The sequence below is a fragment of the Pseudomonas sp. Irchel s3h14 genome (assembly GCF_900187425.1).
Lineage (GTDB): Bacteria > Pseudomonadota > Gammaproteobacteria > Pseudomonadales > Pseudomonadaceae > Aquipseudomonas.
In genome coordinates this window covers 1-55,496 of record NZ_FYDJ01000022.1, presented here as the reverse complement: position 1 = coordinate 55,496, position 55,496 = coordinate 1, and the positions used below count along the sequence as shown (strand labels likewise).

At 59.0% G+C, this 55,496-nt stretch carries 53 protein-coding genes and 1 pseudogene (1 of these 54 running past the window's edge); 28 read left to right on the top strand and 26 right to left on the bottom strand.

Annotated features, from left to right (window positions below; translation table 11 throughout):
• On the bottom strand, positions 1-428 hold the 5' end (the start) of the coding sequence (locus tag CKW16_RS27150; protein ID WP_095132207.1) for a flavohemoglobin expression-modulating QEGLA motif protein. The gene continues 847 nt to the left of window position 1, outside the view; only the first 428 of its 1,275 coding nucleotides appear in the window; it begins with the start codon at positions 426-428; its stop codon lies beyond the left edge, outside the window.
• Between the two features lie 180 nt (positions 429-608).
• Here CKW16_RS27150 and CKW16_RS27145 point away from each other — a divergent pair, with 180 nt between their 5' ends.
• From CKW16_RS27145 to CKW16_RS27135, 3 genes are read left to right on the top strand one after another with little or no spacing between them, the layout of a single operon-like run.
• A complete protein-coding gene (locus CKW16_RS27145; protein ID WP_095132205.1) occupies positions 609-1,271 on the top strand; it encodes a hypothetical protein in 663 nt (220 codons plus the stop codon).
• A 58-nt stretch (positions 1,272-1,329) separates the two neighbouring features.
• Positions 1,330-2,151: a polyphosphate kinase 2 gene (ppk2, locus tag CKW16_RS27140; RefSeq protein ID WP_095132265.1), complete on the top strand. Its 822-nt coding sequence runs from the start codon at positions 1,330-1,332 to the stop codon at positions 2,149-2,151.
• A 49-nt stretch (positions 2,152-2,200) separates the two neighbouring features.
• Positions 2,201-3,970, top strand: coding sequence for a SulP family inorganic anion transporter (locus CKW16_RS27135; RefSeq protein WP_095132203.1), 1,770 nt, complete (start codon positions 2,201-2,203; stop codon positions 3,968-3,970).
• 16 nt (positions 3,971-3,986) lie between these two features.
• Here the strand turns inward: CKW16_RS27135 and CKW16_RS27130 are convergent, their stop codons facing one another.
• Both CKW16_RS27130 and CKW16_RS27125 read right to left on the bottom strand, forming a co-directional pair.
• Positions 3,987-4,355 carry a DUF5064 family protein gene (locus tag CKW16_RS27130; protein ID WP_095132201.1) on the bottom strand — a complete coding sequence of 123 codons (369 nt, stop codon included), beginning with the start codon at positions 4,353-4,355 and terminating at the stop codon, positions 3,987-3,989.
• A 263-nt stretch (positions 4,356-4,618) separates the two neighbouring features.
• Complete coding sequence (locus CKW16_RS27125) at positions 4,619-5,161, bottom strand: DinB family protein (protein WP_095132199.1); 543 nt, start codon at positions 5,159-5,161, stop codon at positions 4,619-4,621.
• A gap of 173 nt (positions 5,162-5,334) precedes the next feature.
• Between CKW16_RS27125 and CKW16_RS27120 the strand changes: the two genes are divergently transcribed.
• Entirely contained in the window at positions 5,335-5,814 is a 480-nt protein-coding gene (locus CKW16_RS27120) for a VOC family protein (protein WP_095132198.1), read from the top strand.
• 219 nt (positions 5,815-6,033) lie between these two features.
• Positions 6,034-6,507: a GNAT family N-acetyltransferase gene (locus CKW16_RS27115; RefSeq protein ID WP_095132196.1), complete on the top strand. Its 474-nt coding sequence runs from the start codon at positions 6,034-6,036 to the stop codon at positions 6,505-6,507.
• 4 nt (positions 6,508-6,511) lie between these two features.
• Here the strand turns inward: CKW16_RS27115 and CKW16_RS27110 are convergent, their stop codons facing one another.
• A complete protein-coding gene (locus CKW16_RS27110; protein WP_095132195.1) occupies positions 6,512-6,937 on the bottom strand; it encodes a hypothetical protein in 426 nt (141 codons plus the stop codon).
• Positions 6,938-7,136: 199 nt separating this feature from the next.
• Here CKW16_RS27110 and CKW16_RS27105 point away from each other — a divergent pair, with 199 nt between their 5' ends.
• From CKW16_RS27105 to CKW16_RS27095, 3 genes are read left to right on the top strand one after another with little or no spacing between them, the layout of a single operon-like run.
• Positions 7,137-7,508 carry a PH domain-containing protein gene (locus CKW16_RS27105; RefSeq protein ID WP_046049313.1) on the top strand — a complete coding sequence of 124 codons (372 nt, stop codon included), beginning with the start codon at positions 7,137-7,139 and terminating at the stop codon, positions 7,506-7,508.
• Between the two features lie 36 nt (positions 7,509-7,544).
• Positions 7,545-8,210 (top strand): DUF2268 domain-containing putative Zn-dependent protease, encoded by a 666-nt coding sequence (locus tag CKW16_RS27100; protein WP_095132193.1) that lies wholly within the window; start codon positions 7,545-7,547, stop codon positions 8,208-8,210.
• Positions 8,211-8,250: 40 nt separating this feature from the next.
• Positions 8,251-8,673: an HD domain-containing protein gene (locus CKW16_RS27095; RefSeq protein ID WP_095132192.1), complete on the top strand. Its 423-nt coding sequence runs from the start codon at positions 8,251-8,253 to the stop codon at positions 8,671-8,673.
• A gap of 183 nt (positions 8,674-8,856) precedes the next feature.
• Here the strand turns inward: CKW16_RS27095 and CKW16_RS27090 are convergent, their stop codons facing one another.
• From CKW16_RS27090 to speF, 3 genes are all read right to left on the bottom strand, one after another.
• Positions 8,857-9,762, bottom strand: coding sequence for an alpha/beta fold hydrolase (locus CKW16_RS27090; protein WP_095132190.1), 906 nt, complete (start codon positions 9,760-9,762; stop codon positions 8,857-8,859).
• A gap of 116 nt (positions 9,763-9,878) precedes the next feature.
• A complete protein-coding gene (locus CKW16_RS27085; protein ID WP_095132189.1) occupies positions 9,879-11,555 on the bottom strand; it encodes an MFS transporter in 1,677 nt (558 codons plus the stop codon).
• Positions 11,556-11,782: 227 nt separating this feature from the next.
• A complete protein-coding gene (gene speF, locus CKW16_RS27080; protein ID WP_095132187.1) occupies positions 11,783-13,966 on the bottom strand; it encodes an ornithine decarboxylase SpeF in 2,184 nt (727 codons plus the stop codon).
• Positions 13,967-14,542: 576 nt separating this feature from the next.
• Here speF and CKW16_RS27070 point away from each other — a divergent pair.
• Positions 14,543-15,331, top strand: coding sequence for a DeoR/GlpR family DNA-binding transcription regulator (locus CKW16_RS27070; protein ID WP_095132185.1), 789 nt, complete (start codon positions 14,543-14,545; stop codon positions 15,329-15,331).
• Between the two features lie 10 nt (positions 15,332-15,341).
• Here CKW16_RS27070 and CKW16_RS27065 read toward each other — a convergent pair whose 3' ends face one another.
• Positions 15,342-15,593, bottom strand: coding sequence for a MoaD/ThiS family protein (locus CKW16_RS27065; protein WP_095132183.1), 252 nt, complete (start codon positions 15,591-15,593; stop codon positions 15,342-15,344).
• An 8-nt stretch (positions 15,594-15,601) separates the two neighbouring features.
• On the opposite strand from CKW16_RS27065, the pseudogene CKW16_RS32355 reads away from it, so the two are divergent.
• Both CKW16_RS32355 and CKW16_RS27060 read left to right on the top strand, forming a co-directional pair.
• Positions 15,602-15,706: pseudogene (locus tag CKW16_RS32355) on the top strand (ubiquinol oxidase subunit II); the annotation flags it as partial.
• Positions 15,693-15,848, top strand: a complete 156-nt coding sequence (locus CKW16_RS27060) for a DUF2474 domain-containing protein (protein ID WP_095132182.1) — start codon at positions 15,693-15,695, stop codon at positions 15,846-15,848. The pseudogene CKW16_RS32355 and the gene CKW16_RS27060, both read left to right, overlap by 14 nt.
• A 70-nt stretch (positions 15,849-15,918) precedes the next feature.
• Here CKW16_RS27060 and CKW16_RS27055 read toward each other — a convergent pair whose 3' ends face one another.
• Complete coding sequence (locus CKW16_RS27055; protein WP_095132180.1) at positions 15,919-16,770, bottom strand: CAP domain-containing protein; 852 nt, start codon at positions 16,768-16,770, stop codon at positions 15,919-15,921.
• Between the two features lie 175 nt (positions 16,771-16,945).
• Between CKW16_RS27055 and CKW16_RS27050 the strand changes: the two genes are divergently transcribed.
• Positions 16,946-17,566, top strand: a complete 621-nt coding sequence (locus CKW16_RS27050; protein ID WP_095132178.1) for a cell wall hydrolase — start codon at positions 16,946-16,948, stop codon at positions 17,564-17,566.
• Positions 17,567-17,743: 177 nt separating this feature from the next.
• Entirely contained in the window at positions 17,744-18,646 is a 903-nt protein-coding gene (locus tag CKW16_RS27045) for a universal stress protein (protein ID WP_095132176.1), read from the top strand.
• Between the two features lie 203 nt (positions 18,647-18,849).
• Here the strand turns inward: CKW16_RS27045 and CKW16_RS27040 are convergent, their stop codons facing one another.
• On the bottom strand, positions 18,850-20,268 hold the full coding sequence (locus CKW16_RS27040; RefSeq protein ID WP_095132174.1) for a DUF1254 domain-containing protein: 1,419 nt from the start codon (positions 20,266-20,268) through the stop codon (positions 18,850-18,852).
• 127 nt (positions 20,269-20,395) lie between these two features.
• Positions 20,396-21,820: a GGDEF domain-containing protein gene (locus CKW16_RS27035; protein WP_095132172.1), complete on the bottom strand. Its 1,425-nt coding sequence runs from the start codon at positions 21,818-21,820 to the stop codon at positions 20,396-20,398.
• 416 nt (positions 21,821-22,236) lie between these two features.
• Between CKW16_RS27035 and CKW16_RS27030 the strand changes: the two genes are divergently transcribed.
• Positions 22,237-24,360, top strand: coding sequence for a TonB-dependent siderophore receptor (locus CKW16_RS27030; RefSeq protein WP_095132169.1), 2,124 nt, complete (start codon positions 22,237-22,239; stop codon positions 24,358-24,360).
• A gap of 9 nt (positions 24,361-24,369) precedes the next feature.
• Here the strand turns inward: CKW16_RS27030 and CKW16_RS27025 are convergent, their stop codons facing one another.
• Positions 24,370-25,326: a LysR family transcriptional regulator gene (locus tag CKW16_RS27025; RefSeq protein WP_095132167.1), complete on the bottom strand. Its 957-nt coding sequence runs from the start codon at positions 25,324-25,326 to the stop codon at positions 24,370-24,372.
• Between the two features lie 137 nt (positions 25,327-25,463).
• Between CKW16_RS27025 and CKW16_RS27020 the strand changes: the two genes are divergently transcribed.
• Both CKW16_RS27020 and CKW16_RS27015 read left to right on the top strand, forming a co-directional pair.
• Positions 25,464-26,519: a tartrate dehydrogenase gene (locus CKW16_RS27020; RefSeq protein ID WP_095132165.1), complete on the top strand. Its 1,056-nt coding sequence runs from the start codon at positions 25,464-25,466 to the stop codon at positions 26,517-26,519.
• 87 nt (positions 26,520-26,606) lie between these two features.
• The gene (locus CKW16_RS27015) at positions 26,607-27,956 is read left to right on the top strand and encodes a dicarboxylate/amino acid:cation symporter (RefSeq protein ID WP_095132163.1); all 1,350 of its coding nucleotides are present in this window, start codon (positions 26,607-26,609) and stop codon (positions 27,954-27,956) included.
• Positions 27,957-28,010: 54 nt separating this feature from the next.
• On the opposite strand, the gene CKW16_RS27010 is transcribed toward CKW16_RS27015, so the two are convergent.
• Positions 28,011-28,496 carry an adenosine-specific kinase gene (locus tag CKW16_RS27010; protein WP_095132161.1) on the bottom strand — a complete coding sequence of 162 codons (486 nt, stop codon included), beginning with the start codon at positions 28,494-28,496 and terminating at the stop codon, positions 28,011-28,013.
• Between the two features lie 211 nt (positions 28,497-28,707).
• Between CKW16_RS27010 and CKW16_RS27005 the strand changes: the two genes are divergently transcribed.
• Positions 28,708-29,103 (top strand): GFA family protein, encoded by a 396-nt coding sequence (locus CKW16_RS27005; RefSeq protein WP_095132159.1) that lies wholly within the window; start codon positions 28,708-28,710, stop codon positions 29,101-29,103.
• A gap of 155 nt (positions 29,104-29,258) precedes the next feature.
• A complete protein-coding gene (locus CKW16_RS27000) occupies positions 29,259-29,459 on the top strand; it encodes a YbdD/YjiX family protein (protein WP_095132157.1) in 201 nt (66 codons plus the stop codon).
• Here the strand turns inward: CKW16_RS27000 and CKW16_RS26995 are convergent.
• Positions 29,456-32,944, bottom strand: coding sequence for a hypothetical protein (locus tag CKW16_RS26995; RefSeq protein ID WP_095132155.1), 3,489 nt, complete (start codon positions 32,942-32,944; stop codon positions 29,456-29,458). The genes CKW16_RS27000 and CKW16_RS26995 overlap by 4 nt on opposite strands.
• Before the next feature lie 126 nt (positions 32,945-33,070).
• On the opposite strand from CKW16_RS26995, the gene CKW16_RS26990 reads away from it, so the two are divergent.
• Both CKW16_RS26990 and CKW16_RS26985 read left to right on the top strand, forming a co-directional pair.
• Positions 33,071-34,003, top strand: coding sequence for a GlxA family transcriptional regulator (locus CKW16_RS26990; RefSeq protein ID WP_095132153.1), 933 nt, complete (start codon positions 33,071-33,073; stop codon positions 34,001-34,003).
• A 104-nt stretch (positions 34,004-34,107) separates the two neighbouring features.
• On the top strand, positions 34,108-35,082 hold the full coding sequence (locus CKW16_RS26985) for a nitrilase-related carbon-nitrogen hydrolase (protein ID WP_095132151.1): 975 nt from the start codon (positions 34,108-34,110) through the stop codon (positions 35,080-35,082).
• Between the two features lie 51 nt (positions 35,083-35,133).
• Here CKW16_RS26985 and CKW16_RS26980 read toward each other — a convergent pair whose 3' ends face one another.
• From CKW16_RS26980 to CKW16_RS26970, 3 genes are all read right to left on the bottom strand, one after another.
• On the bottom strand, positions 35,134-35,832 hold the full coding sequence (locus tag CKW16_RS26980; RefSeq protein WP_095132149.1) for a dienelactone hydrolase family protein: 699 nt from the start codon (positions 35,830-35,832) through the stop codon (positions 35,134-35,136).
• A 94-nt stretch (positions 35,833-35,926) separates the two neighbouring features.
• Positions 35,927-36,442, bottom strand: coding sequence for a DoxX family protein (locus tag CKW16_RS26975; RefSeq protein ID WP_095132147.1), 516 nt, complete (start codon positions 36,440-36,442; stop codon positions 35,927-35,929).
• Positions 36,443-36,498: 56 nt separating this feature from the next.
• Complete coding sequence (locus CKW16_RS26970; RefSeq protein ID WP_095132146.1) at positions 36,499-36,702, bottom strand: hypothetical protein; 204 nt, start codon at positions 36,700-36,702, stop codon at positions 36,499-36,501.
• A 455-nt stretch (positions 36,703-37,157) separates the two neighbouring features.
• Between CKW16_RS26970 and glsB the strand changes: the two genes are divergently transcribed.
• Complete coding sequence (glsB, locus tag CKW16_RS26965) at positions 37,158-38,066, top strand: glutaminase B (protein ID WP_095132144.1); 909 nt, start codon at positions 37,158-37,160, stop codon at positions 38,064-38,066.
• Here glsB and CKW16_RS26960 read toward each other — a convergent pair whose 3' ends face one another.
• Positions 38,067-38,858: an N-acetylmuramidase domain-containing protein gene (locus CKW16_RS26960; RefSeq protein ID WP_095132142.1), complete on the bottom strand. Its 792-nt coding sequence runs from the start codon at positions 38,856-38,858 to the stop codon at positions 38,067-38,069.
• Between the two features lie 166 nt (positions 38,859-39,024).
• Here CKW16_RS26960 and CKW16_RS26955 point away from each other — a divergent pair, with 166 nt between their 5' ends.
• Together CKW16_RS26955 and CKW16_RS26950 are read left to right on the top strand one after the other, a co-directional pair.
• The gene (locus CKW16_RS26955) at positions 39,025-40,527 is read left to right on the top strand and encodes an aldehyde dehydrogenase family protein (protein ID WP_095132140.1); all 1,503 of its coding nucleotides are present in this window, start codon (positions 39,025-39,027) and stop codon (positions 40,525-40,527) included.
• Positions 40,528-40,694: 167 nt separating this feature from the next.
• Positions 40,695-41,045 carry a BON domain-containing protein gene (locus CKW16_RS26950; protein ID WP_095132138.1) on the top strand — a complete coding sequence of 117 codons (351 nt, stop codon included), beginning with the start codon at positions 40,695-40,697 and terminating at the stop codon, positions 41,043-41,045.
• An 80-nt stretch (positions 41,046-41,125) separates the two neighbouring features.
• Here the strand turns inward: CKW16_RS26950 and CKW16_RS26945 are convergent, their stop codons facing one another.
• Positions 41,126-41,788 carry a carbonic anhydrase gene (locus CKW16_RS26945; RefSeq protein ID WP_095132136.1) on the bottom strand — a complete coding sequence of 221 codons (663 nt, stop codon included), beginning with the start codon at positions 41,786-41,788 and terminating at the stop codon, positions 41,126-41,128.
• Positions 41,789-41,975: 187 nt separating this feature from the next.
• Complete coding sequence (cynS, locus tag CKW16_RS26940; RefSeq protein ID WP_008043963.1) at positions 41,976-42,443, bottom strand: cyanase; 468 nt, start codon at positions 42,441-42,443, stop codon at positions 41,976-41,978.
• A gap of 124 nt (positions 42,444-42,567) precedes the next feature.
• Here cynS and cynR point away from each other — a divergent pair, with 124 nt between their 5' ends.
• A complete protein-coding gene (cynR, locus tag CKW16_RS26935; protein WP_095132134.1) occupies positions 42,568-43,473 on the top strand; it encodes a transcriptional regulator CynR in 906 nt (301 codons plus the stop codon).
• Here cynR and CKW16_RS26930 read toward each other — a convergent pair.
• The 6 genes from CKW16_RS26930 to CKW16_RS26900 form a co-directional block, all read right to left on the bottom strand.
• Positions 43,459-43,761, bottom strand: coding sequence for a hypothetical protein (locus tag CKW16_RS26930; protein ID WP_056741688.1), 303 nt, complete (start codon positions 43,759-43,761; stop codon positions 43,459-43,461). The two genes, cynR and CKW16_RS26930, sit on opposite strands and share 15 nt — an antisense overlap.
• 124 nt (positions 43,762-43,885) lie before the next feature.
• Positions 43,886-44,215, bottom strand: a complete 330-nt coding sequence (locus CKW16_RS26925) for a hypothetical protein (RefSeq protein WP_095132131.1) — start codon at positions 44,213-44,215, stop codon at positions 43,886-43,888.
• Positions 44,216-44,734: 519 nt separating this feature from the next.
• A complete protein-coding gene (locus CKW16_RS26915) occupies positions 44,735-45,238 on the bottom strand; it encodes a GNAT family N-acetyltransferase (RefSeq protein ID WP_095132127.1) in 504 nt (167 codons plus the stop codon).
• Between the two features lie 48 nt (positions 45,239-45,286).
• Positions 45,287-45,916, bottom strand: a complete 630-nt coding sequence (locus tag CKW16_RS26910) for a glutathione S-transferase family protein (RefSeq protein ID WP_095132125.1) — start codon at positions 45,914-45,916, stop codon at positions 45,287-45,289.
• 78 nt (positions 45,917-45,994) lie between these two features.
• Positions 45,995-47,944, bottom strand: coding sequence for a DNA topoisomerase III (locus CKW16_RS26905; protein WP_095132123.1), 1,950 nt, complete (start codon positions 47,942-47,944; stop codon positions 45,995-45,997).
• Positions 47,945-48,062: 118 nt separating this feature from the next.
• A complete protein-coding gene (locus CKW16_RS26900) occupies positions 48,063-50,294 on the bottom strand; it encodes a C1 family peptidase (RefSeq protein ID WP_095132121.1) in 2,232 nt (743 codons plus the stop codon).
• A 316-nt stretch (positions 50,295-50,610) separates the two neighbouring features.
• On the opposite strand from CKW16_RS26900, the gene CKW16_RS26895 reads away from it, so the two are divergent.
• The 4 genes from CKW16_RS26895 to CKW16_RS26880 all read left to right on the top strand — a co-directional run bounded on the left by CKW16_RS26895 (position 50,611) and on the right by CKW16_RS26880 (position 55,123).
• A complete protein-coding gene (locus tag CKW16_RS26895; RefSeq protein ID WP_095132119.1) occupies positions 50,611-50,979 on the top strand; it encodes a DUF427 domain-containing protein in 369 nt (122 codons plus the stop codon).
• 91 nt (positions 50,980-51,070) lie between these two features.
• Complete coding sequence (locus CKW16_RS26890) at positions 51,071-51,592, top strand: sigma-70 family RNA polymerase sigma factor (RefSeq protein ID WP_095132118.1); 522 nt, start codon at positions 51,071-51,073, stop codon at positions 51,590-51,592.
• Positions 51,589-52,542, top strand: coding sequence for a FecR domain-containing protein (locus tag CKW16_RS26885; protein ID WP_095132117.1), 954 nt, complete (start codon positions 51,589-51,591; stop codon positions 52,540-52,542). The genes CKW16_RS26890 and CKW16_RS26885 overlap by 4 nt, the downstream gene beginning before the upstream one ends.
• 106 nt (positions 52,543-52,648) lie before the next feature.
• Positions 52,649-55,123 (top strand): TonB-dependent siderophore receptor, encoded by a 2,475-nt coding sequence (locus CKW16_RS26880; protein ID WP_095132116.1) that lies wholly within the window; start codon positions 52,649-52,651, stop codon positions 55,121-55,123.
• Positions 55,124-55,496 lie beyond the last annotated feature (373 nt).

The following is a 55,496-nucleotide window of genomic DNA, read 5'->3' as shown; positions in this document are numbered from 1 at the left end:
GCACCGCCCAGAAGGGCGTCGGTGGTCTTGAGGAAGAATTGGGCCGCGTCCAGCATGCTCAGTTTCAGGCGCGAGTAGTAGAAGTCCGGGCGTCGGTACAGCGCTGACGAATACTGCGTAAAAGCGGGCGTGCCGATGGCACCGAGCATGAGCCCGGCCGTGGCATAGCTGCGCGCCGTCATGGCGAGGTGGCGCCCGGCCGGATGACCCTCATCGCAGCGGCCGATAAAGGCTTCGAGGGCGGCGATGTCGGTGCTGTGGTCGCGCGGGCGCAGTTCAACCCTGGGCAGTTCTGCCTGCCCGGCGCGCCAACGTGTCAGGAATACTTCCTCGACCCCCTCCGGCCAGGCCAGGGCATCCAGCACGCGGATCTTGCGGGCCAGACCGGGCAGGGCGGCATCGAGTTCGGACAGGGGCGCGGTGCTCATGGAGATCTCCTTGGGAAACAAGGCTCAATCGAAAAAGCTTAGTCGTTGTCGATGCATTGCGTGGTGACAGGTCAAGTCTGAACTAAGCTGTTCGATGTGCTTGCGGATGCTGGGTCTTGGCCATCCTGGCACGGCTGAAAACCAGGACCACGCTGACGCAGCCGTGGTGAGGATGAGCGCATGCAAAGCACTGGAGAGCAAAAACGGGCCCGGGTACTTGATCCGGTCGATCGTGTCACGGAGGTCATCTTTGGCCTGCTGATGGCAATGACCTTCACCGGAACCATCAGCGTGGCCACGTCTGGCCAGGAGGCGGAACGCACGATGATGATTGCCGCGCTGGGTTGTAACCTCGCCTGGGGACTTGCGGACGCCGTGATGTATTTACTGCGAACCCTGATCGAACGGACACGCAACCGTACGCTTCGCACCAACCTGCTCGGTGCGACGGATGCAGCCGCCGGGCAAGCGCTGATTGCCGAGGCGTTGCCCCCGCGCCTCGCAGCAGCGGCGGGCCCTGAAGAGCTGGAATCGTTGCGTCGCCGCCTGGTCGAGTATTCATCCATGCCGGTACAGCCGCGCCTCGGCTGGGATGATTTCAGGGGCGCTGTCGGCGTTTTCCTGTTGGTGGTGCTATCGACATTCCCGCTTGTGGTGCCGTTTCTGTTGCTCGATCAGACAGCGCTCGCCGTGCGCATGTCTAACCTGGTCGGACTCGGGGTGCTGTTTATCGCCGGTTGGATGCTCTCGAAGTACGCCGGCGCAAAACCGTGGCAAGGCGGTCTTGTGACGGCCGTCATCGGCGCTGTACTGATCACAGCGATCATCGCGCTCGGCGGGTGAGTTGAAAGCAACCTACGCTGAATACCTATTGGCGACTGGCATCTATGAGGTCTTGGTCATGGCAAAGGACAAGAAAAAAGCCCCTAAGAGTAAATCTGCTGAAAACCCGAAGCTGAAGAGCAAGGATTACCTTGAGCAACTGCGCACCCTGCACGTCGAACTGGTCAAGTTACAGGAGTGGGTAAAAGCCAAGGGCATCAAGCTCTGCATCGTCTTCGAGGGGCGCGATGGCGCGGGCAAGGGCGGGACGATCAAGGCGATCACCGAGCGCGTCAGCCCGCGTGTCTTTCGGGTGGTGGCGCTAACGGCGCCGAGTGATCGAGAGAAAAGCCAGATGTATGTCCAGCGTTACCTGCCGTACCTGCCCGCGGCTGGCGAAGTGGTGATCTTCGATCGCAGTTGGTACAACCGGGCGGGCGTCGAGCGGGTGATGGGTTTCTGCACTAAACAGCAGGTTGCCAGTTTCCTGAAGACAACGCCTCTGGTGGAGCGTGCAATCGTCGACTCGGGCGTGATCCTGCTCAAGTATTGGCTGGAAGTCAGCGAAGACGAGCAGACCCGCCGGCTTCAGGAGCGCATCAAGGATGGACGAAAAGTCTGGAAACTGACCCCAATGGATCTCAAGTCATACAGCCGCTGGTATGACTATTCACGTGCCCGTGACGACATGTTCAAGGCGACTGACACCGATCATGCCCCATGGCTGGTGGCCAATTCCAACGACAAACGGCGGGCGCGCCTTAACATCATCTCCGATTTGCTCAGCCGCATCCCGTACAAGGATGTACCGCGCGAGGAGGTGATATTGCCCAAACGGCAGAAGCCAGGCGGCTATCGCGACCCGGATTATCCGCACCGGCGAGTGCCCGAAAAATTCTGACGGGCACGTTTAAGCGAATCTGCGCTGCACACCTATAGGCCACAGCTTTATGAGCGATTCGGATTCTTCGCCTCCCGTCCCGGAACCGGGCCGGATTGCACGCCGCGATACCGGCGACGAAACCGGCTGGAGCCGTTGGCTTCCTGGACTTCGCACGCTGCGCGGATATCAGGTTGCCTGGTTGCGTCACGACATCATGGCCGGGCTGGTACTCACCACGATGTTGGTACCCGTCGGCATCGCTTACGCCGTGGCATCGGGCGTACCCGGCATCTATGGCCTCTACGCGACCATCGTTCCGCTACTCGCTTACGCATTGTTCGGGCCTAGCCGGATTCTGGTGCTGGGCCCGGATTCCTCACTGGCCGCCGTTATCCTGGCAGTCGTCCTGCCCCTGTCGGGCGGCGACCCGCATCGCGCCATCGCCCTTGCGGGCATGATGGCGATCGTTTCAGGCACCGTGTGCATCCTGGCGGGCATCATGCGTTTGGGCTTCATTACGGAGTTGCTGTCCAAGCCGATCCGCTACGGGTACATGAACGGCATCGCGCTGACGGTTTTGATCAGCCAACTACCCAAGTTTTTCGGTTTTTCGATTGAGTCCGACGGCCCGCTGAGAAACATATGGGCTATCGCCACCGCGGTGATGGAAGGAAAGACCAACTGGACCGCGTTTATTATCGGCGCAGCCACCTTGGTCGTGATCCTGCTGCTCAAGGGCTTCAAGCGCGTGCCGGGCATCTTGATCGCCGTGGCAGGCGCGACCGTCGCCGTCGGTGTGCTGGACCTTGGCACGCGCGCGGGTGTGTCGGTCCTCGGTGCTCTTCCACAAGGTTTACCTGCGTTCGCCATCCCCTGGATCACCCAAGCCGATATTGTCCCGGTGCTCATCGGCGGTTTTGCCGTCGCCCTGGTGTCGTTCGCCGACACCAGCGTGCTCTCGCGTGTCTATGCGGCGCGAACCCGTACCTACGTGGACCCGAACCAGGAGATGGCAGGGCTCGGTTTTGCCAATCTGGCGGCTGGATTTTTCCAGGGCTTTCCAATCAGCAGCAGTTCGTCACGCACCCCCGTGGCCGAAGCCGCAGGCGCCAAAACCCAGTTGACAGGGGTCGTCGGCGCATTGGCCGTTGCCTTATTGCTGATGGTGGCGCCGAACCTGTTGCAGAGTTTGCCCAGCAGCGCACTGGCAGCGGTCGTGATCGCGTCGGCCATCGGCCTGATTGAAGTCGCCGACCTGCGACGCATTTATCGCATCCAGCGCTGGGAGTTCTGGTTGTCGATCGTCTGCACCGTCGGCGTGGCTGTGTTCGGTGCGATCGAGGGCATCGGGCTGGCCATCGTGATCGCCGTGATCGAATTTCTGTGGGATGGCTGGCGGCCGTATTCCGCGGTGCTGGGGCAAGCCAAGGGGGTCAAGGGCTACCACGACATCCAGCGCTATCCCGACGCGAGCCTTATCCCCGGCCTGGTGCTGTTTCGCTGGGATGCGCCGTTGTTTTTCGCCAACGCCGAACTGTTCAATGACCGAGTGCTTGCCGCAGTGGCGACATCGCCTACGCCCGTGCGCTGGTTGGTCGTTGCGGCCGAACCCGTCACCAGTGTGGACGTGACCTCTGCCGACGTGTTGGCTGAACTGGACGACACCTTGCACGCGGCGGGCATCAAGTTGTGCGTGGCCGAGATGAAGGACCCGGTCAAGGACAAGCTGAAGCGATTCGGGCTGTTCGCACGGCTTGGCGAATCGGCGTTCTTTCCAACCATCGACGATGCCGTCGACAGCTACCTCGTGATCCATCCGGTGGATGGGGCGCGCTGAGTGGCATTGGCGTCACTCAGCGACGGTCTTTCTCAGCGTTATCCAGATTGACTGGATCGCCCGGTTGGACGCCGAGTTTGTCGCGAATATCCTCGAACATCGCGTCGTATTCCTTGTGCCCGCGCATGATCAGACTGGCATTGGCGGGCACTCCATGCTTGGCCGCAGCCTTTGCCACGCGGCTGGCAAAGTTGAAGGCCGTGTCGCGGTGCATATCGAATTCTTCAGTGAAGCTTTTACCTGATACCGCTCCGTCCATCTTGAAGTGCATCAGCATGCCTTCCTTGGGGTCGCGGCGGACTTCATAGAAGACATCAATGTTGTATTCCGGGACTCCGGGAGTGCCAGGAGCATTAGTACGGTTCAGGTGACCGGGCTTGAACATGAGAGGCTCCTTTTGGGTGGATGGCTACCGGCTGGATTCGCGGTTCGATTGAGGCCAAATGACTTGGATTTCAGTCCATGGAAATCGCATTAATGGAGCGCGTTCCATAGTGTGGTGCTATCAATTTGTAGCAGCGCAAAATCTCCCTTTAGAGCTTAGGTGATTGCTTGGGGTTTTCTACCTTCAAGGTGCACGAAAAGAGTTCCCAGGCTGAAGGGGCAGTACCGGACAACGACTGTCAGGAGCAACCAGAGCTGTCGCTTTTATACGCAGGATTGGGATGGAATGAGAAAGACTAAATCTGTATCAACTATGTCAATACCAGCCTGTGAAAGCAGGGTAGTAACCTGGCCACGGTGATGGGTTTGATGGTTAAAAAAATGCATGACAAGGCTGTAAAAATTCTTATCGGACACTACACCGTTCATGCTGGCGTAATGGAGAGTGTGGTCTAGATCGGACTCTGTAATAGAGTGAGCCCATTCGACGATTATCTGATCGAGTCTCTCTCGATGCACTGAGAGCTCTGGCACAGTAGAGAACAACAATTGGTCGAGGCTTTCCGGATCGGAAAGTTGCCTCACCGGCTCCAGTGCCGTGTGGTCCGCTGGATGCTTGGCGAATCGCTTTAGCCACACAGTGTCTCCGATTGCCACGTGGTTTAGCGTCCCGAGAATAGACTTGAAGAACGCTTTCCTATCGGCTGAGAGCTCATCATCGGACAAGCACCTGGTTGCCCCATAGATCTTTGCGTTCATCCATTGGTTATAGGTCGCCATCAGGCAGATGTGGTCGGCGCGGCTCATGTGTTCATCCTTTGAGTATGTGTTCGCACACTCCATGCGAGGCCGGGATGTTATCGCCTCCGATGCGGAGCAGCTACTGAAGTTGGCAGACCAGGGTAACGCCAGTTGCCAAAGCCGTCCCGCTGAATGCGCTGCTAAAATGCAGGTCCCCGTTCCGATTCTGGAGAACCAAGATGATCAGCAAAAACACGATTTGTCTGTGGTACGACGGCACCGCGCTGGACGCTGCGACGTTCTACGCCGAAACGTTCCCGGACAGCGCTGTGGGAGCTGTCCTTCGCGCGCCCGGCGACTATCCGGCGGGCAAGCAGGGTGATGTCTTGACGGTCGAGTTCACGGTGATGGGCATCCCTTGCCTCGGACTGAACGGAGGCTCGGCGATCAAGCACAACGAGGCTTTTTCGTTCCAGGTGGCGACCGACGACCAAGCCGAAACGGACCGCTTGTGGAACGTGATTGTCGGAAATGGCGGCCAGGAAAACGTATGCGGGTGGTGCCAGGACAAGTGGGGATTATCATGGCAGATCACACCACGCGTTCTGACCGCCGCGATAGCCAATCCTGATCAAGCAGCGGCCAAGCGCGCGTTCGACGCCATGATGGAGATGGGAAAGATCGACATCGCTGCGATTGAAGCGGCTGTTAAGGGTTAACCAGCGCTGCTTGGGGCACAAGATTGACAACCCACTTCTCGAACAACACTATCTGCCCATGATCTACACACCTCGCACGTACATGATGTATTCCTCCATGACCGCTTCCGGCGGGCCATGAGGTCATGCGTGCTTAGAACCTGACGTATTAACCAAGGCCCCGCCAGAAATGGACGGGGCTTTTTAGTTTCCGTCCGCCGATGGCTAACGGAGTTTGAAATGTTAGAGATCAAACGAGCCCATCACGGCGATTGCCGGGCGGCATTCGACATTCGCCGTCAAGCGATACGGCATCAATGCATCGGCGCCTATACCTCGCAGCAAATGGACATCTGGACGGCAGGGGCCGCCGAGGACGGATATTGCGACCTGATGGAAAAACGCTTCTATCTGGGGTGTATTCAGGGAGAACCTGTGGCGACAGGCATGCTTGATCTGGAGAGGCGTGAAATCGGCGCGATCTTTGTCCTGCCAGGTTTTATGCAGCGGGGCATTGGCAAGCGCATTCTGGATTATCTTGAGTGCCTGGCGCGGGATCTGGGGCTGGAGGAAGTTAATCTGGATGCTACGTTGAACGCTGCTGACTTCTACCGGCGATGCGGTTTCGTCGGTGAACAGACGGCTATTTACCATTCGCCCTCGGGCCTGCAACTCGCTTGCATTCCGATGGTGAAGGCGCTTTTGCGTTCTTGAGCGGCTACTGCGCTTTCCAGTGACCACCACCCGACTCGCAATCAATTTTCGCCTGACTCAAATGCTCAGCGCCGTAGTAATACGTAGTGACCTTGGCATTGTTCGGAATATTCAGCGATGTGCTGCTCTTGTCCTTGCTGGTGGAGTGAGGATTGGCCAGCGATTCTTGCGTCAACGTGGCGATGCAAGTGGCCTGAGAATGATCGGCGCATTGTTCGACTTTTTTCTTGGTGCTGGTCAGCATGTCATTGCTCTCGTTGCTGCATGACCAATCGATGGAGCCCACTGGCATGCCTTCGTACTCATAACAGCTATGCGTTTCGACCACCGGCACGGAAGGGCTTTGAGAGCGGGTCAGCACGTCACAGCCTTCAGCCATGACCAGGGTGGGACTCAGGCTGGCAAGCAGAAACAGCAGTCTACTGTTCATCGGGATTTCCTCTCCAATGGCGCCTTGTTTGATCAAAGATCAGCGCTGATAGGGTTTCGAAAACGCGATGAGGCGCGGGGTTCCATTGGTTTTTCAGATCCGCTGTGGGAGGGGGAGCAAAAAGCGCAGGCCCGATGGTATGCTCGCCGCGCCACGCGCTGGCAATCCAGGGAACACTCGTTAAGGAAGGGGATGGCGGATGATCGATTTCAACAACAAAGGCTTTTTCAAACTCAAGCAAAACAACGAGTACGCGGAGCGAGTCACCGCGCTGCTGCTGGACGGCGAGCAGGTCATTGATGCCTATAAATCCATGCGCGACGGCGTGGTGTTTACCAACAAACGAATTATTGCGGTCAACGTGCAAGGCATCACCGGCAGCAAAAAAGACTTCACTTCATTGCCTTACAAAAACATCGTCGCTTACTCCGTGGAAACCTCGGGCACCTTCGACCTGGATTCTGAGCTGGAAATCTACTTCTCGGCGCTGGGCAGAGTGAAGTTTGAATTCACTGGGAGGACGTCGATGGTCGAGATTTCCAAACTCATCTCACAGCATCTGTTGGGCTGAGTTTTTAGGCTTCGTGACAGTTTTTCAGAGGTAAGAATGGACGCATGGACACTGCATTGGCTGGAAGCCTCGGGGAGCCTTGGCGAACTTCGCTCCGATTTGACCGGTGAATTTGACGCCGCTTACAAGACAGTCTCCCGTCTGATTACGCCTCCGCGACTTGATGTGTTGATCCAGCGGCTCCCTGGCGAGACCATTCCTGAGATGGGCCTCGTGGGGCGAGCTTATCGAAGCTCAATGTTCTCGATGACCATCGATCCAGACAACCCGAATTTGTTGCCGAGCCTGCGCACGGGCACGCTGCATCGACAAATCATCCATGAGGTTCATCATTGCTTGCGCATGGCGGGGCCTGGCTACGGTTGGACCTTAGGTGAAGCCTTGGTCAGTGAGGGACTTGCCGGACAGTTTGTCCGGCATTTGCTCGGCAGCGACCCAGAGCCTTGGGAGTGTGCCGTTACCGATGCCGATCTGCTTCGCTCCCCGGCAGACCTGAAGACCCTTGAGTCCACGCACTACAATCACAGCGAGTGGTTTTTCGGTGTTGGTGCTCACCCGAAATGGCTTGGCTATACGCTCGGTTATCAGATGGTTGGCCGCTGGCTTGCGTCAGTGGGCGAAATCGATGCTGCAACCTGGATCAACGTGCCTGCTCAAGATATTGTCGCCTCAGCGCTTGAGGAAGGCTTTGTGTTGAGCTAACCCAACGACCGCTAAGGCATTCAAGCCTGGGAGCTGCGAGATGACTCAAACACTGGAACGCGCCATTGCCATCGCCGCCGCTGCGCATGAGGGGCAGGTCGACAAGGGCGGTAGTCCTTACATCCTGCATCCGCTGAAAGTCATGTTGCGGGTCACGACGCTGGAAGAACGCATCGTCGCAGTGCTGCATGACGTGGTCGAGGACTGTGGCATCAGCCTTGATGACCTGCGCAAGGAAGGCTTCAGCGAAGCCGTTCTGACGGCCATCGAGTCGGTGACCAAAGTGGCGGGTGAGTCCTATGAAGCCTTCGTCGAACGCGCGGCGCAGAACCCGATAGGCCGGGTGGTGAAACTGGCGGACCTTGAAGAGAACAGCGATCTGTCGCGGATCGCGCAGCCGTCGTGGGAAGACCTGGAACGCATTGAAAAATATCGGCGTGCGATCGGCGTGTTGCGTTCCTGACGAGCCGAACAAATAGATCAGTTGCGCCCCGTACTGTGTAGCAGCTGGCGAAGCCTGCGTTCGGCTGCGCAGCAGTCGTAAAACCTGAACACACGGTTTTCCTGAATCACCGCGTTGCCTGACATCACGACTGCTTCGCAGCCGAACGCAGGCTTCGCCAGCTGCTACACAGTACGAGTTGCATTACTGCGCGATAAACTCGCGAATCGCTCGAATGGTCTGCGTTGGCGCTTCCTCCATCAGCCAATGTCCCGCCCCCGGAATCACCACTTGGGTCACCGTGTCCGCTGCATTGCGCATCACGATCGCTTCATTTTCCCCAAAGGATTTTTCCCCACCGACGGCCAGCACCGGCATCGTCAGCCGCGTTGCCATCGACGCTTCGTTGTCCACCGCGTCCTGACGAATGCTGCGGAACTGGGCGAAGGCTGCGTGCATGGCCCCGGGTCGGGCATAAAGTTTGGCGTAATGCTGACGGGTGGCTTCATCCACCTTGGTGGGGTCGCCCGCGAACTCGTTCCAGAACCGGTCCAGGTAGATGCGCTCCCGACCGGCGACCAGGCGTTCGGCATCCGGTCCGCCGAAGTCGAAGTGCCACAGCATTGGTGAGCGGACAATGTCGTTCCAAGGGGGAATGCCCGGCACAGGCGCATCCATCACCACCAGGCGATCGGTCAGTTGCGGATAACGCGAGGCGTAGGCGAAGGCGACCATGGTGCCGATGTCGTGGCCGATGACCACCGATTGTTCGATACCCAGCACTGCCAACAACGCACGGATGTCGCCGGCCTGGGTCTTCTTGTCGTAGCCGCTGTCCGGGATCGACGACAAGCCCATGCCGCGAAGGTCCGGCACGACGACGGTGTGATCCTTGGCCAGATCGGCGGCCAGTGGCGCCCACATGTCGCCGGTGTCGCCGAAGCCATGCAGCAGCACCACGGCGGGCCCCTTGCCGCCGACGCGCACATGCAGCGTGACGCCTTCGACCGGGATGTCCTGAGTCCGAAAGGCAGCAGGGAATGGCGTCACCCCGGCCTGCGCCGGGATGCTGAGCGCTAGCAGCATAAAAGCGGTTAACAGACGGATCATGATGGTGCCCTCCATCAGTGCGCAGGGAAGTAACCCCGACACAATGTGGATGAGCGTAGACCGTTTGATCGTTTCTGGATTGCCCTCTCCCTGGCAGGAGAGGGCAGGTACCAACCTTAGGTGTGATGAATTTCCCGATCCTTGGTTTCCGGCAGGAAGAACGTGCCAAGAATGGCCGTCATCACCGCGATGACAATCGGGTACCACAGTCCGTAGTAGATATCACCCGTGGCCGCCACCATCGCGAACGCCACCGTGGGCAGAAAGCCGCCGAACCATCCGTTGCCGATGTGGTAGGGCAGTGACATCGAGGTGTAGCGGATGCGCGCCGGGAACAGTTCCACCAGCCAGGCGGCGATCGGGCCGTAGACCATGGTCACGTAGATCACCAGGATGGTCAGGAGCAGCAGCACCATCGGGTAGTTGGTCTTGGCCGGGTCGGCCTTCTCGGGGTAGCCGGCGTCCTTGAGCGCAGTGCCGAGGGTGGCAGCGAAGGCGTCGTTTTTGACCTTGAAGTCGGCGCCCGGCATGCCGGTGCCCTCGAAGCTCTGGATCACCTTGTCGCCGATGCGGACCTGCGCGACGGTGCCCGGTTCGGCCTTCACGTTTTCATAGGGTATGGCCCGCTTTGCCAACACTGTCTTGGCCAGGTCGCAGGAGCTGGTGAATTTGGCCTTGCCCACAGGGTCGAACTGGAACGAGCACTGGTCGGGATCGGCGACCACCGTGACCGGGTTCTTCTCCTGCGCGACGAACACGTCGGGGTTACCGTATTGGGTCAACGCATTGAAGATCGGGAAGTAGGTCACTGCCGCCAGGATGCAGCCGGCCATGATGATCCCCTTGCGGCCGATGCGGTCGGACAGGCTGCCGAATATGACGAAGAACGGCGTGCCGATCAGCAGAGAGCCGGCAATCAGCAAGTTGGCGGTCTGCGCTTCGATCTTCAGCGTCTGCAGCAGGAAGAACAGCGCGTAGAACTGCCCGGTGTACCAGACGACGGCCTGGCCGGCAGTGCCGCCGAGCAGGGCCATGATCACGATTTTTAGGTTGTCCCAGCGGGCGAAGGATTCGGTCAGCGGTGCCTTGGAGGACTTGCCTTCAGCCTTCATTTTCAGGAACACCGGCGACTCGCTGAGTTGCAGGCGGATGTACACCGAGATGATCAGCAGCAGGATCGACAGCAGGAACGGAATCCGCCAGCCCCAGGCCTCGAAGGCTTCGGTGCCGAGGATCGTGCGGCAGGCGAGGATCACCAGCAGCGAGAGGAACAGCCCAAGGGTTGCAGTGGTTTGAATCCACGAAGTGAAGTAGCCGCGCTTGCCTTTCGGTGCATGCTCGGCGACGTAGGTCGCCGCGCCGCCGTACTCACCGCCCAGGGCCAGGCCTTGCAGCAGGCGCAGGCTGATCAGGATGATCGGTGCCGCCACGCCGATGGTCGCGTAGCCGGGTAAAAAGCCCACCACGGCGGTGGAGATACCCATGATCACAATGGTGATGAGAAAGGTGTGTTTGCGTCCGATCATGTCGCCCAGTCGGCCGAACACGATGGCGCCGAAGGGGCGTACCGCGAAGCCCGCGGCGAACGCGAGCAGCGCGAAGATGAAGGACGTTGTTTCATTTACGCCGGCGAAGAAGTGCTTCGCAATAATTGCGGCGAGAGAGCCGTAAAGATAGAAGTCGTACCACTCGAACACGGTGCCCAGGGACGAGGCGAAAATGACCTTGCGCTCCTCCTTGGTGAGCCCGTGGTGGGGCACGCTGCCCGCGGAAGTGTTGTCGATTGTGGCCATGAGTCTTCTCCGTCGTTCTTGTTATAGGCCGGAGTACCTCGTTACTTTTTTTGCCGTACCCAGGCCCTGGGACTGATGTCGTCGGATTACGGATTGCGCGAAGCATGCACACAGGCTGACGGCCTCGCATCGCTGCAAGGTTTCATGAAGCATAATCGGCTTCGCGCAGATATCCACTCGCCATCACGCTCGACCCCGGGCTGACACACCGCTGGAGGTGTGAAGACTCACGTCTTGATCACGTACCCATAGGCTCGAATGCGATCACCCTCCTGTTTCAAGTACACGCCCTGTAGTTCCGGCGTGAAGCCGGGCAGTGAGTTGATACCTTCCTCCAGCGCCAGGAAGTATTTAAGCACCGCACCGCCCCATATTTCCCCGGGCACCACGCAGAGCACGCCGGGTGGATAGGGAAGAGCACCTTCGGCAGCGATGCGACCTTCAGCGTCCGCCAGCGCCACCAGTTCGACGTTGCCACGGATGAATTCGAACTGTGCTGCTTGCGGGTTCATCGCCTTTTTCGGGAAGTGTTCCTTGCGGAACATTGCCTTCTGCAATTGCTGGACGTTGTGGGTGCGGTAGAGGTCGTGCATCTCCTGGCAGAGTTGGCGAATGGTGTAGTTGCGATAGCGCTCCTGATGCTTTGCATAGATGGCCGGCAACACCCGGCTCATTGGCGCGTCATCACTGATGAAGCGTTCAAAGCGCGCGATCTGCGAGGCGAGATGAGTCATCTTCGCCCAGTCTTCGGCAGGGGTGAGCAGGAACAGAATCGAGTTCAGGTCGCACTTTTCCGGAACGATGCCATTCTCGCGCAGGAAGTTGGCGAGGATGCCGGCATGGATGCCGAAGTCGGTGTAACTGCCATCGATCGGGTCGATACCGGGTGTTGTGAACAGTAACTTGCAGGGGTCGATGAAGTATTGCTTGTCGGCGTAACCACCGAAGGCATGCCAGCGATCCTTCGGATGGAATTCGAAAAACCGGATGTCGTTGGCGATGTCCTCAGTCGGATGGTCCTGCCAGGGGCGACCGTCAATGGTGTCCGGCACGAAGGGGCGAACCAGGGTGCACGCTTCCAGAATCAACTTGCGCGCGTCGATGCCGAACTTCACACAGTCTTCCCACAGGCGCAGGCCACTGCGGCCGGAATGGATGCGCGCGTTCACATCCAGTGAGGCGAACAGCGGGTAAAACGGGCTGGTAGACGCTTGGGCCATGAAGGCGTTGTTCAGCTGCGCATGGTTGCAATAACGGGCCTGGCCCTTGATATGGCGATCTTTCTTGTGGATTTGCGACGCCTGGGAAAACCCCGCCTGCTGTTTGTGCACCGATTGGGTGACAAAGATCCCGGGGTCGTTCTCGTGCAGATCCAGCAGCAGCGGCGAGCAATCCTTCATCATAGGGATGAACTGTTCGTAGCCCACCCACGCCGAGTCAAACAGGATGTAGTCGCACAGTTTGCCGATGCGATCGACGACTTGTCTGGCGTTGTAGATGGTGCCGTCATAGGTGCCCAGCTGAATGATCGCCAGGCGAAACGGCCGTGGCAGCTCGGCCTTGTCCGGCGCAACTTCACTGATGAGTGCGCGCAGGTAATCTTCTTCGAAACAATGGGCGTCAATCCCGCCGATGAAACCATAGGGGTTGCGCGCGGTTTCCAGGTAAACCGGGGTCGCCCCCGCCTGGATCAACGCACCTTGGTGATTGGATTTGTGGTTGTTGCGGTCAAACAGCACCAGGTCGCCAGGCGTGAGCAACGCGTTGGTGACCACCTTGTTGGAGGCCGATGTGCCATTGAGTACGAAGTAGGTCTTGTCGGCGTTGAACACCTGCGCCGCGTGCTTTTGCGCCAGAAGTGCCGGGCCTTCGTGGATCAGCAAATCGCCAAGTTTGACGTCGGCGTTGCACATGTCGGCGCGAAACAGGGTCTCGCCGAAGAAGTCGAAGAACTGCCGGCCAGCCGGGTGTTTGCGGAAAAACTGGCCGCCCTGGTGACCCGGGCAGGCGAACGTCGCGTTGGCTGATTCGGTGTAGTGCTTGAGCGCGTCGAAGAACGGCGGCAGGAGACTTTCTTCATAGGCTTTTGCCGCGGTCTCCAATTGGTTGCCATGGTATTCGGCGTTGTTGCGCGAGGGGTCAAAAATGCCATTCACCTGAAGCAGAACATCTTGCAGGTGCTTGTAGACGTCCCGGGCGCGGTTGCCGGAACCGGGGGAGGCGACGAGAAAAATGGGGATATCGAAACCGGTACGTTGCAGGACATCCAAAGCGCCCCCCATCACATCCTCCACAGAGAACACCGCAACCGCGACATCGGTGTAGTCGGTTTGATTGAGCGGAATCACTTCCCGGGAGGTCTGGAAACAATCGAACGCGGAATCACTGGCGGCAATTTTCAGGGTTTTCATGCGAGGAATCTCCTAGCGGACAGTCACTTGTCGGCTTTTTTCAAGAGATCAATTTAGCGAGGGAGCCTTCAAGGCTCCCTGATCCAAATCATGTCGACACTGGTTATAGACCATGTTGGGAAGGGTTACGGCTTTTCTACCGGCTTTTCCCAAGGATTACCGACAGGCGCTCGACCACCTCTGTTTCGGCAACCCCTTCGTTGGCGCCTTCATGAAAGACCGCGCAACTCGCCGCGTTTTCGCCATCAACGCAGCGATAGACCGCTCATGGCGGGCCATGAGTTGACTCTGGATGGAGAAGGGAGCGAATGGCCCTTGGTTTCTGCTGATCAGGCGTGACCCAACGCAATCGCGAACGAGACCACGATCAAGCACGCAAAGGCAAAATTTAGATTCATGAAGTTTTCATCCAAAACATGTGTGATGGCGCCATCTTGAATAGGTCACAAACAAATAAAAAATTCGACTTCATGATTTGAATCATCGAATGAATTGATGTCCGGGTGGTTTGTGTTTATCCCGCGCTTTGGCTAGTCTCGCACAAACACGCAATTACACGCAAAAGCGGGCAAAAACATGCACGATTCACACTCCGCCGCCGAACTCCCTCATCTGCGCCGGCAAAAAATCCTGTTGATTCTCGAACGTGACGGCAAGGTCATGGCCAGTGAGCTTAGCCAGCATTTCGTGGTGTCCGAAGATACTATTCGCCGTGACTTGGCGGAGCTGGCGACCGCCGGGCTGGTGCAGCGGGTGCATGGCGGGGCGCTGCCGCGGCCCAAGGACACCGGCAAGGATTATTTCACCCGCGTCAGCGAAACCGATGAGGTGAAAACACACCTGGCACAACTCGCCGCACGCCAGGTGCACAACGGCCAGATTGTGATTTTCGATTCGGGGAGCACGACGCTGCAAATCGCCCGTTCTCTACCTTTGGACATTGCCATTACGGCCGTCACCGCCTCGCCGATGATCGCGATCACCTTGGCCGAATACAAAGGCATCACGGTGATTCTGGCCGGCGGACAACTCAACCCCGCGACCATGTCAGCCAGCGGACATGAAACCTTGCGGCTGATCGAGGGCATCAAGGCTGATCTGCTGTTCACCGGCGTCTGCGCGATTCACCCGGAAGTCGGTATCAGCTCCCTGCATTTCGACGAGGTGCCGGTCAAACAGGCGATGCTCGCCAGCGCCTCCCATGTCGTTGCCGTAACCACCGCCGACAAACTGGGGGCGGTGGAGCCGTTCGTTGTTGCGCCGTGTCAGCGCATTCATACCCTGATCACCGAGCGTCATGTGGCGTCGGGCAATGTCGAGGACTATCAAAAACTGGGGATCGAGGTGGTGCAGGTGGAGGCGTGACCATCATGCTTCAGCCCCCGGTTACCGGCGGAAAAAAGGCGATCTCGTCAAAGTCCTCGATCGCCTGATCCGGGTGGCACAGCTCCTGATTCAGGGCGCACATCAGGTTGCTTTCACCCAGCACCTCTGCCCAGACACCGCCGCGCGCGATCAGCAGTTGGCGGACGTCGTCGATGCTTTTGAGGGTGGCGGTCAATGGCAGCTTTTCACCGCCAAGGTTCAGCTGCTCGCGATAGCGCGCGAAGAAACTGATCAGAATCATTGTGCGTCCTCTTGATCGGGGCCTTGTTCATTCTCCCGATCATCCTGATGTACACCTGCTGGAGCTACTACGTGTTCCGCGGCAAAGTGAGGATCGGTGATGGCTACCATTAAATCGCGTCAGCCTGAACCCGCGCGCTGGCACCGGCGCCTCGGGTGGCTTGTGTTGATCTGGCTGGGCAGTGTGCTGGCGTTGGGTGTCGTGGCGGGGGCATTGCGATTGTTGATGCATGCGGCCGGGATGAGTACCCACTGACGATCGCTGCAAAAAGAAACCCGGAGCCCCATGACAGGGCTCCGGGTTTTTTCTATCGGGCGTCCCGAACTTACTGCGCCCCGAACATCGCCGTCCAGTAAATCCCAGGATCACTTTTCGGATCAACCGCATAGGCCGCGCCCAACTCCCGGTACTGTGGGTTCATCAGGTTCGCGCAGTGACCGGCGCTGGACACCCAGCCTTCGACCACCTTGCGCACGGTGTCTTGGCCGGCAGCGATGTTCTCGCCGACCTGCCCGCCGCTGTAACCGGCCAATTCAGCCCGGTCACCCGGCATGCGGCCATCGCGGTCCTTGTGATCGAAGTAATTGTTGTTGGCCATTGACCGGGCGTGCTCTTCGGCCGCCGTCGCCAGCGGGGCGTTCCAGGCCAGTGGCGTGGTGGCGGCAAAGGATTGCGTGCCGCACTGGCGCGGCTGGCTGCGTACGATGTTGAGCTCGGCCAGCAGCTTCTGGCCTTCCGCCTGCCAGTCGCCCAGGCGACCGCTCAACAGTGGACGCGCCAGCACGATGCGCCACTCGCGGTCCTGGTGGCTGACGCCGACATCGACGAATTGCGGGTCCAGCACGATCTGGCAAAAGCTTTCCTGAATGGCTTTCATCGCCGACGGCGCATCGCGCGGCCCGGACAGGCTGATCGCCTGCACATTCTTCATCGGATAACCCGCGCTGGCCATTGCCTGCTGCAGATTGCCGACGCTGTTGGCGTTCAGCGCCAGCCGCGGGTCGCCGGCCAGCGGTGGCAGTTCCTGCGATACCTGACCCGCGCAGCGCTGCACCTGACTGCGGTAGAGGTTGATCGAATCAATCAGTTGTTTCTCGTCGGCCGCCAACGCATTCATGGCGAACAACATCCCCAGTGACACCGTGGCAAGACGCATAGCAGATGATTTGAAGCGCATGGAAATCCCCTTGAGCTGACTGCGCCCATGATGCGCGATTTCACCCCCGCGAGCGCAATGACTTTTCACGCCCCAAGACAGTTTTTTTGTCCGTCAGTTGGAATGAATTCTGGCAACTACAATCAAGCAAAGTCGCCAGTGTGGCGTGCTTGCGGTTCCGTCAGAAGGGTCGATCATGCGAGTTGTCTGGATAGCCACCTGCTTGGCAATAACCCTTCTCGCCGGCCACGCCATCGCGTCTGAGCAGGAACAAAAAAAGGAAGTAGCTGAGGACAAGGCCGAGGTCCTTGAGCATAAAGCTGCGGAGAAGGGCGCCGATGTACCGGTGCCCAAGTCCGAAGCCATCACCACCTCCGAAGTTCAGGCAGTCGATCCCGCCGGAGCGTCACCGCTGGACGATGCAATCACCTGTATGGCCCGCTCCATCTATTGGGAAGCCAAAGGCAAATCGTCCGCCGACATGGAAGCCGTCGCCAGCGTCGTTATGAACCGCCTGGGCCATGAGGGCTTTCCGGACACGGTATGCGCCGTGGTCAAGCAGGGCTCTGAAACCAAAAATTGCCAGTTTTCGTGGTGGTGTGACGGACGCTCGGATCAGGTCCAGGAAGAAACCCAATACGCGATTGCAAAGGAAATTGCGCGCAAGGCGCTCAACAAGCAACTGAACGACCGAACCCACGGCGCGATGTATTTCCACGACCGGAATGTAAAACCCGCTTGGGCCAGGAAATACATCAAGACCACCGAGACCTCGATGTTTCTTTTTTACAAGCCGCGTGGTGGGTCGGCGAAGTAGGGACGTTCGCATGAGCGAGGTCTTCGCCATCCTCAAAGCCTATGGCTTCAAACTCGGGAATCCAGGCGTATATTGATAGTGTCGATCCAGATAGTTGAGGCGATAGTAAATCGTCGGTGGTGTGACAGGCGAGAGCGCTGGGGGAGCTAGATATCCCGGAACGTTTGGAGGTGTTACATGAGCCAATATCAACGACTCTTTCTGATAGCCGGTCCAGGCATGCGTCATACCCCGGCGTTGGAGCGAGCTGTCGCCATTGCCGAAGCCACTGGCGCAGCGCTGCACATCACGGTGTTTATCGAAGACTCCAACCTCTTGGGTTTGAAGAGCGCGGGTGCACGTTTTCGTGAGGCCTGTCAGCAAGAGAACGAAAAATGGTTGAAGGATGAGACCGATCTAATACGCGCGCGCGGGGTCATGGTGAGTACCGAAGTGCTTGTTACGCGAACCGCGCTGCAAGAAATACTTCGGCATGTCGCAGAAATGCAGCCGGATCTGGTTATCAAGGACGTGCAACACGAGTCAGCGCTCAAACGCGTTTTCATTACGCCTCTGGATTGGCACCTGTTGCGCGAATGTCCGGTGGCGGTGCATCTGGTCAGCGAAGTCAGGTGTCCACTTCCGCGGGTGGTAGTGGCGGCAGTCGATCCGTCACAACCTGAGACTCAGATCACGGGCATCAACGACCGCATCATCCAGGCGGCGAACGGCTTGTCCATGCAATGCAGCGCGGAACTGCATCTGCTGCATGCCTACGATCTATCACGGACACATATATCCGACGCAGGCGCTGGTGCAGTGACGATGCCAGGTTTCAACAGCGAAGTGCGCAAGTCACTGCAAAAGACATTTATCGCATTGGCTGACCACTATGGTGTGCCCACTGAGCGACAACACTTCGTTGAAGGGCCGCCAGGCAAAGCGCTGGCCGACTTTGCAGCGCATCACCGGGCCGATGTGATCGTCATGGGAAATGCGCATCGCAAAGGACTGGGCAAATGGGTGGGCAGTACGACGGAGCATGTTCTGTATCAAGTGCCCTGCAACATTTTCGCCGTTACGGGGTCTGCGGATCAGTGAATGGATTCGCTATTAAATGACTCGCAAAGAGCACCTCAGCGGCTGGGGCGGGATTTTTTGAGGGCGCGTGTTGAGATATCCCGGCAGGTATCGCCATCGGTTGCCGCCAGAAGCTCAGCCATTCCTTGATCGGCTGTAACAATCTGATGCCCCGGCCAGCGGCGGCTCGCCAGGGCCGTCCGCTGGATACGGTAGTTAGCGGGTCATGTAACTTTGACGATCTGCGGTGGGCTCCACGTCCCTTTGCCAGGAGGCAGGATGGACGGTGTTTCCGTCCTTGGCCAATACAGGCGCATCACCATGTAGATCAGATCATTCGGTGCGGGCAGCCAGTTGCTTTCCTTGTCTGCGCCGGGTGAATCCTTCTGGATGTATAGCGTCAGCGAGCCGTCGGCGTTCTTCTTCATGTCAGGTAGCATCGGCGCGTTGATTAGGTAGCGATTGATCGGATTCTTGATCAGCAGTTGCGACTTGCCGTCGTACATCGTCACCGACCAGAAGGCATTGACTGGCGGGAGTTGTCCGGCGGGAAAGGTGATGGTGTAGGTGTGCTTGCTGCCGTCGAGTCGCTCGCCATTGGGTAAGGTACTGGTTATCGGATACGTGGCCTCATCGGCATCGTTGGCGTAGATGCCCGCTTGCGCGACGGCAGCGCGCTTCAGCCAGTCGCCGTTATAAAAGGCAGCGTTGCCACCGGCACCGGCAATATTCCAGCCGTTGATCTTCGTGCCTAGATTCTTGATCCCATCCTCGACCTTCGCATGCCCGGCCTGCATACCCTGAACGATGGCGGACTTCTGCTCGGCCGAAAGAGCCTGGAAGTTAAAGTCTTTCCCTACGCCGATTCGGGCAAGTTTCTCGCGGATCGCCACTTCATTCGGTGCGGCGGGATCGAACTGCAAGGCAAAGCCCAGGTACTTGAAGAAGTCGGTCTTCACCAGGTCCTTGTCGATCTTCGGGAAATCAATCGGCGGCGCGGCAGGTGGCGCGGGTTGCTTGAGATAGGCGGAAAGCGGTTGTGCCTTGTAGCCGGATTGGATCTTTTCGACGTTCGACATATCAGTTGGATTGAACAGCTGGGTTCGATAAATCGCGAAGGGCAGTTGCGTGCGGGAATGAAATACCTTCTTGATGCCCGGCGGAGTCGCGCCTTTCCAGTTGGGGCCGACCACCATGTAATCGCCGGCTTCATTGCCGGTGGTACGGTTGCCGATGTAACCGAAGTTGTAAGTATTGCCGTCGATGAGCTGCACCGAGTAGTAGCGCGGTTTCTCTACCGCTGGTACCGAGAGCACGACCGGCTCGTTACGCAGGTCCATGAACATCATGGAATATGGCGTGTCGCTGTTCGGCGAGATGATGGCCGTGTCCTGGTAGGTAGCGACATGATGCAGGCTATGGATCTTGTTGAACGGCGCCTTGAACTGGCTGGAGTTCTTGTCCACCGCGTAGTCGTACATGATCGCGTAGTTCATCACGATGGGCAGACCGTAAACATAGCCTTCCTCGGCGATGGCTTTCGTTTCGGCGGGAGTGATGTCCGTTGCGTGGGTGAGGGTGGATGTAAAAGAGGCGAGCAATAACATCGCACAGCCAACGGCTCGAGGGTGTGGGTTTTTCATGAATCTGCTTCTCCATTCCTTGAATTGGATAGTGAGTCGATCAACTAACCATTAATGATGGCAATCCCAGGTTGCTCGGTTAGCTGCCTGTTGCGATGGGCAAAGCTGAGTATCGGTGCCGACGCTTTCACAGCGATTGGAGGCTGGTTTTGATGGTCGTGACCACACGGTTACGGCCTTCGTGTTTAGCGTGATACAGGCGTTGATCGGCTGTACGCAGAATGGCCTCGATGGTGTCGCCGTCGCGGCCGGATTGCGATACGCCGATGCTCACTGTGACCACGGTTAACCGCTGCAGGCCATGAAAAGAATTATTTGCAACGGTGCTTCGCAGACGCTCGGCGATTACGTGCGCGCCTTCAAGTGAAGTCTGAGGTAGCAGAATCATGAATTCTTCCCCGCCCACTCGGGCTACGCCATCATACGGCCGGATCGAATCGAGGCATTTCTCCACGAAATCTTTCAGGATGTCGTCGCCAACCTGATGCCCGAAGCGATCGTTGATGGACTTGAAATTATCCAGATCGAGTGCCAACACGGAGAACGGCTCACCGCCGCGCTTGGTCCGGCCCATTTCGACTTCGAGCCGCTCCATGAACCGACGCCGATTATCAGCGCCAGTCAGTGGGTCGGTGGCCGCAAGGTGCCCGAGTTCTTGATTGGTGCGCTGGAGTTCCTGCAGGGCGCTCTCGGCATACGCCATCGCTTCGGCAAGACGCACCATCAGCTCCTCTTGGCTGTAGATCTTCGAAAACGACCGAGTGGTGAGGAACGCTTGCACGACCCCATAGCTCAACATGAAGAATCCACCGGCGAAAATCGCATGAGCGAGCCACCACATGTGGTTCCACGGACGTGCAAGGATGAAGGCAAGCGATGACAGCGCGAACGCGGTGACCGAGACGACAAAAATCATCATCAGCGGCGAACGAATACGGCGCAGCAGGAGTATTGCCACGGTCAATGTGGATAGAACGAGGGCACCACCTTCCATCGAGAGGCGCACCGCGAGATTGCCGGCGATCGGTGAATTCGCGACGTACGCCACTGCCACATCAACCAGCAGGAACAGTCCTATCCAGGTCAACCACGGGCGGGCCTTCATTCGTTGGTCCGCGGCATCAGGTGGGCGGTGGTACGACAGCATTCCGACTAACAGCAGAATCGACATGACCAGTCGAGAGGCCGGTCCATAAAGCAGGAAGAGCCAGATGTTGTGGTGTGCTTGCCCGGTGAACGCACCATGCAGCGCGTAGATCAGTACAAAACCGAGAAAACCAAGCGTCATCCATCGCAGCAGCGGATCTCCCGATGACTGATAGCAGCGCCACGTGACGTAAGTCACAAACAGGCCCGCCAAGGTGGCTGCCGTGATCGCAATGATATGGAACAGGTGGTTTTCGAAAATAAGAGTGGGGTCTTGAAAGACGTATAAGTAGCCAATCAGATAGGCCGGAACAAACGCAAACCCTGCGAGCAGCAAGTAAGCGTAAACCTTGACCATGAGGCGGACGGCTTCAGGTGGCTCGCCGCTGGCGATGAGATTGCTCATGGTTCCCTCCAAGTTGAAATCTATTTAGCCATCACCGGTCCGGTATTGGCTCCAAAGCCGCCTGCATGCCAATGATCCGTCACCTCATTACGCAGATAGGGGATGGACCGATCTATGGCAATTCAATATTAGACTCCTTCCCGATTTCTGCTGCGCAAGCGGGTAAAAATGTTCACGCGAACACAATTACCCAGATCAAGAATAGTCTGCGATGACGCCTCGAGCGCGGCTCGGGCCAGCGCACGGGCGTGTGTGCCGAATTCAGAACGCTGGCGTGTCGCGACCGGCTGAAAACGACCCGTTGCAGTCGTTCAATCCGTTCCGGGTAGTGCCAATAATGTGTATCGGAATGATTTGTATTTACTTACAAAAGATAATCGTTACCATCTGCGCGATAATTCATAAAGAAGGTGTCCATGGTGACTCGATCGCGCATTTATCCAGCCTCTCTGTCGTTGCTGGGCGTTCTGGTTGTACCTGATTTACAGGCAGAAACGGCGTCTGCTCTAACCCTGCCTGCGACCACTGTGAACAGTGAGTACAGCGAGCAGAGCTACATGCCAATCGAGAGCAGGAGCGCACTGAAAATCGATGCGCCGCTACGTGATATCCCGCAAACCGTCAACGTGATTCCCCAGAGCGTCATCAAGGATCAGGGGGCTCAGTCGATGGAAGACGTGCTGAAGAATGTCCCCGGTATCGGCCTGTCCAATGGTGACGGTCAGCGCGACCAGGTCACCATCCGTGGTTTCAGTGCCATTGGTGACATGTACATCGACGGCATTCGCGACGATGCGCTGTACTTCCGGGATCTGTCCAACGTCGAGCGGGTGGAAGTGATCAAGGGGCCGGCCGCGGTACTCTATGGCCGCGGTTCATCCGGTGGCCTGATCAATAGCATCAGTAAAAAGCCCAACTTCACCCCCAAGCAGGAAGTGGGTGTCACCGTGGACAGTGAGGGCAAAAAGCGCACCCAGTTCGATGCCGGTTGGGCCGATCAGCAGCAAAACGACAAGGCATTCCGGGTGACCGGTGCTCTGGAGAACAGCGACACCTTCCGGGATGACGGCTACATCGACCGCAAGGCCATCGCGCCTTCGGCCTACTTCAAGCTCTCGGATGATCTGGAGCTGGACCTGGGGGCTACCTATCTGTATGACAAGCGCCTGATTGACTTCGGCATCCCGGCACGAGGCGCCCGTCCGGTCGATGTGGACCGCGACAAGCGCTTCGGTGCCGCCGACCCGGATGATGACTACACCCGCAGCGAAGTGTTCTCGTTCACGGCTGGTGTCAACTACCGGATCAACGACGATTTCAGTCTGAGCAATACCAGTCGTTACTACCACTACGACCTGGATCGCAACAATACCCTCGCTGACTCCAGCCCGACACGTTTCGTCACTGCTCCCAATGGTGAACTGCTGGTAAAACTCAACCGCGGCAACGTGCAACGTAAGGAGGACGGGTGGTTCAACCAGACCGAACTCAAGCAGCGCGCCGTACTCGCCGGGATGAACCATAACCTGCTCTATGGTGTGGAACTGGGGCGCCAGGTGAAGGACCAGTCCGTATTCAGCCAATCCAATGTGGCAAGGGTGCCGGTGTACCGCGATGCCTTGGTCGACGTGCCATTCCAGGCCAACCGGCAAACCGCCAAGGGTACCAATACCCAGGACACCGCCGGCTTCTACATACAGGACCTGATCGAACTGGCGCCGCAGTGGAAGGCTTTGCTGGGTGTGCGTTATGACGTGTTCGACCAGGAATACGCCGATGACTTGACGCACAGCAATCTGTCCCGCACCGATACTACCTGGAGCCCGCGAGTCGGCCTGGTTTACCAGCCTGATCAAGTGCAGTCCTATTACGTGTCGGTGAGCCGTTCCTACCAACCCTCCGCCGAGATGTTCGCCCTGAGTACGACTAACCAGGACCTGGAGCCAGAGGAGACCACCAACTTCGAGATCGGCGGCAAGTGGGACCTGCTCGACAATCGCCTGGCGTTGACGGCGGCGCTGTTCCGCCTGGAACGCACCAATATGAAAACCAGCGATCCGGCGAATCCAACCAAACTGGTGCTTGCGGGTGAGCAGCGCACCGATGGCCTTGAGCTGACCGCCAGCGGGCGGTTGAGTGACAAATGGCAGGTCTATGCCGGTTACGCCTATCTGGATGCCGAGATCACCAAGTCCAACAGCCGTACCAACGGTGTCGCCAACGAAGGCCAGGTACCCACCTTGACGCCGCGCCACAGCGCCAACCTGTGGTTGGTGCGTTCGCTGACGCAAACCTGGCGTGTGGGCATGGGGGCCAACTATGTCGATGATCGCTATACCGCGCTGGATAACAATGTGGTCATGCCGGCTTACACAACAGTGGACGCCGCACTGCTGTACAACCAGCCGAAATGGGACATGGCCCTGCGTCTGCGCAATGTCTTCGACAAGGACTATTATGCTTCGGCGCATGGTTCGGTGGATCTGATCACGCCCGGCGCCCCTCGGACGCTGGAACTGAGCACCAACTATCGTTTCTGAGTACAGACCTTAAGAACAGGCGTCCGGCATTGTCGGGCGTTTGTTTTCCCGCGTAGATTCCGGTTCCTCCAGGTGATCGATGTGCTTGAAGCGCTCGACCAAAAAATCGATCAGGCTGCGTACCCGCGCCGACAGGTGCAACTGTTGCGGGTAAACCGCGTAGACATCAGCGCGGGTGGGAGTCTGATCCTCCAGCACCAGGCGCAGGCGGCCACTGCGCACGTAACGGGCGATGTCCCATTCAGCCCGCAGCAGAATGCCATAACCTTCCAGCGCCCAGTTCAGGGCCACTTCACCGTCGTTGCAGCCTAACGCGCCGCGCACCTTGATGTTTTGCGTGCGCCCGCCATTGGTGAAACTCCACACGCCGTAGGGCGTTTCGTTTTGCCGCAGGAAGATGCAGTTGTGTTGCTGTAAATCCGCCAGGCGTTGGGGCACGCCATGCTTTTCCAGGTACAGCGGCGAGGCGCATAACAGACGGCGATTGGAGGCGATTTTTCGGGCATGGAAGGCGGCGTCCGGCAGCGTGCCAAAACGAATACCCAGGTCAAACCCGTGAGTCGTCAGGTCGAGCGGGTGGTCGCTGATTTCCAGCTGTATTTCCACCTCTGGGTACTGCGCGAAGAACGCGCCCAGGGCCGGGCCGATATAGCGCCGACCGAATCCCAGCGAAGCGTTGACGCGAATCAGGCCTTTAGGCGTCGCCCGACTGCTGCTGATCAGCTGCTCGACCTCGTCGATCTGCGTCAGGATGCGTGCGGCGTGGGAAAAATACAGTTCACCTTCCGAGGTCAGGCTCATCGAGCGCGTGGTGCGGTTGACCAGGCGTATGCCCAGTCGTGCTTCCAGCGCGGTCAGGCGTTTGCTCACCGCCGGCGGTGTGACGCCCAGCTCGCGAGCCGTCGCCGCCAGGCTGCCTTTGTTGGCCAGCAGGTAGAAAAAAGACAAATCCAGGGTTTGGCTCATTGGTAACTCAAATTCATCTATGTAGTTATTTGGAGTAACTCACGCTCATTTGTTCACTACATATACTCCGCTCACACCCTGATTGAACACCCCCGTTCGACAGGCACAACAAGAACGTGACGAGAGTGGAGTTGATGATGAGCGCATACAAAATTGCTGCAGTTCCAGGTGATGGTATCGGTGTAGAAGTGATCGCCGCGGGCGTTGAGGTGCTGCAAGCCTTGTCGACGAAATCCGGCTTCGAACTGGATTTCAAACACTTCGACTGGAACTCGGACAACTACCTGAAAAACGGCTACTACATCCCGGAAGGTGGCCTGGAAGAGCTGAAAACCTTCGACGCCATTTTCTTCGGCGCTGTCGGTGCGCTCAACGTACCGGATCACATTTCTCTATGGGGCCTGCGTCTGCCGATCTGCCAGGGCTTCGACCAATACGCCAACGTGCGCCCGGCTCGCGTACTGCCAGGGGTGAAAAGCCCGCTGCTCAATGGCGATCAGATCGACTGGGTCGTGGTGCGTGAAAACTCCGAGGGCGAGTACTCCGGCAACGGCGGTCGTGTCCACCGGGGCCTGCCCGAAGAAGTCGCCACCGAAGTGTCGGTGTTCACCCGTGCCGGGGTCGAGCGCATTCACCGTTTCGCCTTTGAACTGGCGCAAAGCCGTCCTCGCAAGCACCTGACCATGGTCACCAAATCCAACGCCCAGCGCCATGGCATGGTGCTGTGGGACGAGATCTTCTATGAAGTCGCCAAGGACTTTCCGGACGTCAGGATCGACAAGGAACTGGTCGACGCGGTGACCACGCGCATGGTGCTCAAACCGTCGACGCTGGACGTGATCGTCGCCACCAACCTGCACGCCGACATCCTGTCCGATCTCGCCGCCGCGCTGTCCGGCAGCCTGGGCATCGCGCCGACCGCCAACCTGAACCCCTCGCGCAAATTCCCCTCGATGTTCGAACCGATCCACGGCTCGGCCTTCGACATCACCGGCAAAGGTGTCGCCAACCCGATCGCGACGTTCTGGACGGCAGCGATGATGCTGGAACACCTGGGCGAAGCGGCCGCGGCGAAGCACCTGATGTCGGCCATCGAGGCGGTGACCGAGAGCGGTCTGCATACCCCGGATCTGGGCGGCACGGCCACCACCCGTCAGATCACGGATGCGGTCATCGAGTTGATCAAACGCTGATTCAAGCTGCGGCACAACGCCAAGGGGCTGATCACCGATCAGAGCCCTTGGCATTTCCTGACAACAATAAAAAATCAGGGCCCCGTCATGAAAAGAATATTCGGCAAACTCTACGTACAAGTACTCATCGCGGTGATCCTCGGCGCTATCGTCGGGGTGTTCGTGCCCGAAACCGGAACAGCGCTCAAACCCTTGGGCGACGCGTTCATCAAACTGATCAAAATGCTCCTCGCCCCGGTGATCTTCCTGACGGTGGTCACGGGCATTGCACGCATGGAGAACATGAAAGAACTGGGTCGCGTCGGCTTTCGTGCGCTGATCTATTTCGAAGTGGTGTCCACCCTGGCGCTGGTCGTCGGCCTGGTGGTGGTCGACGTGTTCAAACCCGGCGCCGGCATGAACATCGATGTCGCCACGCTGGATACGTCCAGCCTGGCCACCTACACCAGCGCCGTGAAGCATGCGTCGTTCATGGACTTTGTGATGAACATCATCCCCGACACCATCGTGGATGCCTTCGCCAAGGGCAACGTGCTGCAAATATTGCTGTTCTCCATTCTGCTGGGCATTGCACTCGCGCATGTCGGACCTCGTGCCAAGGTCTTCGTCGACACGCTGGACAGCCTGATGCAGGGCATGTTTCGCATCGTCAACATGGTGATGCGCCTGGCACCCATCGGCGCCTTCGGGGCGATTGCCTTCACCATCGGCAAATACGGCTTTGGCTCGCTGTTCTCACTCGGCAAGCTGATGGCCTGTGTCTACCTGACCTGTGCTGTGTTCGTGATTTTTGTGCTGGGCCCGATCTGCCGCTACAGCGGATTCAGCCTGTGGAAGTTTCTGAAATTCATCAAGGAAGAACTGTTCACAGTCCTCGGCACCAGCTCTTCGGAGTCGGTGCTGCCGCAGATGATTTCCAAGATGGAAAAGGCCGGTGTTTCCAAACCTGTCGCCGGCATGATCATTCCCTCGGGCCTGACCTTCAACCCGGACGGGCAGGCGATCTACTACACCATCGCCGCGATCTTCATCGCGCAGGCCACGAACACACCGCTGACCCTGACGGATCAGTTGATCGTCCTGGCCGTGCTGATGTTTACCTCCAAGGGCTCTGCCGGTGTCACCGGTTCGGGATTCATCATTCTGGCCGCGACGTTATCGTCCCTTGGCACCATTCCGGTGGCGGGCATGGTGCTGCTGTTGGGCGTCGACCGGTTCATGTCGGAAGCGCGTGCGATCACCAACACCATCGGCAATGGCGTCGGGACAATGGCCATTGCCAAATGGGTCGGGGCGCTGGACACCGTGAAAATGCACAAGGCGTTGAATGGTGAGGTCGAAGGGGAGGCGCCCGCGACGGCTCAAGCGGAGGTTATCTCTGCTCATTCAGCGCTGGGTTCCGTGCTGCCAGCCCGCCAAAAAGCCTCTCAGGCGTAAGGTGTGAGGCGCTGAACGGTGTGATGTTCAGCGCCCGGTTATAACGGAAGGTGCTCAAAGTTTGTAGCCGATCTGCCGCAACAGGTTCTTGCGCCACAGGATGTCCTCTTCACCTTCAATGCCACGGGCACAGTAGCCATCCACGACGCCCAGAATCGCTCGCCCTTGGTCCGTCTCGGCGAGAATCACCTCAGTCGGATTGGCCGTTGCACAAAAAATGCGGCACACCTCCGGGACCATTTTGACGGCGTTCAACACGTTTACGGGATAGAAGCCATCGTCGAGGAAAATGATGAAGCTATGGCCTGCGGCGATGGCTTGCGCATTCTTCTGGGCCAGTTCGATCATGGCGGTGTCGGTGCCAGACCAACGCACCAGGCATTTACCGGAGGCTTCGCAAAAGGCCACGCCAAAGCGGATACCTGGCACGGCATTGACCAACGCTTCGTGGATGTCCTCGACGGACTTGATGAAGTGGGTCTGACCCAAAATGAAGTTCGTTGCTTCCGGCTTGTCGATTTTCAACGTGATGAGTTGCATCTCAAACGCCTCCTTTCACGATGTGGCTACCAGGGGCTGGCAACACATCAAGCATAGCTACTCATTGACGATGGCTGTGTCCCTTGATGGCTCAACATTGGCTGAAACCTACCGCTTAATGTCTCCTGAGCCCGTGCGCTTCAAACTCAAACCTTCTGCACAATTCCTCCCAGGCTGAAGCCCCCATCCGACACACCCAGGGAGAAACCCAATGACACACCACGGAAGCTGCCTCTGCGGTCAAATCACCTACCAGATCCACGGTGAACTGACTGATGTCCTCAACTGCCATTGCTCGATGTGCCGCAAACTCCACGCCTCGGCATTTCGCACGCGGGCAAAAGTCATGGCGAAGGATTGGGTCACGCTGAGCGGGGCGCAACTGATCACGTTTTATGAGTCGTCACCCGGCGAAAGAAAAGGCTTTTGCTCGGTTTGCGGATCGAGTCTCTACACCACATTCGATGCCAATCCGCAGGTGCTGGGTTTTCCATTGGGTACGCTGGACAGCGATCCCGGCGTGGCCGCAACGCGTCATGTGTTTGTGGCGAGCAAGGCGCCGTGGTTTGAGATCACCGATGGGTTGCCACAGGTCGCCGAGTATTGACCCTTGTGCTTTCAGCGCAGCGTGAGAACAAGCCTGTACTGAGCATCCCGGCGTTGGATACTTGAAGATACAAAGCGCCCCGGTGCTGACACATTGCAGATACATCGGTGCGCTTTCATGGGCCAGCCCCACACACACATAGAGAGAGAATTGCCATGTACAGCAAACTGCAGCATGTCGCGAAGTTCCTCAGTCAGAGCGCGCGTTTAATGGTCGGCGTGCCCGATTACGACAACTACGTTGCGCAAATGGCGCTCAATCATCCCGGCGAGCCGGTCATGAGCTATTCGGCGTTTTTCCGTGAGCGTCAGGAGGCCCGTTTCGGCAGTGGAAAATGCAATACCCGTTGCTGCTAGAACTTCGCATAGTTCAGCGCATCGACAATGGCCGAGCCGCCGATACCGGTCAGCGACAGCAGCAGCGCCCTGATCAGCGGGTCTTCCGCGTAGCGTGAGAACGACCCGGTATTGAACGTCGCGGCCCGCTCGCGGATCATCTTGAACTTGGTGTAGCAAGGCGTCGTTTCGGGTGTTTGCAGCAGATAGGCGTCGAGTCGTTGCAAGGCAACGGTGCGGGCCTTTTCCGCTGCGCGCCGCAGTGATAGCGCGGAAACCAGCAGTACCAACGCTGTCAGCAGGTAGGAAATGATCAGGCCGGGCGGTGTCGGCCAGTTATCGAACAGACTGCTGCGCGACGCCAACAGGATCAACAAGACCACGGTCGGCGCATAGATCAGACGGTTAACCGCCGAGGTGCGCTTGGCGATCAGCTGCAAATCCACCCACTCGTCGATGCACGGGTGCCGGAGCATGCCAAAGGTTTTCTTGTGCTCCATCTGCAAGGTGCCAGGCCAGATCGCATGATGTTCGCTGAGATGGCGGATGAATCGCGTCAGCAGCAAGTTGGCATCCACCACCCAGAACACCAGTACCTGGAACGTCAGGGAGGGGATCAGCCAACTCATCTTCCACCACATCGATGCGCCGCGAACGGGCATGCCTTCCATGGGCCAGATGACAAACAACACGCTGGTGACCACGACGTAAACCCACGTGGCGAGCATGGCCCGCAGCATTCGGGCGCCGAAGGAGCCGCAGACGCAGTGCTCACCCCAGAAGCGTGCAATGAAGATCATCTTGCGCCCATCCGTGCAAGCGGCCTGTGCCGGTGTGCAGGACTTTGACCATTCTTCGCTGGCGGTCAGTAGCGGGAAGAAAATCTTCAGCAGGCAGTGCCCCAGTTCGTTGCACCAGCGACGCAATGTCCAGCCTTTGCCCCGGCGAATCAAGCGTCGAACCTGGCCCCACAAGGTCATCTCGTATTTGCGCATGTGCAGGTGTAAATGGTACGCGGCTTCGATTTCGGTCCGGTTGATGCGCAGGTTGCGCCAGCCCCATGCCAGCGCCGAGAGGGAGATCAGCACGGCCAGCAATCGCAGTGCCACGGTGGGCCAGGCACTGATGCCTTCAAACAGAAACATCGGCTCACCCAGTCCGTTGTCCGTCAGTGTGCTGCGCATCTGGTACGCCAGCATCAGCGCGAGGATGAACATGACGAGCGGGACCACGATGTACCACGCCCGGGAGTCGTATAAACCCGTGCTCATGCTGGCTGTCGAGTCCTTGGCCATCGCCAGTTGCCTCGCGGAGCGCCGGGTCAGGTTCGACGAGATGATACCGAGCAATATCAGCACGAACGTGAACCAGAGAAACTCCGCGTGCCAGAACCGCGTGGCGATGAATGCGCAGGCCGCCGCTACCATGAACAGCGTTATTGGCACGCCGCGAACCCAGGCCAGCCGTGCGTCATGGTCATCTTTCGGGCCCTCGATGCGCCACCAGACAATGAACCCGGCGAGTATCAGCAACGTGATCGTCAGTGGCCCGGCCCAGAAGAAGGATTGAGCTTGCTTGAAGCGCTCGCGGATGGATTTTGAGGGTTCAGGGTAGGGCGGTGGTGAGGGGTCCTGGAGGCAGCGCAGCGCCATCAGGTCATGCGGACGTACGCCTCGTTCGGACTGCGATTGGGTCGGTGCTTCGCAGCTTGCCGGGCGTGACGCGGTCAGCCGGCTCGCCAGGGGAATGAAGCCGCTGATCCCCACTTCGTAGATGCCCGGCGAGAGCAGCTCCGATTTGGAGTAGTCGAACTTCGCGCGCTTGGCGTCGAAGGATTGCGGTGCCAGTGCCGCCAGCACCGAGATGAACACCGCGCTTTGCAGGCTGTCGCGAAACGGCGGCACGTCCTGTTGCAGGGCGCGGGTCAGCGTGAGCCCGTAGGGGGCGGCGAGTATCAGGTTGCGCGTGGTTTGCGCCTGACCCCGTTGCAACATGCGGGCATCGAGGTCGGTGGAAAAGTACAGTTTGTACGGCATCCGGCTCTTCAGCGCTTGCAGCACCAGGAGCTTGTCGTAGGCATCGACGCCCAGTACGCCAATCGCGCCGATGCCGCTTTCGCCGTTGCGTCGATAGGCCGCGTCCTCATTGGCGATATGGTCGGCGAGGCGCCGCAGGTAGTCGAGCTGCGAGTTGCCGTCGGATTTCTCCAGTGGACTGAGATCGAGTTGGGTGGGGTCTTTGTTTTTACCGGGATCGGTACTGGCGCTTTTGTCGTTGCTCGCGGACTCTTCCGGGAGGCGTCCGTCCAGGCCGCGTAGATAGCTGAAGCGCAGAATCCACTGATCGACCACATCCCGATGATTTTTTTCGTCGCTGCCCAGGTGGGCATCCCTGGCCACCTGTGTCTTGAAGCTTTCGATCAGCGCGCGGCTGTAGAAACTGTCCCACTCGGAAATCAAGGCGATGCGATTGCCGCTGCGGCGCAGATCGCGGGTGCACGGTGAGCCGATCCGTCGCAGTTTGCCTTCGCTGCAACGCACACCCGTGGCCGGGTCCACGCGGCGCAACTTCAGCTCCTCCAGCATCAGTTGCGTCATGGTGCCGTCGTCGCTGACGGTGCGCAGCAACTTCATGGGTTGCCTGATCGCCAGCGGCGGCGACAGCTTCTGGTACCCGCGATCCAGCGTCTCGTTATCGGCCGTGGCCAGTGGTGAGTAGATTTCGACCTTCGGTGTGGCCTGGCCGATGTCCTGGTCCTGGAACATGTCGCGCAGGACGGTTGAGGTAGAAGGGCCGATGACTTTCAGGACCGCCGTGTTGGGTGGCTCGGAACACGGTTTCGGAGCGCACGCCACAGCCATTTTATTTTTCAGGGTCTCGCGTAACGTTTCGAGCGATTGCAGCGGCGTTGAGCCGAGCGCGTCCTGTTTGAACCAGAACACGATCGTTCGGTCAGGCGGCGGTGGCGCGCCTTCAAGTGCTGTCGGTGGATCGAAGGGGTTGGAGACGAACACTTCATAGGGGGCGTCGACGAAACCGGTTTTCTGCGGGGTATCCAGCGACAGGTTGGCGGCGAGTCTCAAGCAATGGATGTACTGTTCCTGATCCGGCACCCGGTGGGAGTTCTTGAACCCGGCCAACAGCGCATAACGAATGCGACGGCGCCGTTCGACTTCGTCGGCGTAAGGGCCGCCTTCGACCAGCGCCACCATGATGTCGGGCGCCGGTTTGTCTCCGGACAGGGGAGAAAGATCCGGGCTGCAAACATGCTCGGCATCCGGGTTCTTGCTGTCCGTGAGCTTCTTGCGATAACGCTCGACCGCGTCGAAAGGGTCTTGCCATAACCGGGCTTCGATGGGCAACTGCGCCTGGAACTGTGCACCGATCGGCCGCGGCTCAAGGAACGGTTCGCGGTTGAGGGCGAACATCGATACCACCAGACTCAGGATGACCGCACTGCCTGGCAGCCAGAAGGCCAGGTTAGTGCCAGAACCCTTGTTGTCCATGGCCTGCGCCTCTTGTTCTCGGCCAACTGATTACAGTTATGTATAGACCCAATAAGTGGGTTCAGTGCAAAGTCAGTGGCGGTAAAATCCGTCATGCCACCTTTAAGGTCAAAAGAAGCCGCCGCCATGCACACAATCGGACTCATTGTTTACCCCGGGTTTCAGGTGTTGGGCCTGGCCATGTGCGCCACGTTCGAGTTGGCCAACATGGCCACTGACGAACCGGCGTACAGCATTGCCTTGCTGTCCGAGCGCGGCGGTACGGTGCAGACCTCCGCCGGGTTTGGCGTGGAAACCACGGCGTTCGACCAGCGCTCGTTCGACACGCTGCTGGTGCTGGGCGACAACCTGATCCGTCCGGTATCGCCGGGCATGGTGGCGTTCTTGCGCAACGCCAGCCGGACCACCCGGCGTCTGGGCTCGATCTGCACCGGCGCAATTGCGCTGGCCGAGGCCGGTTTGCTCGATGGCCGACGCGCGACCACTCACTGGTGCCATGCACCGGCGCTGCAGAAGGCGTACCCGAAGGTGAAAGTCGAGGAAGACCGGATCTTCATCAACGACGGCAATATCTGGACGGCCGCGGGCATGAGCGCTTGCGTCGATCTGGCGCTGGCGCTGGTGGAAAAGGATCTGGGCGCGGAAGTGGCGCGGCGGGTGGCCCGGCAATTGGTGGTGTACCACCGGCGCGCGGGAGGGCAGTCGCAGTTTTCGGTGATGCTCGAACTGGAGCCCAAGACCGATCGCATCCAGGCCGCGTTGGCCTATGCCAAGCAGAACCTGAAGTCCGCGCTGTCGGTCGAGGAACTGGCCAGCGCCGCCAACCTCAGCCCTCGGCAGTTCAGCCGCGTATTCCATGCCGAAACCGGGCAATCACCGGCCAAGGCTATCGAAAACCTGCGGGTGGAAGCGGCGCGCCTGATGATGGAGACCGGTCGGCACCCCATCGACGTGGTGGCGACCGATACCGGTTTTGGCGATCGGGAGCGGATGCGTCGAGCGTTTATCCGTGCATTTGGCCAACCACCGCAGGTCATTCAGCGAGCCAATCGTGGGTGATGCTCAGGACGTCCTAAAAGGTGGTGTATTCGACATTTCGGTCTAAATATTATTGGCGTAATTTTGATCTCGTTGAAGTCCACTCCCTCAATGAGATCACCGTCATGACCTTTGTAAAAGCCGCCGCCGTACAAATCAGCCCCGTTCTTTACAGCCGTGAAGGCACCGTCGACAAAGTGGTGCAGAAGATTCTCGAACTCGGTGAGCAGGGCGTGCAGTTCGCCGTGTTCCCGGAAACCATCGTGCCTTACTACCCGTACTTCTCGTTCGTTCAGTCGCCTTTCGAAATGGCGGCTGAACACCTCAAACTGCTGGATCAGGCCGTCACTGTCCCTTCGGCTGCCACCGAGGCCATCGGCGCCGCCGCCAGACAGGTCGGCATGGTGGTTTCCATTGGCGTCAATGAACGCGATGGCGGCACGCTGTACAACACGCAGTTGTTGTTCGATGCCGACGGCACCCTGATTCAGCATCGCCGCAAGATTTCCCCGACCTATCACGAACGCATGATCTGGGGCATGGGCGACGGCTCAGGCCTGCGCGCCACTGACAGTGCGGTTGGGCGCATCGGCCAACTGGCGTGCTGGGAACATTACAACCCGCTGGCCCGTTACGCCTTGATGGCCGACGGCGAACAGATCCATGCGGCGATGTATCCAGGATCGTTTGCGGGGCCGTTGTTTGCTTCACAAATGGAAGTCAGCATCCGCCAGCATGCATTGGAGGCGGCCTGCTTCGTGGTCAACTCCACGGCCTGGCTGAACCCTGAGCAACAGGCACAAATCATGGCCGACACGGGTTGCCCCATCGGCCCGATTTCCGGTGGTTGCTTCACCGCAATCATCAGCCCGGATGGTGTGGTGCAGGGATCGCTGACTGAAGGCGAAGGCGAGGTGATCGTCGACCTCGACATGAGTCTGATCGACAAGCGCAAACGCATGATGGATTCGCGCGGTCACTACAGCCGCCCGGAACTGCTGAGCCTGCTGATTGACCGTACACCGACGAGCCATGTGCATGAACGCAGTGCACATCCGAAATTGGCGGTGACCGATACCGTGGAAGAAATCAGTCGTTAAACGGCAGACACAAAAAGGGGACTTTGGAAGTCCCCTTTTGCTCGTCTGGCCTTACAGTTCCTGACCCAAAAAGATCAACGTATTGCCATGGGCCTCAGCCGCTGCGCGCTGGTTGTAGCTGTCGCGATGCGAGCAGTTGAAGCCGTGTTCGGCCTCCGGGTACACGACAATTTCGACGTTATCGTTGTTCTCGAAACATTCGGCGATTTTCTCCACGGCTTCCAGTGGGATGTGGCTGTCCTGTTCGCCGAAGTGCATCAGCAGCGGCACTTCGATTTCATCGGCCCGGTCCAGCTGATTCTGGATTCCGCCGCCGTAATAGGCGATGGCCACGTCCACCAGCCCATTGGCGGCGGTGTGGTACGAGAGCAAACCACCGAAGCAGTAACCAATCGAAGCGATCCCGCCGTCCAGGCCCGGCTGGGCTTTCAAGGCGTCGATGGCCAGTTCGATGTCGGTCTGTGCCTTGCCGACGTCGGTGGCGTTCATCAACTCGACGGCGCGTTTCCAGCCGGTCTCGTCGTAACCCAGTTCGATCCGCGCGCCGCTGCGCCAGAACAGGTCCGGTGCAATCACCAGGTAACCGTCGGCGGCGTATTGTTCGGCGACCGAGCGGATGTGTTCATTCACGCCAAAGATTTCCTGGATCAACACGATCCCCGGGCCTTTGCGGGTGTGCGGAATGGCCAGGTAGGCGCCGAATTTACCGTCGGCGCTGTCGATCTCGATCCATTGGGTGGTCACGCTCATGGTGGCTCCTGTCTTCGCATGTGAGTGGGGTGAAGCTTGTTGGGGCTGTAAGTCGTCGATGCTGGGTTCTTGACGTTATCGAGCCCCTGGCGCTTCAGCGGTTATCGCGACGCCAGAAGACTCGAGCCAGCAGCGCATCGAGGCTAAGCTTGCCGGCACCCGAGAGCAACAGCGGCATAAAGGCCGCGAGGTAGATCAGCGGCAGTTTGAAGTTGCCGTGACCCTTGTTGCTGATGGCGTAACCTTGGGCAAGCTCACTCAATGTAGACCAATCGGCTGGCCAGTGAACGGCGGCGGTCGCGACGACCGTGACCACGATCAAAATGATTGCCGAGATCCGCGTTCCCAGGCCGACCAGTATGGCCAGGGCGCAGATCAGTTCAGCCCACATCGACAGTTCCCAGTTCAGCGTGGCCGGCACGTGGTTGAAGGGGAGCGGGAAGCTGTCCTGAATATCGGCGAACCAGTTTTCGCCATTGAATTTTTCCAGGCCTGATTCGAAGAACTCCCAGGCGAGGAACACCCGCAGGGTCAGCGGCGCAATCCAGCTACCGGCACGGTCGAGGTTCAGGTGCAGGCCTTTCACAGCCGAAGAGAGTGAGGTGGTCATGGCTTGATCTCCGTTCAGTCAGGGAAGTGGGGCACCGCGGTGCCCCACACATTGGGTTACTCGCCAGCACCGCACTTGCCTTCGCCACATTTACCTTCCGCCGGTTTTTCTGCCGTGTCGGCCTGGACCTGGCTGTAGCCGTGGGCCAGTTGCTTCATGCTGAACGCCTCGGACTCGGAGGCTGAAGCCGCGTTGGACAGGGCCAGGCCGCCAGCGATGATCAGGCCGAGGGTCAAAGAAGAAGTCGAGAGTTTGAACATGGTGATACTCCGTAGCATTGAGTGAGTTGAGCGCTTAGATCGGCGTGGCCAATCGACAAGCACAGTTCATCAAGCAGGTGTATCTGCGATGTGTCTTTGGTATGGGGTTTTAGGGGCAGGGTGTGTCGGGAGGGGCGCTGTACACACTGTGATACGTAACCCTGATATTGCTCATCGAGAACGCAGACCTGTAGCAGCTGTCGAGCCCCAGCGAGGCTGCGTTCGGCTGCGCAGCAGTCGTGAAACCAAGCGACTCGGTAGTCCAGGTGAATCGCGTGCACAGGGTTTACGACTGCTGCGTCCGAACGCGGCCCGAGCCGAACGCAGCCTCGCTGGGGCTCGACAGCTGCTACAGAGAGCCGGTGGCACAGTACAAAACTGTGATCCGGCCCCGACCAGTGGCGTCTAGCGTCTGTGTCCCCGCAATCCCATGGGGCGTGACTTCGGAACCCGGCATGCAAGCGCTGTTGAACGAGATCCTTGACGCAGTACGTCCCCTGATCGGCCAGGGCAAGGTGGCTGACTACATTCCCGCCCTTGGTACGGTGCCGGCCGATCAGCTGGGCATTGCGGTGTATGGCAATGACGGCGAGCTGTATTGCGCCGGCGATGCCCACACGCTGTTCTCGGTGCAGAGCATTTCCAAGGTGTTCAGCCTGGTGCAGGCCATCGGACACTCCGGCGAAGACATTTGGAAGCGCCTGGGTCACGAGCCTTCCGGCCAACCGTTCAATTCGCTGGTGCAACTGGAATTCGAGCGCGGGCGCCCGCGCAATCCCTTCATCAACGCCGGTGCGCTGGTGATCTGCGACATCAACCAGTCACGCTTTGCTGCGCCGGCACTGTCGATGCGCGACTTTGTCCGTCGGCTGTCCGGCAACCCGCAAGTCATGGTGGACGGCAAGGTCGCCGAGTCCGAATACCAGCATCGCGCGCGCAACGCGGCGATGGCTTATCTGATGCAGTCTTTCGGCAATTTTCACAACGACGTCGAAGCGGTGCTGCGCAGTTACTTCAGCCATTGCGCGCTGCGCATGAGCTGCGTGGATCTGGCGCGGGCGTTCTGTTTTCTGGCCAATGACGGTTTCTGCAAACACAGCGGCGAACAGATCCTCACCGCCCGCCAGACCCAGCAAGTCAACTCGATCATGGCCACCAGCGGCCTCTACGATGAAGCCGGCAACTTTGCCTATCGCGTCGGTTTGCCCGGCAAGAGCGGTGTGGGCGGGGGGATTGTCGCGGTGGTGCCGGGGCAATTCACGGTGTGCGTCTGGTCACCGGAGTTGAACACCGCCGGCAACTCCCTCGCAGGCATGGCCGCGCTGGAGTTGCTGAGTCAGCGGATTGGCTGGTCGGTGTTCTAGTCAGCGCGGCAACGCTTCGACCCGGCTGCGCAAACACGTCAGTGTTTCATCGTCCAGCACCGTGGTGATGTCCAGGTGCTCTTTTGCTTGAAAGAGGTTCATCGCATCCCGGGTCTGTTTACCGACGATGCCGTCGACGGGGCCGGGATGCCAGCCCAGGTACGTCAAGTAGGTTTGCGCCATACGGATTCTCAGGTCCGGCGTCCCGCCATAGGAGAACTTCTGATACGCCGCGCTGAGCCGCACGTCGTAGTTGTTGATCGCGTAGTTGGGGCCGTTGTAGCGGCGTGCAAAGTTGGCCCAGTCCTTGGCCCGTAATGCCGCGACTGAGCCGCCTTCGATCAGCGTGCCAATGGTGCACAGCAGTTGTTGGTTTTCGGACTCGACCATTCGCTTGATCATCGTCTCGACATCCGCCGAGCGGGTCTGCGCGAAATTGAATCCCATGATCTGCCCCAGCCCCCACGATGTACTTTGCAAGGCTGCGTTCCTGTTCAGGCCGACGGCCAGGTTCAGACGGTCATATTGATGCGCCCCCGTTGCACCATAGTTGCCGGGGGTTTTGCTGCTGATATCCGGGTGTTGCGCGTCAAACTTCTGCTGAGTCAGCCGACTGAATACGTGGCGCTCGTAAAGGATTTTCGGACGGCGATCGGGATAGAACCCGTTGCCGGAGGTTTCTACTGCCAAAACAGCCCAGAGTTGCGCGGCACTGACTTTGGCAAGGTCCAGCGCAGCCGCCAGACCTTCATCGTCAAGGGCCGCTCCATGGCTTCTGAATTCATCGCTCATGACGGCCTCCTTGGAAAACAGGAAACGCTGATGTACCTCTTTCAGCGTAGGAGGGCCGGGGGCAGGGCCGCCGGGTTTTCGATCACCGGTCAGGCGTGCGGTTAATGACGCTCCAGGAATTTTGCTATACATTTTCCGGCCGCCCACTGCATGGTGAAACCGCTTCATGTCTCTTGCGCTCGAACGTCTAGTCGCTGGCACGCCTATCCCTTTCGCCGGGAATCGTGTCTCTGTGGTCAGCCCCGAATTGGCCGCGCGCTTTCAGCCCGGGGACCATTTGCTGGTGGAGCAGGTCAGCGGCGAATTGTTGCTGATCCCGGTGGCTGACCAGCAAGCGGCGGCCATCGCAATCGAGCGTGCCGAAGCGGCTTTCAGCGCGATGTCCGCGGTTTCCGATCAAGCCATCAGCGAGTTCTTTGATCGCTTCGCCCAACGCCTGGAAAACCCTGACTGCTGGGCCTTGATCGAAGCCGCCAACCTGGCCGACATCGAGCGGGCCAAGGCCCGTGGGCGCTCCACCACGCGGCTTCTGGCGGATGAACGCATGCGTCGCGACATGATCGCCGGGCTCAGGGCCTGGCGTGACGCGTCGGCCACGCGCGGCAAAGTGGTCAGTTGCATCGAGCATGACGGCTGGAAAGTCGAGCAAGTGGTCTCGCCGCTGGGCATCGTCGCGTTCGTCTTCGAAGGCCGGCCGAACGTCTTCGCCGACGCCGCCGGTGTGTTGCGCACGGGTAACACGGCGGTGTTGCGCATTGGCAGCGATGCGTTGGGCACGGCGCAAGCCATCGTCACCCACGCACTGAATCCGGCACTGAGCGACGCCGGGTTACCGACCGGCGCGGTGTCGCTGGTGGAAAGCGTCAATCACGCGGCCGGCTGGGCGATGTTCGCCGACCGGCGCCTGTCGCTGGCGGTGGCCCGTGGTTCGGGTCGTGCCGTCAGCCAATTGGGCAGCATCGCCCAACAGGCCGGCACCGCCGTCAGCCTGCACGGCACCGGTGGCGCCTGGCTGATCGCCGACAAGGACGCCGATGCCCAGCGCTTTGCCGCGGTAGTGCGCAACTCGCTGGATCGCAAAGTCTGCAACACGATGAACGTCTGCCTGATTCACCGTGACCGTGTCGCAGAACTGCTGCCCCTGTTCCTCGACGCGTTGCAACAGGCCGGCGCCGCACGCGGGCAGGGCTGCAAATTGCACATCGTCGAAGGTAGCGAGCCGTACTTGCCGACCGATTGGCAAACCGCAAGCGTTGAGGTGTACCGCGCCGAAGGCTATCAAACCGAAGCCATGGCCGAACCGCTGCCCGAGGATCAGTTGGGCCGCGAGTGGGAATGGGAAGAAACCCCGGAAGTCAGCCTGAAGATTGTCGATGACCTGGACAGCGCCATCGCGTTGTTCAATCGCTATAGCCCGCAGTTCACCGTGTCGTTGATCAGCGAAGATGCCGCGGCTCAGGAACGCTTCTACAACGCGGTCAACGCACCTTTTGTCGGTAACGGGATTACCCGCTGGGTCGACGGACAGTACGCGCTGAACAAGCCGGAACTGGGTCTTTCGAACTGGGAGAGCGGTCGCCTGTTTGCTCGCAGCGCGATTCTCTCGGGCGATGGGGTGTTCACGATCCGCAGTCGCATGACCCAGACGGATCTGTCGGTCAAACGCTGATCCAGCACCACGACCCCGGTCAACGGCCGCACTATACTTAATGTGCGTCTGTATGGGCGTGGCGAGCACTCCAAAACGAATCAGATGTCCATAACGCTCGCCTGAGAGTCAAGGCTGCACAGCCAATGGACGGGCAGTGCACCTGATGACGGAGAGAGGGTTACACCATGAAACTTCATTCCTTTCAGCAATACTCCCATGATCTGGAAAGGGGCGTTCACGACACGTGGATTACTGCCAGGGTGAAGTCAGCCTTGGCAATGGCTGAACCAAGCCTTGGCCTGCAAATCCATGTCAAAACCCACGGGGGCACGGTGGCATTGAGCGGCCGCGTCAACACCCATAAACAGTGTGAGCAGGCTGTTGCTCTGGCCCGTTCGGTTCAGGGGGTCGTTGAAGTCGATGCCAAAGACTTGCTGACTCACGTGTTCACCCCAGGCAGCATTCCAGAACCCCCCAACGCTGAAGAGGCCCCTGAAATTCGGCCTCAATCGTCAACAAAGATGGACGATAAATAACCCGGTCGATCGTGTCAGTGCAGCGCTCTCGTGAGCCGGGAGCGCTGCGTCGATCGTCTCGCTGCCAATGGATACACACTTCAGGCTGCTGCTTCTATGGATCGGGCTTGAAGGGCGCAGGTGTCCGGATACTCGGCGAGCGCCACAAAACGGTGGCTCTCGGCATCCAGGGCGTCGACCGAACCGGTCTCGATGTCGTAAACCCAACCATGTAGATTCAACAGGCCTTTCTCCTGAGCCAGGCGCACGCTCGGATGCGTCTGGATATTGGCCAGTTGCGCGATGACATTCTCCCGAACCATTGAACTCACCTTCGCCGCTTCATTGGCGTGAGGGCGGGATTCGTTGATGACTTTCGCTGACTCGGCGTGTTGCAACCAGCCGCTGACGGCGGGCAGGTGATCCATGCATTTGCACTTGGCGACGGCGGTCATGGCGCCGCAGTCCGAGTGCCCGCAGATCACAATATCGGTGACGCCGAGCACCGCGACCGCATATTCGACCGTGGCCGACACACCGCCGGGGTGAGGGCTGTAGGAGGGCACGATGTTGCCGGCATTGCGGATCACAAACAGTTCACCGGGTTCTTGTTGAGTCAGCAGTTCTGGCACGACGCGGCTGTCGGAACAGGTGATGAACAGCGTGCCCGGATGCTGGGTGGTGGCCAGGTGTTTGAACAGGTCGGTCCGTTGCGGAAAGGCGTCTTTCTGGAACTTCAAAAAACCTTCGATGAGCGCTTTCATAGTGACTTCCTCATGGGTGTATCGGATGTTCTGTGTAGCAGCTGCCGAGCCCGCGAGGCTGCGTTCGAGGACGTAGTCCTCGCAGATCCAGGCGACTGCTGCGCAGCCGAACGCAGCCTCGCTAGCTCGGCAGCTGCTACAGGGGATCGCGTGTCACAGGTGGAAATTCGACTCGCCTGTCATCCGCTTAGAAAGGACGCAGTGGCAGGAACTTGCCATCGAGGGTAATCACCGCGCGGGAGCCGCCTTCCGGGTCTTCGACTTTCTTCATGTCGAGCTTGAAGTTGATCGCACTGATGATGCCGTCGCCGAATTGCTCATGAACCAGGGCTTTCAGGGTGGTGCCGTATATCTGGATCATTTCGTAGAAGCGGTAGATGGTCGGGTCGGTCGGGACACCCGAGAGGCTGCCGCGCAACGGAATGATTTGCAGGCGGGCCACGGTGTCGGCGTCCAGGTCGAGTTTTTCGCCAATCACTTTGGCGGCGCTTTCCGGCAGTGGGTGCTGACCGAGCAGGGCGGCAGTGACGTAGGCCAGACCGAGGCCAGTGCCGTCGGTCAGGTCCTGCCAGGACAGGTTTTTGCGCGCTTTTGCATCGAGAATCGACGTGGTCAGGGCCAGGCTTGGGTCGTTGTAAGCGTGGGACTGTTGCATGGTGTTTCTCCTGTCGGGAGTGAGGTTGCTTGGGTGTGGAGCAATCTTCTGCCGATTGATCCATAGCGTCCAAGACCGATATACAATGCAGCGAATAAGCACAGCCTATAGATGGTGATTCCCCATGCTGCTCCGACATTTGCGCTATTTGCTGGCGGTCGCCGATCACGGCGGTTTCACCCGCGCCGCCGAGGCGCTTCACGTTTCGCAGCCGACCCTGTCCCAACAGATCCGGCAACTGGAAGAAACCCTGGGTGTCAGCCTGTTCGACCGAACCTCGCGCACGGTGAAACCCACCGATGCGGGAGAGGCCTACATCGAATGTGCTCGTCGGGTGCTGGTGGAACTGGAGGCAGGCAAACGTGCGCTGCATGACGTAAAGGATTTGTCCCGCGGCACCTTGCGGCTGGCGATGACCCCAACGTTCATGGCGTACCTGGTGGGGCCGCTGGTGCGTGATTACGTGGCGCGGTATCCGAACATCCATCTACAGATTTTCGAGCTGTCGATGGACGACATCGAGGCCGGGCTGGTGGATGACTCACTGGACATCGCCATCGCGTTTACCCAGGTCAGAAATGCCGATATCGAGTCGATCCCGGCGTTTACCGAGACGTTGGGCGTCATGGTGGGGCGCGATCACCCGTTATACGAAAGCCAGGTCGCGTTGTCCGCGCAAGAGGTCGCGCAACTGGAATTTGCGCTGCTGGCCCCGGACTTCGTTACCCGCACCCGCATTGATGAGTACTTTGCTCAGGAGCAGATCACGCCGAAGGTGGTGATCGAGGTCAACTCGGTGAGCACCTTGCTGGAAGTCATTCGGCACACGGCTATCGCCACCGTCCTTCCGGAGCCCATTGCCACCGAGGACCGCGCGTTGCGCAAAATCTCGTTATTGGGGGAGTCGCCCAGACGAGGGGCCGCGCTGCTTCGACGCAAAAACAACTATCACAGCGCAGCGTCGGTGGCTTTTATGGAGCTGGTGTTGGGTGCGGCTGCAGGTGAGTCGACTACGTCAGTCTTCTATTAATTGGCACACACCATTGGGCGCCTTGCCCGTGGAGGACACCGTGACCGAGTCGTCATCGGAGAGGAGGATCGAGATGACGACTCCCGAACCCTTGGCTTCGAAACGGCGATCGTCAATGGCTTTGGTCTCGGCTTCCTTGCTGTTGATCAACACCGGTCCGTCCTGATCCGCGTGGACGATGATTTTGCCGGGGCAGTCCGCATCGAACAACGGAACGCCGGTGATGCTGTTTGCATGGGCAGCACTGGCCATTACGAGTAACAGCAAGCCTGTCAGTTGTATGTTCATCACAAACCTCCATTGATCCAGTGCACACGGTTAACGATAGCGTTGTTTGGTGCGCACGAGACAAACAAAAAGGCCCCGCTCGATATGACGAGCGGGGCCTTTTTATGGATGGGGTGTGGGGGCATCAGTAGAACCGGTCAATCACCCGAACTTCGTTCTGGTTCTGCATCGAGGCCCACGCCTGTTTCAGCGTCTGCAGAACATTACCGATGAAGTCCTTGTCAGCCGCGGCTTTTTTGCCGACATAGCCTTGGCCGCGACGGTACATCTTCAGTCGGGCGAGCAGGTTCTGGTTGTTCTTGTCGAACTCCGCTTCATGGGCGTGAGGCGACAGGCAGTCGATATGCACCTGGCCCGACTTGCTGATCCACAGAATATGGCTGTCATGGCTGTCTTTTTGCGCAGCGAAGATACGAGCCAGTTCATCGATAGTGGGTTGATTGTTCAGATTCATAGTAAGCCCCTTGACCATTTGGTGATCTTTCAAAGTTGATTCGCTAATACAGGTAGCCCATCGGTTAGTTGATCCCTGGCACCGAAACCAGGACGTCAGCGGTCGGCCGCCAAAATGACGGGGTCCCGCGTCTGTTGCATGTAGTCGTGTTGAATAACTGCTACGCAATAGCGTCACAACGAGGAGAAGCGGCGAAAACCTTCTGGCCACTGCCGACGTTTTCAGGGTCGACCACAAGCTTCATGAGGATTGATCGCCAGCGCTTCTCGTCCTTGTACTGGACGTTCAGGCCAGGTCAGCTTCTTCAATCTGCCTTGTGGGCAGCGTGTATCCGGGAAAAACAGCTCGGCGGTCAGACGAGCTTGCTCAAACGTGTTGCCTGTTCTCCCGATCGGGGAGACGTCTGCATCATGCAAGGGCAAATCGGAGGCGTCAACGGTTTTGTAGTGATTATTTTTGGTCACTACATATTGTCGGACAAAGTCGTTTGGAATAAAAAGCGGAAGGGGAAAGCGCCAGTCAGGACGCTGGCAACGATGTCCGGAATCGGTAAACGGTGCAGGGATAACCGCCTACCGGCAGCTGATGCAGGGTGAACTCGCCATGGGTGAGATCGGCTATGACCCGGGCCCAGAACCGCCGCGCTGGCGGGTTCGCATCAAGGTGGAAAATTTGCCATTGACCGGGGAACCGGCTCAAGAGGGTGGAAACGACAAACTTCGCGACGCCTTGGCCACGAAAGCGTCGACTGACAAAGAAGTAGCCGATGTTGTACTCGGCGCCGTGAAGATGGGTTTCATCATCCACCGTCACGAAGCCGGCCAATTCTCCGTCGACCTTGATCAGAAACGGCCTGGTTGCGGGGTTGCGCCAGTAACCCGGTTTGGGCTGGGCGTTGAAGAAACCATGCTCACCGAGCTTCAGCGGCAGCCACTCGCTGAAGTCATACATGTAGAACTGCATCAGGTTTTCAATCGTTTCCAGTTCGTCGCGCTGGGCGGCGTGCAGTTCGATCAAGGGCATGTTGATAGCTCCTGAGGTGCAGGCCATCCCTGGCCCGGGCGTGATCACTCAGTGGGGGGCGAAATCGTATTTCCCGCCTTTTTTCAGTGCGGCTTGATAGGCCGGGCGAGCCTGAAAGCGTTCAATCCAGGCCGCTATATGAGGATAGTTGCCGAGCTTGCCCTGGGCTCTGGCGATCTCGCCGATAAAACTCATCTGGATGTCGGCGGCGCTGAACTCATCGCCCAACAGGAAAACGGACTGGCTCAGAGCTGTGTCGAGGTAGCCCAGGTAGTTGGCCACCTCCGAATTGATCCGCGGATGCAACGGCGCACCGGCTTCACCGAGACGCCCCACGTACAGGTTCAACATCAGCGGCAACATCGCCGAGCCTTCGGCGAAATGCAGCCACTGCACGTATTCGTCATAGGCGGGGGTGGACGGATCGGGTTGCAGGCGACCGTCGCCATGGCGGCGAATCAGGTAGTCGATGATCGCGGAGGACTCGATCAGCTTCTGCACGCCGTCTTCGATGACCGGTGATTTACCCAGGGCATTGATCGCTTTCAATTCCGGCGGTGCCAGGTTGGTCTTCGGGTCGCGCTGATAGCATTTCAGCTCGTAAGGGATGGCCAGTTCTTCCAGCAACCAGAGAATCCGCTGGGAACGGGAGTTGTTCAGGTGATGCACGATAATCATGGTCGATGCCTTATCAGAAAATGGGGCTGTCGCTGGACTTGAAGAACACTAGACCCTTTTGGCTCAATCGAAGTGCCCTCAAGCCTTGGTCGCCGGTTTTGTCGCGCGTTTGGTGCCCGTCGAGGGCTTGCGTTTGGCGGGTTTGCGTTTGTTTTTCCACGGTGTGGCACCGCGCCCGGCGGGGCTTGCCGGTCCGCTGATGGTCAGGCTCAGGCCGGCGCAACGGGTGACCTGTTTGCTCATCCACGCGGCTTGCTTGGTGACGAATTCTTCCAGGCTCATTTCACCACTCTGCACCATGTCCAGCGCCTGCTCCCAAATCGCCGTGGTCCCAGGGTCGGCGATGGCACGCGGTACGGCGTCGATCAGGCTGAACGCGGCCGGGGTGGCGGCCAGGGCCTTGCCGTTCTTGATCAGATAACCACGGTCGAGCAGGCCCTGGATGATCGAGGCGCGGGTCGCTTCAGTGCCAATGCCGGTGGTGTCCTTGAGTTTCTGCTTGAGCAGCGGATCTTCCACCAGTTTGGCGACGTTTTTCATCGCCTTGATCAGATCGCCTTCGGTGAACGGTTTGGGCGGTTGCGTCCAGAGGTCCTTGAACTTGACGTCGGCCACCGCGCAGTCACGCCCTTCGGCCAATGCCGGCAGCGTTTGCGGCGCCGGTGCTTCGCGGCCCTTGGCCGGAGCAAGGGCTTCGGGCAGCGCGCGCTTCCAGCCGGGTTCGACGATCTGCTTACCGACGGCCCGCAAGGCTTCACCGGCGCAGTCGAAGTCGGCCTGGGTCCGGTCGTATTCATGGTTGGGCAGAAACTGCGCCAGGTAGCGCGCGCGGATCAGGGTGTAGACCGCCCGCTGCTTGCCCGCCAGCCGCTCGAGGTTTTTCGCCGCAGCGGTGGGGATGATGCCGTGGTGCGCGCTGACCTTGGCATCGTTCCAGGCCCGTGAGCGGCGCTGAGGCTGCAGGAAGTCGTTCAAGGCGTTCAGCGCCGGATCAGCCTGCCTCAGCGCGGCAAGAATGCCCGGTGCTTCACTGTGCTGACTCACGGGCAGATAACCGCAGTCGCTGCGGGGATAGGTGATGACCTTGTGGGTTTCGTACAGGGCCTGGGCGATGTCGAGGGTTTCCTGGGCGCCGAGCCCGAGCTTCCTCGAGCAGACTTCCTGCAAGGTGCCCAGATCGAAGGGCAGGGGGGCGACTTCGCGCATCCGCTCGGTGCGCAGTTTGATCACCCGGGCACTCGCCGCGCTGCCAATCGCCGCCGCTGCTTGCTGCGCCAACGCTTGATTCAGACAGCGATCCTGATCGTCGCAAACCTCAGAGGCCGCACGCCACTGGGCGGTGAACGTGGTGCCGTCGTGCAGCAGTTGCACATCAATGGCCCAATAGGCGACCGGCACGAAGTCGGCGATGCTGCGGTCGCGATCCACCACCAGGCGCAGGGTCGGCGTTTGCACCCGACCAACCGGCAATACGCCCTGATAACCCGACTGACGCCCCAGCAGTGTGAACAGCCGACTCATGTTCATCCCAATCAGCCAGTCGGCCCGGGAGCGCCCGAGTGCCGAATGGTAAAGGCTAAAGGTCTCGGCCCCCGGCTTCAGGGCTGCCAGCGCCTTGCGGATCGACGCATCGTCCAGCGCCGACAGCCATAACCGCTGGATCGGCCCGCGATAACGGCAATGCTCCACCAGTTCCCGGGCGATCATCTCGCCCTCACGGTCGGCGTCGGTGGCGATCACTAATTCATCGGCCTCGCCGAGCAGCCGCTTGACCGCTTTGTACTGGCTGGCCGTGCGCGGTTTGACGGTCATCTTCCACTTCTCTGGAATGATCGGCAGATCCGCCAGCACCCAGCGCTTGTAGCGCGCGTCATAGGCGTCGGGCGGCGCGGTTTCCAGCAGATGGCCGATGCACCAGGTCACCGTGACGTCCGTTCCCAGCCAGCAGCCGTCGCCACGACGCCTGGCGCCGAGGACGGCCGCAATGTCTTTGGCCTGGGAAGGTTTTTCACAGAGGTACAGCCGCATAACCACCATCGCTCATCAACTGTCGAGAGGCGGACAGAATGGCGGCTGATGAGCGATGGGGCAATCTTTATCTGTATGGATGTACAGTCGGTGCGTTGCGATTCATTGCACAGGCTCCTCAGTAGTTCAGGTTAACCACCGGCTGATCCAGCTTCGCGCCGGGCTCTCGCCTGAGAATGGTCAGCAACGCTGCGGTAATCACGTTCACATCATTATCGAAGCCTCCGTGGGAAGTGTCTTTTTTGGTGCCCGCGCCATAGTTCATTTTCGGATCGTTGAAGATATGCAGGGTTTGCGCGAACGCTTCGGGAAGCCCGCGACCCGTTGCGGCAAACCCGGTCGGAATGGTTTTGCCAAAGTAAAACTGGTTCCACTGTTCGGTCATGTTTTTGGCGGCGATGTTCCACTCCGCCAGATCGGGATTGCTGAAGTCCTGGCACTGCTTGTCCAGGCTCTTGGCCATGCCCAGCAGCGGCATGCGTTGCAGTTCTTCATAGGCCCGGGAAACGAGGTACAGCAGGGATTTGTGGTACACACCGATGACGTTGTCATCCTGTTCGCGGCTGTCGGACAAGAGGTGAATGTGGAAGTCCTTGCGCTTGAGGCCTCCCCCTTCGATGACTTTGCGGTAGGTCTGGTTCGCGAAATCGAGGGTGCAGGCCGGGGCCATCAGCGTCGACGTTTCGGTGGGCAACCCCCTGGCCCACAACAGGTGAATCAAGTGGCCATTGATCAGGGAACCCGCGGAGTGGCCAATCAAATGCAGCTCGACATTCTTCTTGTCCATGTCGGCGACCAGGTTTTTCAACGACTCGGCCATTTCCACCAGCCCACGCGGGGTAAAGCCGACGACTGCGGCGGCTTCGGCGTTCTGTTTCATCTGGCTCCACTGATCGCCGCCGGGTTTTTTGGTCGCCAGTTCCAGCGTGCGATCAAAGCCTTCCACGGCTTTGTCCTTGATGGCCTTCAATGCATCGCTGATGCTGCCGGCTTCGGGAAATAGCCCGGGCAGGGTGTCCTGGACGATGTTCGCCAGTGTCTCGAGGGCCCCGGTGCGCCAGGTGACAAACAGCGGGTAGATGCCGTTTTCAAGGAAGTAGGGCGCCATCGCACAAATTCGATTGATCGAATCCTGCTCGGAATTGAGTCCACCGTGGGCAATGACGGCGATGCGCAGCACCGGGGGTTTGTTTGCGGCCGGCAGCTTGTCGTACCAGGCGCGAGGCGCCTCGTAGACGATGCGCTTGACGCCCGCCCGGACGTTTTCCACGTCGGTCAGGCGAGGGCCGATGCTGCCATTGTTTTCCATCACGATGGTCAGGCCGTAAGCCTGATCGTTGGTCAACAGCGGCGGCCCTTTGCGATCGGCCTCGCAGGCGCTGGCCGTGAACAGGGAAAACCCTTCGCGCTTGGCGTTGGAACTGGACAGCGCGCTACGAAACGGTGATTGAGTACCGTTGCGGGAGCCTGAAGGGCGTGCGTTTTTCGATAAGGCGCCGCGTTCGATCGGCACCCCGAGGGCCATGGTCCAGGCGTCGGTGCCATTGGCCAGCCAGTCTTCGAACGTGAGGATGGCGAAGCCGGAAAATCCCCAGTCGGTTGACCAGGAGTTCTGCACGATGAACCCCTGACTGGTGTACCCGATCAAGGCAAAGGCGTGACCGCCCTCACTGGCTGCCGGCCATTTGATGACGGGCAGCGCAGACATGCTCTTGAATTCCACCGCCGGCTGTTTTTTGCCTTTGGGTCGCATCAGTGCCCAACCCTGATGCACATTGGCAGAGACGAAAAGCGCGCCGGCCTCATACAGCGCCGCCATCATGGCGGTGACATCGTCCTTCTCGACACGGTAGTAAACCCCCAGCGGCCGCGTCATGGCATCCATCGCCCAATTCTCCGCCGGTGCTTCAAAGGCCGGAACCGATCCGTCCGGCTTGACGGTATAGGGCCACAGTTCCTGCGCGCAGACGCCGTGTTTGTGCCAGCCCTTCAGTGCGCCGCGACAACTGGAACCCACGTAATCTTCGCCTGGCCATTCGTCATAGAGTTTGGCCAGATGATAAAGCTGGCGCGGACTCGTTTTGGTGGAGGCCCTGTCTCGCCGCCACAACAGAAAATTGACCACCGCCGCCAGTCCGAACCCGGTGCATGCGCCTTCACTGCCCTGGTAGAGCACCATGTTTTTGTCCAGGTAGCCCGAGAGTTCGGAGGCAATGTCCTTGTCGGCGGGCCAGGAGGGCGGCAGCGACTGGACCCGTGGAGTAAAAATACGATCGCGCAGGTCGAGGCGATCCGGACGGGCGTCGAGGGTGATGATTTTCTGGTCGAGGGAAAACTGTGTGGCGGGCATGGTGAGACCCTCAGGTTTCTGAGACTCAAATCCCCACGCCATGCCACGACTGCCTGTCTGGGCAGCAGGGACGTCAACGATCCTATTGATCGTAGACGATGTTTCACCGGCTTTGAGCGTTTGCCCGCTTATATCGGCATTTCGTTTTTGGCCTCGTCGGAGCGCCGCATCGTCCCGTTCGGCTGCGAAGCCGTCGTGAGTGCAAAATCTGGGTTATACCTGAAAGTCGTGGTCTCAGGTTTTGGGGCTGCTGTGCCGCCCACCGCGGGCAAGCCTCGCTCTCACAGGTTCATCACCGTCATGAGGAACGTATTTCATGAAAAGCACCGGTCCTAGTCCTGTCATCACCATTGCAGAGCAGCCAGGCTGCCTGCTTGTAATGTTTCACGGTATTCAGGTGGCCGCTTCCGCACGGGCGCTGGTGTTGCTCGAGGCCAACTATCCTCCGGTGTATTACGTGCCGCGGGAGGACATCGATGAAAAATACTTTGCCCGCACCGATCACACGAGTTATTGCCCCTACAAGGGCGATGCCAGCTATTTCAGTCTGCAAGTCCCGGGACATGAGGGCGCTAACGCGGTGTGGAGCTATGAAGACCCCAAAGTGTCGGTCGATCAGATTCGCGGCTACATGGCGTTCTATCCCGATCAAGTCACGTTTGAGGTGCTCAAAGACGTCGAGTGAGGGGTGGTTTTTGGCCAAGGTGGCTATTGCCAATCACCTCCCGTACACATGACAATGCGAGTCATTATCACTCGCGAATTATTCCATTGTCATGCCCGTCAACGATTTGTCCCTGCACAGCGCCGTCAATGATCTGTATTGCGACCATCACGGTTGGCTCAAAGGCTGGCTGCGCAAACGTCTGGGCAATGCCTACGATGCGGCGGACCTGGCGCAGGACACCTTCGTACGGGTGATCAAGGCGCGCAATGCGCTGGAGATTCGCGAGCCGCGACCTTACCTGTCAATGATCGCCAAGGGCTTGCTGATCGACCTGTTCCGTCGGCGCTCGCTGGAGCAGTCCTATCTGGAAGCCTTGGCCGCCATGCCCGAATGGCAACAGCCCTCGTTGGAGGAACAGGCGATCCTGCTGCAAGCCCTGATGGAAATCGACCGTTTGCTGCAAGGGTTGGGGCGGAAGGTCAAGCAAACGTTCATCCTGTCTCAGTTCGATGGCCTGACCTACCCGCAAATTGCCGAGCGCCTGAGTATCAGCGTGCGCACGGTCAATAATCACATGGCCAAGGCCATGGAACATTGCTGCCTGATGCAAATTCAGTTGCAGCTGGCATGAGCCTGTCGTCCGCCGAGTTAAAGGCGATCAGCATCGCCGCCCAGTGGTACGCCCGATTGCAGTCCGGCGTCGCGACCGATTCGGATCGTGCGGCGTGGAACGACTGGCTGATAGCTGACCCTGCGCATCGCCAGGCCTGGCAGCGCATGGCCGCCGTCGGCGAGCAGATGAGCAGCGTGCCGGGTGCGCTGGCTTCGCCGGCCTTGCGGGGTGCCGAGCGATCCCGTCGCCAGGTATTGCGCAGTGTATTGGTGTTGGCGTCGGCCGGTTCGCTGGGGTGGTCAGGATGGCGCAGTGAAACAACCCAAAACCTGTTGGCCGATTTCCGCACCGCCGTGGGTGAGCGCCGAGAGTTTCGTTTGGCGGATGGCAGTTCATTGCTGCTGAATACCGACACCGTGGTCAACCTGCGTTTCGACAGTCATCAACGCGTTCTGGAACTGTTGAGGGGCGAGATTCTCGTCACGACCGCTGTCGATCCTTCGCGGCGGCCGTTCAAGGTGGTCACCCGCGATTGCGAGGTGCTGGCGCTGGGGACGCGTTTTATCGTCCGGTCCCAAGGTCAGAGTGGCGAGGTGGCTGTGCTTGAGAAAGCGGTGGAGGTGACCTCTGGCGGTGGATCGAAAGTGCGCCTCGAGGCGGGCCAGACTATCGGCTTCAATGCCACCTCGCTGGGGACGGTACGGCGCAACGATGCTTCGGCAGGCGCGTGGCAGCGAGGCAGTATCATCGCCATTGATCGTCCCTTGGCCGAGTTGTTGGTCGACCTTTCGCGCTACCGCGCCGGGGTGCTGCGCTGCGATCCGCGCATCGCCAATTTACGGGTGTCCGGCGCGTTCCCCATCGATAACACAGACCTGGCGCTGGCCGCACTGGAGAGCGGTTTTTCCCTTCGCGTCAGCCGATACAGTCGTTATTGGGTCAATGTTTCCGGTGGTGATTTGCAGTAGCGCCCACCGTGCACAAAAAAGTTTTGTTGCCTTTGCACTTTTCATACACATCGTTCGGCTCATCCCTCAGTGAGTTTTTATTGATTGTTTTTGGGGGAGGGTAAGCATGTCTCGGGTGTACACGCCAGGTCGTCTGGCGATTGCGGTGAAGGTCGGGTTAGTCGTGGCAACGTCGATTTGCGTATGGCCAGTTGCAGCGACCGCGGCGCCGGCGCAACAGCAAAATTCGGTGCAATCCTTCGACATTGCGCCTGGCAGCCTGACCGAAGTCCTCAGCCATTTCGCCAGTGCAGCGGGTGCTGCCCTTTCCTTTGATGCGCGTCAAACCGAAGGGTTGAAATCCCCCGGGCTCAAAGGTGCGTTCGGGGTCAGTGAAGGCTTCGCGCGCATTCTTGGCGGCAGTGGCCTGCAAGCCGAGCCCCAGGCCAACGGCACCTACGTGCTGCGGCCAGTTCCCGCTGCCGGTTCGGCACTGGAGTTGGGCGCCACCAACATCAATGGGCAGATGCTGGGCGCGACTACCGAGAACAGCGGTTCGTACACCACGGGAGCGGTGACTATCGGCAAGGGTGAGCACTCCCTGAAAGAGACGCCGCAATCGGTCACCGTGATGACCCGCAAGATGCTCGATGACCAGAACCTCAACACCATCGATCAGGTCATGGAAAAAACGCCGGGTATTACCGTCTACGACTCGACCATGGGCGGCAAGTATTTCTATTCGCGCGGGTTCCGGATGTCGGGCCAGTACCAGTACGACGGTGTGCCGCTGGACATGGGCAATCTCTATGTTCAGGCCGACAGTTTCAGCGGTGACATGGCGTATTACGACCGCGTCGAAATCCTGCGGGGTGCTGCGGGGATGATGAAAGGCTCGGGTGGCACCGCTGGCGGGGTGAACTTCGTTCGCAAGCGCGGTCAGACCGTCCCACATACCGACATCACGCTGTCCGGCGGCAGTTGGGACAACTATCGCGGACAGGTCGACACCGGTGGCCCGCTGAATGAGTCCGGCACGATTCGCGGACGCGCCGTCGTCGCCGAGCAGAGTCGACACTACTTTGTTGACGACGCCAGTCGCAAGGATCAGGTGTACTACGGCGCGCTCGACGTCGATCTGAATCTCGATACGACCCTCGGTCTGGGCGTTGCCTATGAAGACATTGACGCCAATCCTTGCTGGGGCGGCCTGCCGCGTTACAAGGACGGCAGGGATCTGAAACTCAGTCGCTCGACCTGCCTCGACCCTTCCTGGAACACCTGGCGCAGCCAGCGAACCACCGTCTTCAGCGACCTGAAACATCAGATCAACGAAGACTGGGCGTTGAAGGTCGCCAGCGTTTATACCAAGAACACTCAGGACATCAAATACGCGTTCGCCTCCGGATCGGTGACACCCGGCGTGGGCACCACCGGCATGCTCGGGAGCATGTACGACTACGATCAGGTCGATTACGGACTTGACGCCTACGTGGATGGCAAGTTCGGCGCGTTCGGTCAGCAACATGAATTAGTGGTGGGTTTCAACGCCAGCCGTTCGAAAAAAGACGACTTCTACTCGGTGGCGTTTCTGCCGCAGCGACAGAATGTGTTCAACCCCGACAAGCATATTCCGGAGCCGGACGACAGTTACTTCATCGACAACTCGTCGCGCGGCGGGCCGGTCAATTCAGTCACCCGGCAGAAGGGCGTCTACTCCACTTTGCGCCTGAAGCTGGCGGATCCTCTGACCTTGGTGGTGGGCAGTCGGGTGAGTTGGTACAGCTCCGATACCGATTCCCTGTTCATTAATTCCGGCACTTCGGAACATTCCAGCACCACGGAGACTGGCCAGGTCACGCCGTTTGCCGGCCTGTTGCTGGACCTGAACGAAAACCTGACGGCCTACGCCAGCTACTCGGAAATTTTTACTCCGCAAGGCAATTTCCGATCGGAAGACGGATCCGCTCTCAAACCGCTCGTAGGCCAAAGCTATGAGTTGGGGATCAAGGGCGCCTGGTTCGACGGTCGCCTGAACAGCTCTTTCAACCTGTTCCGGACTGTCCAGAAGGACCAGGCGCAGACTGACTACAACTCATCCTGCCCGTCATCGGATGGCTACTGCTACGTCAACGCCGGAAAAGTTCGCGCCCAGGGTTTCGAGGCCGAGATCAGTGGTGAAGTCATCGAGCGACTCCAGTTGCTCGCGGGTTACACCTACACTCAGACCAAAACCCTCGACGACATCGACACCAGCCTCAATGGCGCAGCGTTCAACAGTTATGTGCCTCGGCATGTGTTGCGCATGTGGGGCGATTATGCCCTGAGCGGGTCTCTTGAAAGGTTCACCGTCGGTGCTGGCGTCAACGCGCAAAGCGATAACTTCCGGGTGTCTCCGGTCAGCGGAAACAAGATCAGCCAGTCGGGTTATGCGATTTGGAACGGTCGCATCGGCTACCGCATCGACGACACCTGGTCGGTGGCGTTGAACGGCAACAACCTGTTCGACAAGCGCTACTACGCCACAATCGGTACCGAGACCTTCGGTAATTACTACGGTGATCCTCGCAACTTCATGGTGTCGGTCAAAGCGAGTTTCTGACGGCGACGGAGATGAAAACGCTGCGCATGGGCGTGATGCTGTTCACTTGAGGTTGGGGTGTATATCCGTTTCTGCGGTGATGGCGGCTTAGGGTTCCGCCCTTACGGCGGGTCACTTTGGAAAAGAACCCCAAAGTAACCAAAGGGTTCTTGCCCCTTTCGTTCGGTGCCTCGCCTAGGCTCGGCATGCCCTCGCTCCGGTCCTGCTCCGTGGGCCCGCCGCCATCGGCCATCCATGGCCGGGGGCGGCTAACCCGGCATCCATGCCGGGTTGCCCACTGCGCAGAACCTCCACTCGGCCTCTCGATGGGGCGGTGCATCAAGATCAAAAGCTGCAGGCGAGCTAACGCTCGGCCTGTTGAGTGGTGAGGAGC

What these genes read in the sequence shown, in the direction of transcription:
- CKW16_RS26910 (WP_095132125.1), bottom strand. Translation starts at nt 45,916, where the DNA reads ATGATTATCGTGCATCACCTGAACAACTCCCGTTCCCAGCGGATTCTC.
- CKW16_RS27050 (WP_095132178.1), top strand. Translation starts at nt 16,946, where the DNA reads ATGCGAGTTGTCTGGATAGCCACCTGCTTGGCAATAACCCTTCTCGCC.
- CKW16_RS26885 (WP_095132117.1), top strand. Translation starts at nt 51,589, where the DNA reads ATGAGCCTGTCGTCCGCCGAGTTAAAGGCGATCAGCATCGCCGCCCAG.
- CKW16_RS27125 (WP_095132199.1), bottom strand. Translation starts at nt 5,161, where the DNA reads ATGAGCCGCGCCGACCACATCTGCCTGATGGCGACCTATAACCAATGG.
- CKW16_RS27120 (WP_095132198.1), top strand. Translation starts at nt 5,335, where the DNA reads ATGATCAGCAAAAACACGATTTGTCTGTGGTACGACGGCACCGCGCTG.
- CKW16_RS27060 (WP_095132182.1), top strand. Translation starts at nt 15,693, where the DNA reads ATGGCTACCATTAAATCGCGTCAGCCTGAACCCGCGCGCTGGCACCGG.
- CKW16_RS27010 (WP_095132161.1), bottom strand. Translation starts at nt 28,496, where the DNA reads ATGCAACTCATCACGTTGAAAATCGACAAGCCGGAAGCAACGAACTTC.
- CKW16_RS27000 (WP_095132157.1), top strand. Translation starts at nt 29,259, where the DNA reads ATGTACAGCAAACTGCAGCATGTCGCGAAGTTCCTCAGTCAGAGCGCG.
- CKW16_RS26945 (WP_095132136.1), bottom strand. Translation starts at nt 41,788, where the DNA reads ATGAAAGCGCTCATCGAAGGTTTTTTGAAGTTCCAGAAAGACGCCTTT.
- CKW16_RS27130 (WP_095132201.1), bottom strand. Translation starts at nt 4,355, where the DNA reads ATGTTCAAGCCCGGTCACCTGAACCGTACTAATGCTCCTGGCACTCCC.
- CKW16_RS27025 (WP_095132167.1), bottom strand. Translation starts at nt 25,326, where the DNA reads ATGAGCCAAACCCTGGATTTGTCTTTTTTCTACCTGCTGGCCAACAAA.
- speF (WP_095132187.1), bottom strand. Translation starts at nt 13,966, where the DNA reads ATGAAAACCCTGAAAATTGCCGCCAGTGATTCCGCGTTCGATTGTTTC.
- CKW16_RS27055 (WP_095132180.1), bottom strand. Translation starts at nt 16,770, where the DNA reads ATGCGCTTCAAATCATCTGCTATGCGTCTTGCCACGGTGTCACTGGGG.
- CKW16_RS26925 (WP_095132131.1), bottom strand. Translation starts at nt 44,215, where the DNA reads ATGAATCTGAACAATCAACCCACTATCGATGAACTGGCTCGTATCTTC.
- CKW16_RS26890 (WP_095132118.1), top strand. Translation starts at nt 51,071, where the DNA reads ATGCCCGTCAACGATTTGTCCCTGCACAGCGCCGTCAATGATCTGTAT.
- ppk2 (WP_095132265.1), top strand. Translation starts at nt 1,330, where the DNA reads ATGGCAAAGGACAAGAAAAAAGCCCCTAAGAGTAAATCTGCTGAAAAC.
- glsB (WP_095132144.1), top strand. Translation starts at nt 37,158, where the DNA reads ATGCAAGCGCTGTTGAACGAGATCCTTGACGCAGTACGTCCCCTGATC.
- CKW16_RS26985 (WP_095132151.1), top strand. Translation starts at nt 34,108, where the DNA reads ATGACCTTTGTAAAAGCCGCCGCCGTACAAATCAGCCCCGTTCTTTAC.
- CKW16_RS27095 (WP_095132192.1), top strand. Translation starts at nt 8,251, where the DNA reads ATGACTCAAACACTGGAACGCGCCATTGCCATCGCCGCCGCTGCGCAT.
- CKW16_RS26915 (WP_095132127.1), bottom strand. Translation starts at nt 45,238, where the DNA reads ATGCCCTTGATCGAACTGCACGCCGCCCAGCGCGACGAACTGGAAACG.
- CKW16_RS26930 (WP_056741688.1), bottom strand. Translation starts at nt 43,761, where the DNA reads ATGAACATACAACTGACAGGCTTGCTGTTACTCGTAATGGCCAGTGCT.
- CKW16_RS26980 (WP_095132149.1), bottom strand. Translation starts at nt 35,832, where the DNA reads ATGAGCGTGACCACCCAATGGATCGAGATCGACAGCGCCGACGGTAAA.
- CKW16_RS26950 (WP_095132138.1), top strand. Translation starts at nt 40,695, where the DNA reads ATGAAACTTCATTCCTTTCAGCAATACTCCCATGATCTGGAAAGGGGC.
- CKW16_RS27115 (WP_095132196.1), top strand. Translation starts at nt 6,034, where the DNA reads ATGTTAGAGATCAAACGAGCCCATCACGGCGATTGCCGGGCGGCATTC.
- CKW16_RS26995 (WP_095132155.1), bottom strand. Translation starts at nt 32,944, where the DNA reads ATGGACAACAAGGGTTCTGGCACTAACCTGGCCTTCTGGCTGCCAGGC.
- CKW16_RS27045 (WP_095132176.1), top strand. Translation starts at nt 17,744, where the DNA reads ATGAGCCAATATCAACGACTCTTTCTGATAGCCGGTCCAGGCATGCGT.
- CKW16_RS27105 (WP_046049313.1), top strand. Translation starts at nt 7,137, where the DNA reads ATGATCGATTTCAACAACAAAGGCTTTTTCAAACTCAAGCAAAACAAC.
- CKW16_RS27070 (WP_095132185.1), top strand. Translation starts at nt 14,543, where the DNA reads ATGCACGATTCACACTCCGCCGCCGAACTCCCTCATCTGCGCCGGCAA.
- CKW16_RS26975 (WP_095132147.1), bottom strand. Translation starts at nt 36,442, where the DNA reads ATGACCACCTCACTCTCTTCGGCTGTGAAAGGCCTGCACCTGAACCTC.
- cynS (WP_008043963.1), bottom strand. Translation starts at nt 42,443, where the DNA reads ATGCAACAGTCCCACGCTTACAACGACCCAAGCCTGGCCCTGACCACG.
- CKW16_RS27100 (WP_095132193.1), top strand. Translation starts at nt 7,545, where the DNA reads ATGGACGCATGGACACTGCATTGGCTGGAAGCCTCGGGGAGCCTTGGC.
- CKW16_RS27090 (WP_095132190.1), bottom strand. Translation starts at nt 9,762, where the DNA reads ATGATCCGTCTGTTAACCGCTTTTATGCTGCTAGCGCTCAGCATCCCG.
- CKW16_RS27040 (WP_095132174.1), bottom strand. Translation starts at nt 20,268, where the DNA reads ATGAAAAACCCACACCCTCGAGCCGTTGGCTGTGCGATGTTATTGCTC.
- CKW16_RS26955 (WP_095132140.1), top strand. Translation starts at nt 39,025, where the DNA reads ATGTCTCTTGCGCTCGAACGTCTAGTCGCTGGCACGCCTATCCCTTTC.
- CKW16_RS26990 (WP_095132153.1), top strand. Translation starts at nt 33,071, where the DNA reads ATGCACACAATCGGACTCATTGTTTACCCCGGGTTTCAGGTGTTGGGC.
- CKW16_RS27085 (WP_095132189.1), bottom strand. Translation starts at nt 11,555, where the DNA reads ATGGCCACAATCGACAACACTTCCGCGGGCAGCGTGCCCCACCACGGG.
- CKW16_RS26895 (WP_095132119.1), top strand. Translation starts at nt 50,611, where the DNA reads ATGAAAAGCACCGGTCCTAGTCCTGTCATCACCATTGCAGAGCAGCCA.
- CKW16_RS27035 (WP_095132172.1), bottom strand. Translation starts at nt 21,820, where the DNA reads ATGAGCAATCTCATCGCCAGCGGCGAGCCACCTGAAGCCGTCCGCCTC.
- CKW16_RS26970 (WP_095132146.1), bottom strand. Translation starts at nt 36,702, where the DNA reads ATGTTCAAACTCTCGACTTCTTCTTTGACCCTCGGCCTGATCATCGCT.
- CKW16_RS27110 (WP_095132195.1), bottom strand. Translation starts at nt 6,937, where the DNA reads ATGAACAGTAGACTGCTGTTTCTGCTTGCCAGCCTGAGTCCCACCCTG.
- CKW16_RS27030 (WP_095132169.1), top strand. Translation starts at nt 22,237, where the DNA reads ATGGTGACTCGATCGCGCATTTATCCAGCCTCTCTGTCGTTGCTGGGC.
- CKW16_RS27065 (WP_095132183.1), bottom strand. Translation starts at nt 15,593, where the DNA reads ATGATTCTGATCAGTTTCTTCGCGCGCTATCGCGAGCAGCTGAACCTT.
- CKW16_RS27135 (WP_095132203.1), top strand. Translation starts at nt 2,201, where the DNA reads ATGAGCGATTCGGATTCTTCGCCTCCCGTCCCGGAACCGGGCCGGATT.
- CKW16_RS27145 (WP_095132205.1), top strand. Translation starts at nt 609, where the DNA reads ATGCAAAGCACTGGAGAGCAAAAACGGGCCCGGGTACTTGATCCGGTC.
- CKW16_RS27020 (WP_095132165.1), top strand. Translation starts at nt 25,464, where the DNA reads ATGAGCGCATACAAAATTGCTGCAGTTCCAGGTGATGGTATCGGTGTA.
- CKW16_RS26905 (WP_095132123.1), bottom strand. Translation starts at nt 47,944, where the DNA reads ATGCGGCTGTACCTCTGTGAAAAACCTTCCCAGGCCAAAGACATTGCG.
- CKW16_RS27015 (WP_095132163.1), top strand. Translation starts at nt 26,607, where the DNA reads ATGAAAAGAATATTCGGCAAACTCTACGTACAAGTACTCATCGCGGTG.
- CKW16_RS26960 (WP_095132142.1), bottom strand. Translation starts at nt 38,858, where the DNA reads ATGAGCGATGAATTCAGAAGCCATGGAGCGGCCCTTGACGATGAAGGT.
- CKW16_RS26900 (WP_095132121.1), bottom strand. Translation starts at nt 50,294, where the DNA reads ATGCCCGCCACACAGTTTTCCCTCGACCAGAAAATCATCACCCTCGAC.
- CKW16_RS27005 (WP_095132159.1), top strand. Translation starts at nt 28,708, where the DNA reads ATGACACACCACGGAAGCTGCCTCTGCGGTCAAATCACCTACCAGATC.
- CKW16_RS26880 (WP_095132116.1), top strand. Translation starts at nt 52,649, where the DNA reads ATGTCTCGGGTGTACACGCCAGGTCGTCTGGCGATTGCGGTGAAGGTC.
- cynR (WP_095132134.1), top strand. Translation starts at nt 42,568, where the DNA reads ATGCTGCTCCGACATTTGCGCTATTTGCTGGCGGTCGCCGATCACGGC.